Genomic DNA, 57,671 nt, shown 5'->3' with positions numbered 1-57,671 from the left:
CTTATCATGATTGCAGAAATATCATTTTTGTATGCTTCTAATCCTGCAGGTCCTATTTTCATATAATCAGACATTGCACCTAAAAGCTGATCCATAATTCCGTATCGACCTGAAAAGTATAAGAAAACCGTAGAAAATAAAGCCAAATAAATAACCGAAAAAATCATTTGGTAAACCAACGTTTTATTCCAGTAAAAAAATGCTTGTTTTAAAATAAAATCGATTCCCGGTTTTTGTGGATAATTCTCCTGCATTGAAAAAATTTTATGCAAAAGTAAACATCAATAACTACTTTTGCGGAATGTTTTCAGCGAATCATCAAAAATTTATTGAAATGGACGAACTTTCACATCAGAAAGTTCCTTTTTTCTTTATCATTGACTTCCTGGTTGATCAGGTAGAAGTTTTCACAGAAGATGAAATTGAAAAAGAAGGTTTGTTGATTGATTTTCAGGATTTTTCGAATGTGAAAAGTCAGGACGTTTTAGATAAAAAAATAGAATGGAAATCATTTCCTGAGTCTTTAGAAAGCTTTAAAAGAGGTTTTGATCACGTTCAGAAAAATATTCGTCAGGGAAATTCTTACCTTACCAATTATACCCGAAAAACCAGAATTGAAACGAATCTCAACCTGGGAGAAATTTTTCATCATTCTTCTGCAAAATACAAGGTTTTATATAAAGATTTTTTCGTATTTTTTTCTCCTGAAACTTTCGTGAAGATTGTTGATGATAAAATCATGACTTATCCGATGAAAGGTACGATTGATGCTTCTTTAGATAATGCTGCAGAAATTTTGAAGAATGATAAAAAAGAAAGGGCAGAACATTATACTGTAGTAGATTTGCTTAGAAATGATCTGAGTATGGTTGCAGATGATGTGAAAGTTGATAAATTCCAGTATATTGATTTTCTGAAAACAAAACAGAAAGATCTGTATGCGATGAGCTCCGAAATTTCAGGTAATTTAAAACCTGAGTTTAAAGGAAAAGTAGGAAGCATCATGAAAAAACTTTTACCTGCAGGATCTATTTTAGGAGCGCCAAAACCTAAAACTTTAGAGATCATCCTTGAAGCGGAAGGTTTCGACAGAGGTTTTTATACAGGAGTTTGCGGTTGGTTTGATGGAAAAGATTTAGACAGTTGTGTAATGATTCGTTTCATCGAAAAAGAAGGCGATCAATTGTATTTTAAAAGCGGTGGCGGAATTACACACATGAGCAAGCTAGAAGACGAGTATCAGGAAATGAAAAACAAAATTTATGTCCCAATTCATTGAAAGTATTAAAGTAGAAGATCAGGAATTGTTCCTGTTGGAGTTTCACCAGAAACGCGTGAATGAGACTTTCGCCCATTTTGGGAAAGAAGGTTCTATTGACTTGGAGAAAATTTTTAAAAATCTCAATCATGATGAAGACGGTTTGTACAAGCTGAGAATCACGTATGATTTGGATAAAAAATTCAGAACCATGATGATTCCTTATGCAATTCCGGAAATTCAGGATTTTCAACTGGTAGAAAATAACAGCTACGATTACTCTTTTAAGTTTGAAGACCGCAAAGAGCTTGAAAAAATGAAGATGAAGTCTAAAGCTGAGGAAATTATTATCGTAAAAAATAATCATATTACAGACACTTCGTTTTCCAATCTTTTGTTTCAAAAAGGGAAAGACTGGTTTACGCCGTCAACTTATCTTTTAAACGGTGTGCAAAGACAAAACCTTTTAAAGAAAAAGAAAATAAAAGAAGCAGAAATTACTTTGCAGAATATTAAGGAATTCTCACATTTTCAGTTGATTAATGCGTTGAATGACTTCGATGATATGTTTATTTATCCTATTCATAAAATCACCAATCTTCCCGGGAATGATGATTATTTGGATATTTAAATAATTTCTTTAAAATATTTTTCTCTCGCAGATTAAATAAAAAAGCAGATTTATAATTAAATAAATCTGCTTTTTTACCATTAAGATTTTTTAAGAAGTTTAGAACATTAAGATTTAGCTTCGCTGTAAGAATTCATGCTTAAAATCTTAACCTATCTTAACTGCTTAACTTTCCTTAATGGTTCAGTATTTCTTAGCTTTCCTTTAAAAAATTAAAATAAGCTTTCTGTGTATCTGCATTATTTTTACCTTGTGTATTGACTTCCATGATCTTAGGAAGTGAATCTGGTTTGAAGAAATTCTCAAAGACTCGGTCTAAAGTTCTGTCATCTTCAACTTTCACATAAGAAAAACCAAAATGTTTAGCCATAAATTCTGCATTTTTATGATGTTTTGTAGAAATAAATTCATCAACCGTATTTGAATTCGCATTTCCGGGACCCGGAATTATTTTAAAAATATTTCCTTCCCCGTTATTAAAAATAATAATCCTTGTAAATGGCGGAATGTACTGATTCCACAAGCCATTAATGTCATAGAAAAAGCTTAAATCACCTGTAATCAGCAAGGTAGGGTTTTTGTTTTTGATGGCGAAGCCCATTGCGGTGGAAGTAGAACCATCAATTCCGCTTGTTCCACGGTTGCAATACATTTTTCTCTTTCCAAAATCAAAAAGTTGTGCATAACGAATTGCCGATGAATTACTGAAATGAATATTGTAATTCTCGGGAATGCTCTGCGAAGCTTTATTAAAGAAATAAAAATCTGAAAACTCAGCTAAATTTAAAAAGTCGTCATGCTTTTTGTCTTTTTTATCTCTTAAAACATCCCAAAGATTATAATAAGGTTTAGGTTCTAAGTTGATGAAATTTAATAATTTAGAAAAGAAAACCTCGGGCTTAATTTCTATTTTCTGAGTCAATGAAAAGTAAGTGTCGGGTTGCCAAACTTCATCCAGATGCCAATGTTGCTTAGGATGTGCATTTCTTAAAAATTGTTTTACTTTTTTAGAAACCACATTTTGCCCAACAGTAATCAATAAATCTGGAGCATAAGTTTTAAAATCGTCTTCGGTAAATGCAAAAATATATCGGTCGATATGCCTGAAAAACTTTTCATGATATAAATTTGAATTCGCTTCGCTTAAAACAACAACAGAATGGTTTTTTACCAATTGGGTAAGCTGGTTTTCCAATTCAGGGCTGTAGCCTTTTGTACCTACAAGAATCATAATTCTCTGTGAAGTATTCCAGTCTGCAATTAAATTGGAGGGAATTTCGTACTCTTTCTTTTTAATGGTTTTCTCAATCACCGGGAAGGTCGGAAGCTCTGAAACCAATTCGTACAAAGGTTCTTCTAAAGGAATATTGATATGAACCGCACCTTGTTTTTCAAAACAAAGCTCAATTGCCTTTTTTATAAGATCTGAATTGATGCTTTCTGCATCATCTTTACTGTCTTCAACTAATTGAAAATCTCCGTAAGAATGCTGATGAAACAGATTGTTTTGTCGGATCGTTTGTCCGTCAAAAAGATCAACATAATCAGTTGGTCGGTCTGCCGTTAAAATCAACAACGGAATATTCTGATAAAAAGCTTCGGTAACTGCAGGATAATAATTTGCCGCTGCAGAACCGCTTGTACAGGTAATTACAACAGGCTTTTTTTCGCTCATTGCCATTCCGAGAGCAACAAAAGCCGCACTTCTTTCATCAACAATGCTGAAACAGTTGAAATCATCCATCTCTGAAAAATGAATCGCCAAAGGAGCATTTCTGGATCCCGGAGATATCACAACGTCTAAAATTCCGTATTGGTGAAGAATATTAGCAAGTACCTGAATACTTCTCTTAGAAGAATATTTTTTCATTTGAAAATTTCTATTGTTTTTTTAGGTCAAATGCAATCGCCTTAATTTTTACTCACATTTATTTACTAATTGAGCCTTTGGCGATTTCATAAAGCAAATTTAGTTTATAAATAATGAATTGTAAAATGATTTGGGGAGTGTTTTACTTTTCTTTATGATTGAAATTTATATAGAAAATTCTAAAATAATTAATAAGATATATTGGGAAAAAGGCACATAATATTGCAATTAAAGTGCTTTTCCAAAAAAGCTTTGATATTCCGGAGAAGAAAAGAAACTCAAATATTACTATTGAGTAAAGAAAAATAGGGAGGGTCAAGCTACTGATCTTAGATTTTTTCCAATATAAAAATGAGGTAGAAATAACATACAATAAAGAAAAGTAAATAAAATTGATAACAGAAAGCATTGCGCTGCCGTGACCACCAAAATTTTTAATTTGATCTGTAAAATATATTTCCGCCATAATGAGGATCATGGTTCCTACAATAAAATCTAAAATGAAGTTAATCAGTAGTTCTTTTCTGCACAAATATTTATATAAAACAAAAAAGCAGAAGAGGAGGATACCTATTAGAGGTCTGGAAAATTCAAGTATCATACTTTAAATGGTCAATATTTGTAAACAAATTTAATTAAACATTAATTACTACTGATAATAAACGGTCACATTCGATGAAATGACAAATTGAAATTGTGTGATATTTTATTCAATTTAAATAAGTTAAAATCTGTAAATTAGCCCCACGTAAAATTTCTATAAAATGGATAAAATACCTAGTGTAGACCTGCGTGATTTCCTTTCGGACAACCCGGAACGCAAACAGAAATTTGTAAATGAAATCGGAAAAGCTTACGAAGAAATTGGTTTTGTAGCCTTAAAAGGACATTTCCTTGATGACAAACTCGTAGACAATCTTTATGGAGAAGTGAAAAACTTCTTTGAACTCCCAACAGAAACCAAACAAAAGTATGAGATCCCAGGAATTGGGGGACAAAGAGGTTATGTTGGCTTTGGTAAAGAAACGGCTAAAGGTTTTAAAAAAGGTGATTTGAAAGAATTTTGGCATTTTGGACAATATGTTTCGGATGATTCAAAATACAAAAGCGAATATCCAGACAACGTCATCGTAGACGAACTTCCACAATTTAATGAGGTAGGTAAAGAAACTTACCAGATGCTTGAAAAAACAGGAAAATATGTTTTGAGAGCTTTAGCATTGTATCTTGGTCTTGATGAATTTTATTTTGACGATAAAATTGCAGAAGGAAACTCTATTTTGAGACCAATTCACTATCCGCCGATTACCCAGGAACCGGATGATGCAGTAAGAGCAGCGGCTCACGGAGACATTAACCTAATTACCCTTTTGATGGGTTCTCAAGGAAAAGGTCTTCAGGTACAAAATCATAAAGGCGAATGGATCGATGCGATTGCACAACCAGACGAATTAATGATCAACGTTGGAGATATGCTTTCGAGACATACCAACAACAAGCTGAAATCTACGATTCACAGAGTGGTAAATCCGCCAAGAGAGTTGTGGGGAACTTCAAGATATTCTATTCCTTTCTTTATGCATCCTGTGAGCGGAATGTCACTGAATGCTTTAGAAAACTGTGTTGACGAAAACAATCCAAAGTTATATGAAGATACAACAGCCGGAGAATTTTTACACGAAAGATTAATTGAATTGGGATTAATAAAAAAGTAAGCCTAATTAATAAACTTTAATACAATTAAGAAAGACTTCTATTCGTAGAGGTCTTTTTTTTGCTCTAAACTTTATGTAAATACCTTTAGAAGACCACGAAAAAAGTCACACAATGTAGGCTTTTGTATTCCCACAACTTTGCGTATTTTTGAGAAAATGCTTCACAATGAATTTTAAACCTATGTTATTAACAGCCGGAGTTTTGTTTTCGGCTACAGTTTATGCTCAAAAAATGACTTATCCTAAAGCAATCAAAGGAAATCAAACAGATACTTATTTCGGAACAGCCATTGCAGATCCGTACAGAGATTTAGAAAATGATTCTGAGCCTACCAAAAAATGGGTAGATGAAGAAGTTGCTTACAGTCAAAAATATTTATCGCAAATCCCATTTAGAGAGCAGATTAAAAAGCAGTTAACAGATATTTGGAATTACGAAAAAATAGGGGCACCTTTCAAAGAAGGAGATTTTACTTACTATTATAAAAACGATGGTTTACAGGCTCAGTCTGTATTATACAGGACTAATAATAAGACAAAAACCACAGAAGTATTTTTAGATCCTAACAAATTTTCAGAAAAAGGAACTACCTCGCTTTCAAGCTTGTCTTTCAACAAAAAAGGAAATTTGGCAGCGTACTCTATTTCAGAAGGCGGAAGCGACTGGAACAAAATTATCATCATTGATGCTCTTACCAAAAAACAAATCGACGAAACAATTGTTGATGTAAAGTTCAGTGGAATTTCTTGGCAGGGTGACGAAGGTTTCTATTATTCAAGTTACGACAAGCCGAAAGAAGGAACTGTACTTTCCGGAATGACTGATAAACACAAAGTTTATTTTCACAAATTAGGAACAAAGCAATCTTCCGACAAACTGATTTTTGGTGGAGATAAAACTCCAAGAAGATATTTAGGAGCAGGAGTTTCTGAAGATCAGAGATATCTGATTATTTCTGCTGCGAATGCAACCAACGGAAACGAATTGTATGTGAAAGACCTAAAAAAAGGTGGTGATTTCGTTCAGATCAACAAAGGTTTTGATATTAATGTAAATATTGTTGATACAGAAGGTGATAATCTTTTCATTTTTACCGATAAAGATGCGCCAAATATGCGTTTGGTAAAAACGACCATTCAAAATCCGTCTCCTGAAACCTGGAAAGACGTTATCCCTGAAACAGAAAATGTATTGGGAATTTCCGGAGGTGGCGGTTATTTCTTTGCGACATACATGATTGATGCCATTGATCAGGTAAAGCAATTCGATAAAACAGGAAAGCTGATCAGAGAAATTTCATTGCCTGGAAAAGGAAATGTAGGTGGTTTTGGCGGTAAAGAAACAGAGAAAGAATTATATTATTCTTTCAGCAATTATATTACTCCGGGAACAACGTATAAATTCAATGCTGATACAGGAAAGTCTGAAGTTTACCAGAAACCGAAAGTGAAATTTAATCCTGAAGATTATGTTTCTGAGCAGGTATTTTATACATCAAAAGACGGAACCAAAGTTCCTATGATGATCAATTATAAAAAAGGAACAAAGCTGAATGGTAAAAACCCTACAATTCTTTATTCTTACGGAGGTTTTAATATCAGTTTACAACCATCTTTTTCTGTCGTAAACGCAATTTGGATGGAAAATGGTGGAATTTACGCCGTTCCAAACATCCGTGGTGGAGGTGAATACGGTAAAAAATGGCACGATGCAGGAACAAAAATGCAGAAAAAAAACGTGTTTGAAGACTTCATCGCTGCCGGAGAATATTTACAATCTAAAGGCTATACTTCTAAAGAATATATGGCACTTTCAGGAAGATCAAACGGAGGTTTGTTAGTTGGAGCAACCATGACAATGCGTCCTGATCTGGCTAAAGTTGCCTTTCCTGGAGTGGGTGTTTTAGATATGTTGAGATATAACAAATTTACCGCTGGAGCAGGTTGGTCTTATGACTATGGAACTGCAGAAGACAACAAAGAAATGTTTGATTATTTAAAATCATATTCACCGGTTCATAACGTAAAAGCAGGAACTTGTTATCCGTCAACAATGATCATTACAAGTGACCACGACGATAGAGTAGTTCCTGCGCATTCATTTAAATTTGGTGCAGAATTGCAGGAAAAACAAAAATGTGCAAATCCGATTTTGCTAAGAATTGAGAAAAATGCAGGTCACGGAGCAGGAAGAGCAACCGATCAGGTAATCAGCGAAAATGCAGATTTAATTTCTTTTGCTTTATACGAAATGGGAATTAAAAAACTAAATAAATAATCTAAACTTCTTTAGGTTTAAATAAAAGCGAGATTGTATTTACAGTCTCGTTTTTATGTTTTATGGTATTTAATTGAATTTAAAAACATTTAAATCATATTAAAGAAGATCAAAGATCTTCAAAAAAACTAATGTGCTCTTTTAAGCAGAATAATAATTAAAATTCTCTGTGGCTAATGTGTTAAGATCCTTTATTTTTAAACATCCAATGTTGCTGAAAATCAATCACAAACCATTCCCGTAAAAATGCTTATTTTTAAAATCTTAAATCTGAAGAAATGAGAAGGGAAATAAAGAACAAAATTCCTCAATTTAATATATCTGAAAATCAGCAGGAAATTTATCAATTTGAAAAGGATGGACTTGAGCTGAAATCAAAATACACGGCAGAAGACGTAAAAAATAAAGACATCAGCGACAGTTCTCCGGGAATTGCTCCTTACCTAAGAGGTCCTTATTCTACGATGTATGTTCAGAAACCGTGGACGATTCGTCAGTACGCAGGGTTTTCTACCGCTGAAGAATCTAATGCGTTTTACAGAAGAAACTTAGCAGCTGGACAAAAAGGACTTTCCGTAGCTTTCGATTTGGCGACACACAGAGGTTATGATTCAGATCATGCTAGAGTAGTTGGAGATGTTGGAAAAGCCGGCGTTGCGATTGATTCTGTTGAGGATATGAAGATCTTGTTCAATGAAATTCCTTTGGATGAAATATCGGTTTCAATGACGATGAATGGCGCGGTTTTGCCGATTTTATCATTTTATATTGTAGCTGCAGAAGAGCAAGGTGTTTCTCAGGACAAGCTTTCGGGAACCATTCAGAATGATATTTTGAAAGAATTTATGGTGCGTAATACATACATTTATCCGCCGACTCCTTCAATGAAAATTATTGCTGATATTTTTGAATATACTTCTAAAAATATTCCAAAATTCAACTCGATTTCGATTTCTGGATACCACATGCAGGAAGCGGGAGCAACCCCAGTTCTGGAAATGGCTTATACTTTAGCTGACGGTTTAGAATATGTAAGAACCGGAATTAAAGCAGGAATGAATGTGGATGATTTTGCCCCAAGGTTATCATTTTTCTGGGCTATCGGAATGAATCATTTTATGGAAATTGCTAAAATGCGTGCAGCAAGATATATTTGGGCAACGCTTTTAAAACAATTCAACCCTCAAAATCCAAAATCTTTAGCTTTAAGAACGCATTCACAAACTTCAGGTTGGTCTTTAACGGAGCAGGAACCTTTCAATAATATTACAAGAACGGCGATTGAAGCATTGTCTTCAGCTTTAGGTGGAACTCAGTCTCTTCACACCAATGCTTTGGATGAAGCAATTGCACTTCCGACAGATTATTCGGCAAAAATTGCTAGAAATACGCAGATCATTCTTCAGCAGGAATCTGGGATCTGCGATGTTGTAGATCCAATGGGAGGAAGTAATTTGGTTGAATCTTTGACTCAGCAAATGATCGAAGAAGCCATGAAATACATCGATGAGGTTGAAAAAGAAGGCGGAATGACCAAGGCAATTGAAGCCGGAATTCCAAAAATGAGAATTGAAGAAGCTGCCGCAAGAAAACAGGCAAAAATCGATAGCAGTGAAGAATTTATTATCGGAGTAAATTCATTTAAATCAGCTTTAAAACAGACTCCAATCGAAATTTTAGATATCGACAATACTGAAGTTAGAAGAAAACAGATTGAAAGATTAGAATCAATTAAATTAAGCCGTAATTCTGAGACTGTTGAGCAAATTTTAAATGAAATCCGTGAATCTGCAAAAACCGGAAACGGAAATCTTCTGGCATTGTGCATTGAAGCGGCAAGAAGAAGAGTAACTTTAGGTGAAATGAGCGATGCGATGGAAGAAAGTTTCGGACGTTATAAAGCCAACATCAGAACGATACAAGGAGTTTACGCTATGAATGCAGGTAAAAATGAATATTTTGGAAAAGCACTTGAGCTTACCCAAAAATTTGAAGAAGCAGAAGGTCGTCGTCCAAGAATTATGGTGGCGAAAATGGGACAGGATGGTCATGATCGTGGTGCAAAAGTGGTAGCAACTGCGTTTGCAGATATGGGATTTGATGTGGATGTTGCACCGTTATTTCAAACTCCGGAAGAGGTTGCAAAACAGGCTGTAGAAAATGATATTCACATTTTGGGCGTTTCATCTTTGGCGGCGGGTCACAAAACTTTGGTTCCGCAGGTTGTTGAAGAGCTAAAGAAACTAGGTGCAGAAGATATTACAATTGTTGTAGGCGGAGTTATTCCACAACAGGATTACGAGTTTTTATATGCCAACGGAGCTGATTTCATCTTCGGTCCGGGAACAAACCTTCCGAAATGTGCGGTCGATATTTTGGAAAAGTTTTTAAATTAAAAAGATGAGTTTTTTAGAAAAACAATTGCATAAAGATTTCGGAAATCATTTTACGATAACATCATATCTTCCTAAATTTGAGAAATCAGGCGAATGGGAAGGAAAGTTGCACTTGATTTTTTCAATCAAGAATTATAATCAATTTTCAGCAATTACTGTTGATAAGGTTGATAAGAGGATTTTTAAAATGGCAGATATTTTAATGATACTTGATGATTATGATGGAAAAGGTTTTAAAATGAATTTTTGGAATAAGAATAATGAAAAATTAGAAAATATTCCTCATACAAGAAATGTATATTTATATTGTAATGAATTATTAGTAGACAAGAATTTGCTGGTAAAGTTCTTTTTTGAAAAAAAATTAAGATTACACATTAGAGACAAACAATATTTTGATATGGAAAAACCTGATTTTTTTATTTCGCATGATTCAAATGATAAAGAAGAGGTTGCAAGACCCTTATTCAATGAGCTCGTAAAAAGAGGATATAAAGTATGGTATGATGAGTTTTCTCTAAAAATAGGAGATAGCTTAGTTGATTCTATTGATGAGGGTATAAGAACTTGTAAAAAAGGTATAATAATATTAAGTCCTAATTTTTTAAGTAACGAATCATGGGCTAAAAGTGAACTACAAGCAATAAGAGTTAAGCATATTCAAAAAGGAAATATAATATTACCAATTTGGCATAATATTTCAGCCAAAGATTTAGATGAGCAATATTGGCTTTTAAATATCTTCGGAGGAAATACAAGCAATGGAATAGAATATTTAGTGAGTCAAATAGAAAGGTCTTTAAATTAAAATCCGATTAGAATCCAATAAATTGCACAGCTTTTGTACTGTAGGTCATAACCAAAAATAAATTAATATGGCTTATACAGTAATTTCAGTATTTCCGGAAACTGTAGATACAGAGGAAATAAAATCAGAACTAAAAAACAAAGGATTTCTCGATGCAGACATTATTGTTTCTAAATCGAGATTTGATGAAGAGTCTTCTACGAATGAATATGAAGATGATGAAAAAACAAAAAGTTTTTGGAATCATGTTTTTGTAAATGATAACGAGATTTTAGCAGCTTACAGTAAGGAAAGTGTAGGTAAAATCAATTTGGTGGTTTATGCTTCCAATCTTACAGATGCACAAAACGCAAAAAAAGTTTTGGATCAATATGGAGCATTAAAGATTTATAATAAACCCTCTGTTAATCAGACTGATTCTGAAACAGCAGGTTTGCCTGAAGATGTTTACAACGGAATTATTGCAAAGGCAAAACACGATGTTTATTTCTTAGACAAAGAAAGAGTGTATTCTCCAAACAGCAAAGGAATGGGTGATACAATGGACGGCTTGGGATCTAAAGATTAATATAAACTGTTTTATAAAAAATAGAAACGACCATCAGATGATGGTCGTTTTTGTTATATTTTCCAGGACCTAATCAGCCATCGGTAGATAAGAATATTGACAAAGAAGTAGACCAATACAGGAATGATAATAATCATTGACCAAAGTAAAGGATTAATATACATCGAAAGTAAACCATTGGAAACGTCCGATTTTGCAATAAAATATTGTCCAGCTGCGATCAGTCCTAAGCTTAAAATCAACACAAACATTAAATTCATGCTGAATTTTCTGCTGATATCACTCACCATTTTCTTTGGTGAATATCCTAAAATATTTTTAATGGATACCTCTTCCTGCTTCTCTAAAAACTGAATTTTTATAAAGCTAACAATAATATAAAGACACAAAGCAAAGATGAAAACTCCTAAAACAGCAATTATTTTTAAAACCAAAAATAATTTTGACTTTATTTTTGCTGAACGAAGACTTTCCTGATTAGATTCATAACCGTTTTCTTTCATTTTAGAAACCAGACCTTCATCACCGGAATCTTTTACCTGTACCAAAACTCTGTTGTAAATTTTGGGCTGTGTCGCAAGCTGAGGTTTTTCTGCGATATTCAGAGAGTCAAGGAATTTTTTCGGGATCAAAACAGAATGTATTCTGTCTGAAAGTCCTACCATTTTTCCTTTGTACGTCTTATTCTGCTTATTGACAGTGATGTTGATATTCACTTCGATTTTCTTGGCAAAATCTTCAGAGATTTGTGGGAGACCTTGGTTTAAAGCAAATCCGTAATTGTAAAGATTCAGATATTCTCTTGAAATAATAATTGGAATTTCATCACCTTTTACCTGAAACTCTTCATTTGTCAAATCCGAATCAATTGCTTTTATATCTAAACCTTCAAAATACAGATCAGTATAAAAAGGAATAAAGTCGCCGCCATTCGCAGAAGCTTTAAATTCATTTGCTGAAAAAGGATAAATGGCTTTTACTTCGCTCCAGGTTTTAATTTTTGAAATATCATTTTCATTAAACCCAAGAAGTTCTTTTCTTCCAATATTATCAGGAGTGATCTTTTTGCTGAAGGTCAACCAATAATTGCTGTCACTGCTTTTACTTCCAAAAAGACGGTTCGCATTTTCATACAGTTGCAGACAAGACAAAACCAAAATAAGGGCAATGAATAATCCTGCGTATAAAATAATTGAATTAAAAATTTTCTTCATAAGCTTTTATAAATGAAGAATTTGATAATCGTGCTCAAATGGAAACTCATTCAGCTCAAAAAAGATGACCGAACTTTCGCTTTCTTTTGAAACTTCGTTAATTAATGAGAAAGCAATTTTTTTATTATTCAAATCCAAATGACTGAAACATTCATCATAAATAATAAAATCAGTAGGATTGATGAGGCTTCTCACAATGGCACTTCTTTGGCGTTCTCCATAAGAACAGTTTTCTGCTTTTTTATTCAGAAGATTTTCTATTCCCAGTCTTTTGGCATATTCTTCCATTTTTGGAATGAACTGTTTTCGGTCTTTATTAAAAACACGAAGAAGAATATTCTCAGAAATAGTAAGATCTTTGATAAGTCTTACATCTTGGAAAAGCAGGCTCACTCCATCTTTTCTGTTTTTTACAATTTCTTCGAGATGAAGTTTTTTTACCACTTGTTGGTCATATTTTATACTTCCTTCATATTGGAAATGAGTACCCAAAATTGCTGTTGCCAAAGTAGATTTTCCACTCCCGGAAGGCGCGACAATCAGATACCTGTTTCCTTTTTGAAAGGAAATATTTTTATTCCAGATTTCAGACTGTTCGATATTTCTGGGAGTGAAATATTTAGGGAAAATGTTTTCTAATACTAAATTAGTCATTCATTATAAAATAATACAGTGCATTTTCGTCTTTCTTGTCTAAAGTGATGAGCGATTTAGAAACCAAATTACCGGCATTTTCTTTAGATTCGTTTGAGATCTCAATTACTTTTGCAGGTACTGTTTCTCTTCTGTTATAATCGCTTCCGTCAGACCAGGAATAAGCTGTTATACCAGTTTTTTTGCTTAGTTTAGAATTTTTCGCAGCCTTTTTCGCCTGAAATTGTGCATTCACACTTTGATCATCAGAGAAAATTACCTGATTATCTACAATTGTATATTTCTTGCTTTCACCTAAAGGGCCTTGAAGCAATGAAGTAAGAACATCTTTTTTCTTAGGATTAAAACCTAAAACCATTGCTCTTTTATTGCTGTAATATATCATAGAATCTGCAGGATTTTCTTTCATGTCCATATAGGCATAATCTCCCGTGAAAGTTGTCGTAATATCTTCTAATGTTTTGTTGGTTGATGCTAAATAATGATTTACAGTAGCTTCAAAACCAGCTTCCTTGATGAAATATCTCATAAAATCTAAACTGAAATAACCGATAGAAAAAGATTTTGCATTATCGAGTTCTACATTTTTTACAAGATCATAGTTGATATTGTTTTTGCTGTAGTATTTCTCAACAATTTTTTTCATATCGCTGTTGAAAAATGTTTTGGTATCCATTTCTACTTTTCCTTTATCGAAGCTGAAATCAAAACCAATTCCTGAATCTTTAATCAGCTTATTTACAGCCAGAGTTTCTATATATCCTTTAGAAACGTAGCTTGCAACAGCTCCAAGATTCATCCATCCGCTCACATCTTTTCCGCTTACAAGAGATTCGTTTACCTGATCGATGATCACTTTGTTTGAAGTTCCTTTTCTTGCCCAAAAATCAGTAAAGTATTTTTCGCTAAGTTTTGCAACGCCATCTAAAGAATTATATCTTGAATAAGAAAAAGATTTCTCGCTCGACATGATCGCCATGTCACCTTTGATGCTTCCTGTAATCTTTCCGTCTTCAAAAATAAAATCTTTTTTGTCGATTGTTATTTTAGTTTTCGAAAGATCAGACATGCTTTTCTGGAATTTCGCCTTGTCACTAATCCAGAAAAATGCTTTCACATCAGGATCTGAATTCGATTTTCCGGGCTCCACCATGATGTAAAGCGGTTTGCTGATATCAATACCCGATTCTTTTGGTTTGCTGATCAACTGCAAAAGAACTCTTCCTTCATCATTGATGTTCTTCTTTTCTTTCAGAATCTTTTCAACCGGAATTTTATCAGAAATGGAGTTTAAGTTCACTCTGGATAAACCTAAAGTAGTATCTGTGGTGTATTTTAAAATATCGTCATTCTTATTAGAATTACAGGAAAATAGAATCACGAATGCAAATGCGCACAGCAGGGATTTCATTAATGTGTTTTTCATATATTTTTGGTTAAGAAAACAAATATAGCATTTTCGATCTAATGGAAGTCATTAATAAGTGATAAATAATTTTTGAATTTTTATTATGTAATTCAAAAAAAATAATATCTTTGCAACTGAAAATCAAGTTTAACCATTAAAAAACAACGAAGCAATGTTCAAATACAATCAACATTCATCAGTAGGATTGCCTTTTGCAAAGGCGAGGCTTCGTGGTTTGGTACACTCATAGAACAATAGTATATTGAAATATCAAAACCCGAAGTCATAAGATTTTCGGGTTTTTTATTGCGCAATATTTCAAACTCAAAACAAGTTTCCCCGAAATCAAAATTTTTATCAGGAGCTAAATCCCGCTTTCCGCTATATCTTTTTTGCCAACGCTTTTTTCAAGCCAATGCAAAAAAAGGATGTCGCTGCAAAACGGAGTTTCGACGATTCTATAATAAATATAAATTAAGAGTCAATCGGGGCTAATAAAAAGTTCCTGCCAATCAAAACCTAACGGGTTTTTGAAACCCGTTAGGTTTGAATAAAGTCAACTAAAATTCTAGTTGAAAAATATTAGATGCAAAAATGTCTAACATCTTGTGTCTAATATCTAACATCTTATTAAAAAACAATGGGAAATTTAAAACTTAAAGGAAAAGATATATTAAAATTAGGCTATCCAAATAATCAAAGCGTGAACGTCGCTTTGGAAGTCATGAAGAGAAATTTTGCAACCAAAAATATTCATTATGTAAAATCTCTTTTAAAAGAAATTCAACAAAATCCGGAACAATTTGAAAAAGATTTAACCTTCGGGCAGATTGCAGAAGCTTTACTTTCATCAAAGAAAACGGAGAAAAGAATGCTCAATACAAACCGTGCATCTTTCCAGATTTTCGGAAACAATATTTCGGATGAAGCAAAAAACCAGTTGTACACCGCATTGAAATTGCCAATTGCAACACAAGGCGCTTTAATGCCGGATGCACACAGCGGTTATGGGCTTCCGATCGGAGGAGTTTTGGCAGTTGAAAACGCAGTAATTCCTTACGGAGTAGGGATGGATATTGGCTGTAGAATGAGCTTGAGTATTTTGGATACGCCTATTTCATATCTTGACGGAGCGAGAGATAAATATGAAAAAGCTCTTGCCGAACATACCAAATTCGGAATGTACGAAACACATAGATCTCACGTTGATCACGAAATTTTTGACAGAGATACGTTCGATTTAATTCCGATCTTGAGAAGACTAAAAGGAAAAGCCATCAAACAAATGGGAAGTTCCGGTGGCGGAAATCACTTTGTAGAATTCGGGGAAGTAGAGATCACAGAAGAAGATAAGCAAATCAATCTTCCGAAAGGAAAATACCTCGGAATTCTTTCACACAGCGGTTCGCGTGGATTGGGAGCAGAGATCGCTCAATATTATTCGAGAGTGGCGACAGAGCAATGTCCGTTACCAAAAGAAGCGCAAAACTTTGCCTGGCTGGATCTGAACACACATCTCGGTTTAGAATATTGGACGGCGATGAATTTGGCGGGTGATTACGCTTCGGCTTGTCACGACGATATTCACCGAAGATTGGTAAAAGCTGTTGGAGGAAGAGTAAAAGCCAGAATTGAAAACCATCACAACTTTGCGTGGAAAGAGATCCATAACGGAAAAGAAGTGATCGTTCACAGAAAAGGGGCAACTCCGGCGAATGAAAATGAATTGGGAATGATTCCCGGTTCGATGACGGCAAAAGGTTTCATCGTTCGTGGAAAAGGAAATCCGGATTCTTTGAATTCTGCTTCTCACGGAGCTGGAAGAGCGCATTCTAGAGGAGAATGCAGAAATCTTTTCACTCAAAATGACATTAAAAAAGAATTGAAACTCAAGAATGTCACTTTGATGGGCGGAAATACCGAAGAAGCACCAATGGCGTACAAAGACATCAACGAAGTGATGAATGCACAAAGTGAATTGGTTGATATTCTGGGAACTTTCCAACCTCGAATTGTGAGAATGGATAAGTAAAATGGTTGGTAGTTTTTAGTTGATGGTTGTTAGAATTTTAACACCATCAACTGACAACCATCAACCATCAACAAAAATTAGTAAAATGGGAGCACCACATAACATACAAAGATACGGTGAAGTCTGGCCGGAATTTAGAATTCAACACGGACTAAAAATATTAGAAAAATTAAAAAATAAAGTCATTTTATCAGGAGGTTGGGCGTGGCATTTTATGTCTGAAGTAGGGCATACGGAATACAAACATGCACATGACCATAAGGATATTGATGTTTTTGTAAAGAAAGAAAATGTTGCTGAGGTTGTAATGATTCTTCAGCGGGAAGGTTTTCAGAAAATCTGGACAAGATATGATCATCTTCCAAGCGAAGAAAATTTTCGCAGATATGAGAAAACAATCGAAATGGAAAACGGAAAATTTCACAGAATTACAATCGATTTCTTTGAAAGAAGTGATTTGGAAACTGTCGAAGCGAACGGATTCACTGTTGTGAAACCTGATGTTTTACTTTCATTTTACAGAAACATTCATACCAGCGATAAATGTTGGGCGGTAATGGCTGCAAAAGATTTATTGGAAAAAGGAATTGATCCTGTCGGTCATCCAAGATTAAGTGAAATACCAAAATAACAATGGATAAATTAATACAGATAACCTCAGGAAGAGGACCTTTAGAATGTCAATGGGTAGTTGCCAAACTTCTGAAGGCTTTTCTTGAGGAAGCAAAAGATAATAAAATAGACTACGAAATCATCCATCGTGAAAATGGGGATGAAAATCTGACATTGAAATCCGTAACCCTTCTTTTAAAATCAAAAAATATCAATGAATTTTTAAAATCGTGGTTAGGAAGCATTCTTTGGACAGGAAAAAGTACTTTCAGAAAGCTGCATAAAAGAAGCAATTGGTTTATCGGGATTTTTGAACTGGAAGGTTTGGAGAAAATCAATTTCAACGAAAAGGATATACAGTTTCAGACGACGAGAAGTCAGGGAAGTGGCGGACAAAATGTGAATAAAGTCAACACGGCTGTTCGTGCAACTCATATTCCGACCGGGCAAAGTGTTTTTGTACAGGATACGCGTTCCCAATTGGAGAATAAAAAACTTTCGATTGAAAGATTGAAAGAAAAAGTTTTGGAACAGAATATTATTCAGCTTCAAAAAAGAATGCAGGAAACTTGGAACAATCATTTGAATGTGCAAAGAGGAAACCCGATCCGAACATTTTCAGGAACGGACTTTAAAAAGAATTATCAGGAGAAATCTTTCAAAAAAGAAAGAAATCAACTGAAAAATGAATTAAAAAACTACAGAAATGACCTTAACTAAAAGTAAATATTATTTCGAAGCTTTGGATAATTATCCTTACAGCTTGCCCGATTGTCTGGAAGCATTGAATTATGCACTGTCTTACGATCCTGAAGATGCAGATTCGCTTTGCCTGATGGGAAGAATCTACAGCGAAATGCTCATCGATTACGAAAAAGCAAAGCTCTATTTTGAAGAGGCGATGCAATGTGATGTTACGAATCTTAATACGCCAAAATATTATATTAAATGTCTTTTGGATAATGAAGATTTGCAGGAAGCTGAAAAATTAATCAACTATTCTTTGAAAATAAAAGGAATTGATAAAGCGACTATCTGGTTTTACAGATCTCTGCTTTCTGAGAAGAGAGGAAGTTTTCCTAATGCTTTAAAGTTCTTAACTGAGGCTGAAAAGTATTGTTTCTCATCGCATAGTTTGGATGTTGTAAAAGATCGCAAGAAATTTATAAAATCTAAAATGCCCAAGAAAAAATCTAAAAACAAGAAGGAGACGAAATAAGTCTCCTTTTTTTGTAAATTTAATTTATGAAACACTATTTATTTTTGATTCTATTGCTATTGATTTCTTGTAAAAAGAACGAAGCGCGAAAAAAAATAATCCCGAAAGATGAAACTTTGGACTTGAAGTACGAAGTTTTGAATCAACTTATTACTGACCAAATTAGAGAAGACAGCATTAATGGTACTTTACATGATAACATTTATAATATTGCAGTTAAGAGAATTTTTTTTGAAGAATTAAATGAGAACGAAGAACCACCGCCTCCTCCTAGTTCAGTATTAAATTTTTCGTATGATTCTATTTTTGCAATAAAAGATTCATCTTACTATAAAAATCAAGATAGAAATTTAATAAATTTTAATCTCCAAAAAAGTAGAATCAAGAAGAAATTAGATTTTGTAACAACCGACGAAATTTTAAAGTTAAATGTAAAATATAAACGGGATTTTTGGAAGGAATTTCGAAAAAAATATGGAGATAAATGTATTCAAACTTTTTCTGTTCCTTTTTTTAATAAAAATAAAACGGTTTGCATTGTTGAAAATTCAATGTCTTGTGGACCATTATACGGTGGAGGTTCAACTTCGATTTATAAAAAAGTGAATGGTAAATGGAAAGTTATAAATTCATATAATCATTGGGTAAGTTAGTAATATGAAATTAAAATTTGAACTCAAAGAGATTCACCTAAAAGAAACATTCTCCATTGCTTACGGAAACTACAATCATCGTGATGTATTGTTGATAGAGCTATCCCACCAAAATTGTAAAGGTTATGGCGAATGTGTGGCGATTGATTATTACCAGATTAATCTTCAGGATTTTGTTTTAAAATTAAAAGGAGTTCAGTATCAAATTGAAGCTCAGAAAATCATTCATCCCAAAGATTTTTTTAAGTTTTTATTGAGTTTAAACCTTCATTCGTTTTTACTTTCTGCTTTAGATTGTGCGTATTGGGATCTTTTTGGAAAGCTGGAAAATAAGAACTTTTTAGAATTAAATCAACTTTCAACGGATCAATTAGTTGAAAGTTCGATTACTATTTCCGTTGGAGATATTGAGGATCAAATCGATAAAATTCAGAAAAGTGAATGGAATAAATTCAAGGTAAAATGCAAAGGTTTAAATAAAAACAATGTTGAAAAATTATTACAATTAGATAAGAGTATCGCATTAGATTCTAACGCAAGTTTTACCGATGAAGATTGTATTTGGTTTCAGGAAAATGCTGAGGTTCAAAGATTTTCATATTTGGAGCAGCCTCGTCCGATTGATCATTATAAAATATTAGAAAAAGAAAGTTTTGCCAATTGGATGGCAGATGAAGATTGTCAGAATATTGATTCGCTTGAGGAACTCATTCCATACTATAAAAGCATCAATATTAAACTGATGAAATGTGGAGGATTGACTCCCGCTTTAGAAATGATAAAAAAAGCAAGAGAATTAAACTATAAAATTATGATCGGCTGCATGACAGAATCAACAGTTGGAATTTCCGCAGGTTGCCTTTTAACCGGACTTGTTGATTTTGTAGATTTAGACGGAGCCAATCTTATTTCTAATGATTATGCCACCGGAAATTTTGTAGAAAATGGTAAAATTATTCTATCCGGAAAACCTGGTTTGGGAATTAGTTTAAAGTAAATTCAACTGGTGAAATATGAATGGTCTATTCGTTTTGCTTGTCAATTTTTTAGATTTAAACAAAAATAGACTTTCAAAAGAAAGCCTATTTTTTATTTACAGAAATCAAATAATCATAGACCATTTGATGTTGTTCATCATTCAATTTTGCTTTTGGCGCCATTCTGCTTAAGGTTTTAATCCATCCCTGATCGTCGTGTTTTGCAGGATCCGGTAGTTTGTGGCATTTGTTGCATGAGTTTTCAAAAACTGTTTTTCCTTGTGCCAAATGTTCAGCTGAGGTAAATTTAGGACCGGTTACGGCTGTGCTTTTTGGTCCGCAAGAAACCATAAAAACAGATCCTAAAATTATACTTAAAACTAATTTTTTCATGATGATATTTTTTGTTGGTTGAATCTTTTATTTTTTCACAGACACCACATAATCGTAAACCCACTGATGTTGTTCGTCAGTTAGTTTCGCTTTTGGAGCCATAGAATTCATAATTCCTACCCATTGTACAGAAGTAAATTTGGTGGGCTCTGGCAAATCATGACATCTTTTGCATGCAGTTTCGAAGATTGTTTTTCCCTGTGCTATTTGTTCTGTGGTACTTGTCGATGATTTTGGAGCTTCAGCTACGGGTGTTGCTTTCGGGGTACAAGATGCTAATAAAATAAGGGCAAATGTTGCTGCTGCAAATAGACTTTTCATATTTTTTTTAATTGTTTAAAACAAAAATAGCGAATTTTACAAGTGATTGGTGTTTAGATCTATAATTTAGAAGCATTAAAATTAATGAGCTTTTTCTCGGATTTTGAAGGTTATTTTTATATTTTTGAATGAATAAAACCGACAGGTTAGATCTTTCCTTTAAAAATGGAAATATTCGGATGAAAATTTCAACAGAAGACTTTATAGACGGTATTAAATCAGGCAATAAGCGTTTGATTGCAAAAGCCATTACTTTAGTTGAAAGCACAAAATCTGAACATCGAAATCAGGCAGAAGAACTTTTAAAAAAAATTCTTCCATTAACAGGAAATTCAGTCAGGGTAGGAATCACAGGAGTTCCCGGTGCCGGAAAATCTACTTTTATAGAAAACTTTGGAAGATTAGCAATTGCAAATGGAAAAAAAGTAGCTGTTTTAGCAATCGATCCGAGTTCTGCGATTAATAAAGGCAGTATTTTAGGTGATAAGACCAGAATGGAAGAATTGGCAAAAGAAGAAAATGCATTTATTCGTCCTTCGCCAAGCTCCGGTTTTTTGGGCGGAGTTGCCAATACTACTTTTGAAACGATGATGATTTGTGAAGCTGCAGGTTACGATTATATTTTAATTGAAACCGTTGGAGTAGGACAGTCTGAAGTTTTGGTCTCAGATATTACCGATGTTTTTTTGTTTCTGAAAATTATTGGTGGTGGAGACGAACTTCAGGGAATCAAGCGCGGAATCATGGAAATGGTCGATATTATTTTCATTAATAAAGTTGAAGAAAGTAATCTGCAAAAAGCTAAAAATACCAAGCTCGAACTGAAACGGGCATTAGATTTTCTTCCTGCAAAAGAAAAAGACTGGAAAGTTCCTGTTTTGCTGGGTTCGGCTTTACATAATGAAGGATTGAATGATGTCTATCAAAAAATTGATGATTTTATTTCATTAAAAAAGAATACGAAACGTTTTGATGAAGTTCGAACGCAACAATCTGAAAAACGCTTTGAATACTGGGTTCAGGAATATATTTTAAGCATGATGAAAAAAGATAACTCTGTGGAGGAAGCTTATATTCAGCATAAAAAAAATGCTTCAGACCTGATTTCTAATCCAAGTACCGAAGCAAAATTATTTGTAGAAAAGTTTTTAAGAGATTCGAAATCTGAGATTTGAGTTGCGAGTTTCAAGATCCGAGTTTTGTGATTCGGAAAAATGTTTAATATTTTTTTGCATTTGAACCTCGTATCACGAAACCCGAACCACGACTAAAGCTTCTCTTTTTCTTTCGTTTCTTCATTTTGAGAAACATATCCATCATAAGAAATTGGCTGTCTGTCGTTGCTTCTTATGGATGTTGATGCTTTTCCGTTTTTAAAAATTTCAATATTGATATCAGAAACATTTTTCACATCATTAGGTTTAATTTTGTACACCCAATTTCCTTTTTTGCTCTGAGTTTTTGTCACAGCATAATCTTTTGAGGTAAATCTGTAGCTGTTATCAGATGTTCCGTAGGTTGATGTAAAAGCTCTACCAAAATAAGGAAGCGTAACTTCCATTACTCCTTTTTTTATTTCAATACCGTAGCTTTCACCAGAAATCTGAAATGTACGAAGCTGAGTGGCATTGGGGATTGAGTTTACCACATTGATAACATCATAATTCATCGGGTTTGCTTTTTCGGCATGAAACGTAAATTCATCCGAACTTACAAGATTGTTTACTATTTGTGGATCAACTTTTTGCGATGCACAATTCTGAAAAAGAAATATGAAACCAAAAACTGAGATTATTTTTATATAAATTTTCATAAGATTAAAATTATTAAATTTATACATCAAAATGTATGCAAAAACGAATTTCAGGATTTTTTTTTGGAATAGAAATTGTTAAGGTTCAATTATAATAGGCATAATTATGAAAATTACTCATTTATTAGGAATTGGAGCAGCCGCTTTTGCAGTTGCAGCGTGTACAACAAATCCGATGACAGGGAGAAAATCTCTGCAAATAGGAACTCTTAATCCTCAGATAACTTCTTCGGCTGTGCAACAATATCAGCAGACTCTGAAAGAATCAAAAGTTGTGACAGGAGCTCAGGCTCAGATGGTTAAAAAAGTAGGAAATAAAATAAAAACAGCAGCAGAGCAATATTATGCAAGTATCGGCAGAAGTGCAGATTTATCAGGCTATCAGTGGGAATTTAATCTTCTTCAGGATAATCAAATGAATGCATGGTGTATGCCGGGTGGAAAAGTGGCTGTTTATACAGGAATTCTTCCGATTACTAAAGATGAAACAGGTCTTGCTGTCGTAATGGGGCACGAAGTTTCTCACGCTTTGGCAGGTCACGGTAATGAAAGAATTTCACAGGCTATGGTTGCACAATATGGAGGTGCGCTTTTAGGAAGTACTATTTCAAATGCGCAATGGTCGAGCGTTTTTCAACAAGTTTATCCTGTTGGTTCACAAGTTGCTCTTTTAAAATATGGAAGAACTCAGGAATCTGAAGCAGATGAAATGGGATTAAATCTAATGGCTATTGCAGGATACGATCCACGTCAAGCAATACCATTTTGGCAGAGAATGGAAGCTTCATCTACAGGAGCGAGACAACCTGAATTTTTATCTACCCACCCAAGTCCGGGAACAAGGGTTGGAGATATTCAGAAAGATTTACCAAAGGCTTTAGAATATTATAAAAGAGCAGGAGGAAAAGTTTAAAAAATTTAAATTTTACAACTTAGCCGAGAGAATTTTTCTTATGTTTTATAAATTTTATTTTATAAATTTTATTTTATAAATTTATAAAAGAGTATTCACCATAAAAAACACTATTATGAAAAGTATTTCGATTATAGGAATGATACTTCTTGCAGTATCTGCCTTACTTTTTTATCTGACAACAGATTTTACTGTTGAGAAAATTACAATTTCTCATGTAATGGGAGTAATGGCGGGAATTGGAATCGGTTTGATATTTGGCGGAATGATTGGTTATGTAAGTAAAGGGAGTGCCATAAAAGCTGAAGCCAAAAGAAAGGAGTTTAAGCAGCTTCAAAAAGAAAAAGAAGAATTGGAGAAGCAAGCCATCGAAATTGAAAAACATCAGGCTGAGCTTGAAAGAGAAAATATAAATAAAAATCCTCAAATTTAATTTGAGGATTTTTTATGATTGAATTTTTTGTTTGATTAGAATTTATATCCTAAACCTAACAAAAATAAGCTTGATCTGTTGTCGTAATTGATTTCCTGACTTGATCCTGCAACATTGTTGATGAATTTTCTCTGATCTTTAGAAAAAGCACCTTCATATCTTGCTGAAAGAATTAGCTTCTTAATCTCACTTTGCACACCTAATTGGTAACCTACAGTGAATTCTTTTGCGTCAACCTTCTGTATGAAATTATCAAAATCATCGCTTTTCGCTAAGTTGAAGCTTCCAACAGGACCTGCATAAGCACTTAATAAATTCCCTAAAACATTTACCCCAACCAAAACAGGAATGTCTACTCTGCTGTTTTTAGCTTTAATGGTCGTTTGAGCTGCATTTACATCATTTTGTACGGTAACTTCGTTGCTGAAATTGGTATAATAAATTTCCGGCATTAGGTACAATGCAGTTGGTAAATCGATTTTTAAAGATAAACCAACATTAAATCCGGTAATGTTTTTTCCTTTTTGTTCTACTGCGTTGGTTGCCGCAGATTTTAAATTCTTCCACGAAGCTGAACTTGTAGGAATTACTGCGTTTGCTTTTGCCGCCAAAGAAATCTGTGCCGAAGCAAAAACTGAAAAGCCTATCAATGCTGCGCTAATTAATTTTTTCATTATCGTCTATTTTTGTAATAGTGTTCTCAATTGTTTTATTATTTTCTAAAAGATATTCTCGCAATTCTTTGAATAACTCCGAAGAATAAACGAAATCGATTAGATTTTTATTGCCTGCAGTAATCAGAATGTCTTTATTACCTTCCCATTCTTTTATGCCCAATCTCAGATATACAATTTTCTCGCCAATTGTCATCACCGAGTTCATATCATGGGTATTAATGATGGTTGTGGTGTTGTATTCTTTGGTGATTTCAAGCAATAAATCATCAATTACATTAGAAGTATAAGGGTCTAATCCTGAGTTTGGCTCATCACAGAACAAATATTTTGGGTGATTTACAATCGCTCTTGCAATTGCCACACGCTTCTGCATCCCTCCGGAAATTTCTGATGGGAATTTTCTGTTAGCTTTATCCAAATGTACCCTTCCGATTACCTCAAAAACCCTTCTTTTCTTTTCTCTGTACGTTAAATTGGTAAACATATCAAGTGGAAACATGATGTTTTCTTCAACAGTTAAAGAATCAAACAATGCGCTTCCCTGAAATAAGGTTCCGATTTCAGATCGTAAATGCTGTTTCTCTTCACGATTCATGATGTTGATATCTCTTCCGTCAAACAAGATCTCTCCTGATGAAGGTTGATAAACGTTTAGTAAGCTTTTAAGAAAAACGGTTTTTCCTGATCCACTCTGTCCGATAATCAGGTTTGTTTTGCCTTTTTCGAAGGTGGTTGAAATTCCTTTAAGCACTTCAACATCACCAAAACTCTTTTTAAGATTTTTTACCTCAATCATCAGCTTAATATTAATTGTGTTAAAATTAATTCGGAAATAATGATAAATACCATCGTCCAAACCACGGCTTGTGTACTTGCTCTACCTACTTCCAATGAACCACCTTTCACAAAATATCCAAAATAAGATGGAACAGTTGCAATTACAAATGCAAAAACAATTGTTTTGGTAAATGCATAATAAATGAAAAGATTAGGCATATACATTTGAATACCTGTGATGTAATCTGCAGTCGTCCAGTTACCGGTAAGTATGCCCGCAATATAACCACCACCAATACCAAAAACGATACTGATTGCAATTAAAAGCGGATTAAAAATAAGACAGGCAATAATTTTAGGTAAAATTAAAAAATTGGGAGAGTTTACTCCCATAATATCTAAAGCGTCAATCTGTTCAGAAACACGCATTGTACCAATGGTAGAAGCAATGTATGAACCTACTTTTCCTGCTAAAATTAAACTGATAATGGTAGGGGCAAACTCAAGCACCAAAACTGCTTTGGTAGCATATCCTACAAATGAAGGAGGAATTGGGAATGATGATGCATCAAAATTGTTAAACATCTGAATGGCAACTACGGCTCCTACAAAGATAGACGTGAAAATCACCAACCCAAATGAGTTGACTCCCAAGTCATTGATTTCTCGCATAAATAACTTCCAAAAAACTCTCATTTTCTGAGGTTTTTGAAGAGATTTACCGATAAGAATCATATATTCTCCGACGGCTGTAAAAAAGTTTTTTAACATTCTGCTAAATTAGACTATTTTTATTTAATTTGTTTAAGACTCACGTTAAGACTGGGCTTGATTTTAATGCCCAAATTTTAAATTATTTTAACGAAACATCGTCTTATTTTGCATTTTTATCTCCTTTTATAACCAATAAAATGGTTTTTAAAATAATCACAATATCTAAAATGAAACTCCAGTTTCTGATGTAGAATGCATCAGCAAGAATTCTTTTGTTCATTTCAATTTCCACATCTCCGGCATCACCTCTTAAACCGTTTACCTGAGCTAAACCAGTAATTCCGGGATTAGCCAAGCTTCTTAAGCTGTATCTTCCAATCTTTGGTTTGTAGTAATTATCAACAGCCAACATGTGTGGTCTAGGCCCTACAATAGACATTTCACCTTTCAAAACATTGATAAATTGTGGCATTTCATCAAGGCTTGTTTTTCTTAAGAACTTTCCTATTTTGGTAATTCTTTTATCGTTTACACTGGTTGTTTTAGATGCAGAGTCTTCATTTACAACCATTGTTCTGAATTTAAAACAATTAAAAACTTCCTCATGAAAACCATATCTTTTCTGAACAAAAAATACAGGTCCTTTAGAACTTTTTTTAATTAAAATTGCAATAATGGGAAATAACCACGAACAAATGAATAGCAAAACCAAGACCGAAAAAATAATATCAAAGGTTCTCTTCAACAAAAAATTAGAATAATAGTCTAATGGATATTTTGTTTGAGTTAAAACAGGCTGAGTTTGAATATACCCTAAATCGTAAAAGAAGAAATTGTTCTTCGAGATATTCGGTATTAAAGAAATATGTACTTTGTTGGCTTCTGCCAATCTGAAAAGTTTATCTTCCGTTTCATTGCTAAAAGAATTTTCGGTAGGAATAAATAAGGTGTGGATTCCGTTTTTTTTCCAAAAATCTACCAGATTTTCTGTATTTATTTCAGATGAATTATAATTAAATATTTTATAACCAAAATCTTTTCTTTCTTCAATTGTTTTCTTTAAAACCTCTGTTGAATTATTTTCACTAAGAAACATCACATTTCTGTGGTTTACTCCCATTGCTCTGATGTATCTTATCAGAAAATAGACAGTTGATTTTAATAAAAAGATAAAAATAAAAAGGTAAAGTGAAAGCCAGGTAAGTTCTGAGCCAAAAAACTGATTGCCGCTTACTTTTCGAATCAATACCAAGCCAATTATAAATAAGAGAAAATGAATAATAATCCGCTCTACAAAAAGAATATAGGTAAGATTTCTGGAAATATTATAAATTTTGGTTCTTCCGCTTAATAAAATCCAAAAAGAGATCACAAGAAGCAAAGGAAAAGAAGTTTCGTACCATATTTCCTGATTGTGAATCAAATTCCGAGAAGTATTAAAAAAATAAAATACAAAAACACCTGCAAGAACCAAAAGGTCAAGCAATATGATAATTGATTTCAGATAACGGGAATATCGGATTCTTTGCATCTTCTCTAGCGAAACACAAAAGCTAATATAAACAATTTTACGGGATATTCAGATACTTATGAGTCTGAACCGACGCTTGCCAACGCGGATTTGCAAGGATAAAATCGGTAATTTTAGGATACATTTCATCTCTTTTGCTCCATTCACTTTGAAGATATAGCCTACAGTTTTCCGAAACTTTTGAAGCCTGTTCGTCAGCAAACTTAAAATCATTATTATTAAAAACGATCATTTTAAGTTCGTGAGCTTTACCATAAATCTCTTCTTTTGGAAGTCCTGTTTTCTTTGGTGAAAGCGTAATCCAATCAATTTGTCCGCTCAAAGGATACGCTCCTGAAGTTTCAATATGAATGGTGCAACCTAATTCTTTTAATTTAGAAGTCAAAATATCTAAATTCCACATTAATGGTTCTCCACCAGTCAAAACAATAATTTTACAGTGTTTTGCGGCAGTTTCTGCAATTTCTTCAGCATTCATCAAAGGATGAAGGTTCGGATCCCAGCTTTCTTTCACATCACACCAATGGCAACCCACATCGCAACCGCCAAGTCTGATGAAATAAGCCGCTTTTCCTGTGTGTGCGCCTTCTCCCTGAATAGTATAAAAATGCTCCATTACGGGGAGCATTTTACCTTCTTTTAATAGTATATCTTCTTCTTTATTCATTTTCCTCACCCTAAATCCCTCTCCAAAAGGAGAGGGGCTTTTCCCATCTCCGAAAGAGAGTTTTTAATTTATAGTTAATCGTTGTAAACCGAAGTTTTGTAAGCAATAATGGTGTTTTTCATCAACATCGCTCTTGTCATAGGACCTACTCCTCCGGGAACAGGTGTAATCCAGCTTGCTTTTGCTGCACAACTGTCAAAATCTACGTCACCTGCCAAATAATATCCTTTTGGAGAATCGTTGTCAACTCTTGTAATTCCTACGTCAACAATCACAGCTCCGTCCTTAATCATTTCACCTTTCAAAAAATGAGGATCGCCTAAGGCGGTAATTACGATGTCTGCTTTTTTAGTGTATTCTTCGATGTCTTTTGTGTAAGAGTGAGTCAACGTAACCGTAGAATTTCCAGGGAAATCTTTTCTTCCCATCAAAATACTCATTGGTCTTCCCACAATTTTACTTCTTCCTATAATTACACAATCTTTACCTTTAGTTTCGATATTATATCTTTCCAATAAAGTTAAAATACCAAAAGGAGTTGCTGGTAAGAAAGTATCCATTTCCAAAGCCATTTTACCAAAGTTTTCCGGGTGGAAGCCATCAACATCTTTTCTTGGATCGATAGCGTTAATGATTTTTTCCTGATCGATTTGATCGGGCAAAGGCAACTGAACGATAAACCCATCAACTGCTTTAGACTTATTTAATTCATCTATTTTTTCCAACAATTCAGATTCAGAAACCGTACTTGGGAATTTCACTAAACTCGACTGAAAACCAACTTCTTCACAATCTTTTACTTTAGCGTTTACATATGCCTTGCTCGCTCCGTTGTTCCCAACAAGAATGGCTACCAAATGAGGAGCTCTTCTTTTGCTTGCAATGATTTTTTCAACTTCAACCTTGATTTCTGCTTTTATTTCTTTGGATACTTTTAGTCCGTCAAGAATTTCTGCCATTTTTACTTTTATTACTTTTTATTAGATTTTTATGGATATTTTTCCGGATTTTGATGAGCGCAAAAAACGGAGAGTACAAAAACTTTCTTTGCTATTTCATCAACTCGAAATAAAACAATGTAAGAATACTTCGAAAATGGTAAGAATCTTACATTATTATATTTTTTTTCAAAAAAAGGATTCAGCCGAATCTTTCTATAGGAATCTGAAAGTTGCTTCTTGAAAGATTTTGCCGCCGATTTGGAAAATCGATTATAATATTGAATAGCATCATCAACTTCTATTTCTGCTTTTGGAGATAAAACAATTTTATATTCCATACTTTTCAGAAATCTTTTTTAAAGACTCTTCGGCATCTACATAAGTACTTTCATCTTCAGCTAATCTTTCATCAATCACTCTTTTCATTTCATCAGTCAGCTCAAAATCATCTTCATTTTTTTCAAAACTGATTTTCATTTTTTTCAAAAAAGTTTCCACAAAGGTTTCTTCTTCCTTATTGCTTAGGTTAATGATAATTTGTGTCATATTTTTATTTTTGATTAAAATTAATGAAAATTTTCAACAATTATTTGTTTCCTTTATAATAATTAATCAACCCATTTGTCGAGCTGTCGTGAGAGCTAATGGTCTCATTACTTTCAAGTTCCGGTAAAATTTTATTTGCTAAAACTTTTCCTAATTCCACCCCAAATTGGTCAAAACTGAAAATATTCCAAATTACACCTTGAACGAAAATCTTATGCTCATACAATGCAATTAACTGTCCCAATGAAAAAGGATTTAATTCTTTAATTAATAATGAGTTAGTAGGCGTATTTCCGTGGAAGACTTTATAGTTTAATAAGAAATCTATTTCCTCTTCCGATTTTCCTGAAGCTATTAATTCTGCTTCCACTTCTTCTTCGTTTTTACCAAAAGCTAAAGCTTCAGTTTGAGCGAAAAAGTTGGCCAATAATTTATCTTGGTGATCAGAAACTTTGTTAGGACTTTTTGTATACGCAATAAAATCCGCAGGAATCAATTCTGTTCCTTGGTGAATCAATTGATAGAAAGCGTGTTGTCCGTTCGTTCCCGGTTCACCCCAAATAATTGGTCCTGTTTCATATTCTACAAATTCTCCGTTTCTGTCGACACATTTTCCGTTACTTTCCATATCTCCTTGCTGAAGATACGCAGCAAATCTGTCTAAATATTGAGAGTAAGGCAACACAGCGTGACTTGTTGCTGCGTAAAAATTACGATACCAGATTCCTAAAAGTCCCATCAAGACAGGAACGTTTTCAGAAAAATCTGCCGTTTGAAAATGCTGGTCTGTATTTTCAGCTCCTTTTAATAATTGCTCAAAATTTTCATATCCAACGGCAAGAACGATGCTTAAGCCAATTGCGCTCCACAATGAATATCTTCCGCCAACCCAATCCCAAAATTCGAAGATGTTTTCTTCTGCGATTCCGAAGTCTTTAACGGATTGAATATTAGTAGATAAAGCTACAAAATGTTTTGCTACATCTTCCTGTTTTCCGGCTTTTAAAAACCAGTCTTTTGCCGAGTTTGCATTCGTCATTGTTTCTTGAGTCGTAAACGTTTTCGAAGCAATGATGAATAAAGTGGTTTCAGGATTTAAGTTTTTCACCACTTCAGCGATATGATTTCCGTCTACGTTTGAAACGAAATGAACATTTAATCTTGTTTTAAAATGTTTTAAGGCCGAAACAACCATTACAGGTCCCAAATCTGAACCTCCAATTCCGATGTTCACAACATCCGTAATTTCTTTTCCACTAAAACCTTTATGCTCTCCTGAAATAATTTTTTCAGAGAAAGATTTCATATGATTTAAAACTCTTTTGATTTGAGGTTTTATGTTTTCGCCATCAACCAAAATTTCTTTATCAGAAAAATCCCTCAAAGCGGTGTGTAAAACGGCTCTGTTTTCGGTTTCATTAATTTTGTCTCCTGAAAACATTTTAGAAATAGCGTCTTTCAACTGACATTCTTCTGCAAGATCCAATAAAAGCTGTTTTGTTTTTGCATCGATGAGATTTTTAGAATAATCGAATAAAAAATTGTCTTTTTTGATAGAAAACTCTTCAAAACGGTTCGGATTATATTGAAAAAGCGTTCTCAGCTCAAAATCGTTATTTCCAAAGTGTTCGTCGAGGGCTTTCCAGCTATTTGTTTGTGTAGGATTTATTTTTGATAACATATGCAGAATTGATTATAAGATGTAGGAATTTTTTTGAATAAAATTCACCACAATCATATTTATTAAATTTCAATCTGCAAATTTACGGAATTTTCGTACAATGATATTAATTGACGGTTAAAAATCAATTTTTAAGAAATATTAAACCATGAAACTTCTGATTTGTTATCTTTAAAACGTATATCACTATTTAATTAATTGGTAAGTTCTATCTCAAGTGCTAAACGGTTTTCAAATCGATCAGAATAGGCAACTCTATATCCAAAAAACATAGGATTTACACGTTCTTTAGTGATGTACTTTTCTTTTGGGTTGACAGGACGATTGACCTTAAGTTCATATTGGTAATAATTTTGTTCGTTCATGATCCATTCAATACCTATGAATAATCCTGTTTTTGGAAACGTGATAGGATTTTTAGAAAAATCAATTTCAGTAACATGTTTTCCTTTTTTACAGATAACAGGAAGGCTTTTGAATCTTTCAGGAGCGGGGTTTCCTTCGATGTTTTCATAAAAAACAAGGTTGAAAATAGCTTCACGCTTTGTATTGTATACTTCTGTAGGTATTCTTATTTTTTTGATGAACAATTTTTCATCTTTATGTTGATTTGCGAAAAAATTGATGACTCCCCATGTATTGACTCCCGATGTATAGCCAATTTCAGTTTTCTTTATGTTTCCGATTGTATAGTTTTTCAAAAATTTTGGCTTTGAAATTTCAATAGCCTCAATTTCCTTGAATGTTGGTTTTAAGAAATAGGTGGTTTTCGAGTTTTCTACTTTCAAATTTTCATATCCAAAAGATTGGATTTCTGATACTTCTTCATCTTTCTCTAAAGCTGCTTCGCCGTTTTCTTCAGTGTTTTTGTAATAGTCTTTGTCTTTTAAAATGAGTTTAGCATAAGAAATAGGTTTCTGATTTTCTGAATCTAAAATTTTGATTCGATTTTGAGAAAAAATAGATAAGCTTAGAATAAAAAATAGTGCAGTAAAAATTTTGGTCATTGTTTTTATTTTGAATGATTAACGCTCTTTCCTGAGTTTTATTTGATGAATAAAACTAAAATTTCTCTTTATGTAGATTTATTTTTGTGAAGCAAAATTATAGTTTTAAAAATGAAAAACCTCCACAAAATGCAGAGGTTCGGTAATATTTATATATGAATAACCAAAAGGTTAGGATGCCAAATTTATTCTTTATCAGCTTGAATTGATCTCTTGTTAGATTTGTTTTTTCTATAAAAGTAAAATGCAAAGCCAGCAATAATTACAATCGGCCAAATTGCTACCAATCCTATAATAATTCTTTGGATTAAGTAAAAACCTTCCACAAAAGCATTTTTCACATCATACATAAAATTGAATTTGTATTTATTGTCAATGTTTTTCGAGTTGGTAATCGCAATTTCTGCAATTCTTAGCTTGGGTTCTTTAATGTAAATATCGACTGTGCTGTATTTTAAATTATCGGTAACATCAAGATTGGCGAGCTGTTGTTGGTTTTCTTCAGACATATTTTCATCGCTCATTTTTACTTTATCTTTTGTGGTTTTGAGTTCAGAAATATTCTCGCTGGTTTTTTTAATTCTTTTGCCTTCCATTTCTGCATATTTAATGCTTGAAGTAACATCTTCAGCATTGATGATTCTGGAATTCAGGAAAAGTTTTTTATCATTAATTAAGGTTAAAAGCTCGCCCAGTTTTGCGGTGGGAACTCTTACCTGCATTGTGTTTTCGGTCTGATATTTTTTTACCAGCATTGCTTCTTCATTAGAAGTATTGTAAGTGTCTTCCGAAATTACTCTGCTTTGTAAATTGCTGTGCGTAACAAATCCGCCAAGTTCTTGTACCGATTTTTCGATAGAAATTGTTGCTCCATAAACATCTTTCACTTCCATATTTACATTTGCCGTTTTGATGAATTGCTTGTCTTTTACAGACATGGTTGCTGCTGAAGAGATGCTGTCCGAAATATTTACAGAGGCAGAATCTGCTGATGTCGCCATTTCGTACTCACTTGTTGTTGCTTCGCCTTTTTTACATGAATAAATTCCTAATAAAAGTGCTGTTGCGATGGTTAATCTGATGTAAGTCGTTTTCATATATTTATTTTTTAATGTTTTACTTAGTTCAAAGTTCCAGCAGAATTGTTTGTAATGTTTGAATATTGCAGGTAAACATTTTGTAAATAATTAATTAAATTTAAATTATTGAAATTCAGTATTTTGTAAAATTGATTGCTCGGTTTGATAAGTACTTCGGATTGATTTTTGCTAATGTTTTACAAATTAAATCTCAAATAATATGTCTAATACTTTTTCCAAAATCAGAAATGCTATAGAATTATTCCGATCAATAGATTTTGATCAGTTGACTGCCATTTCTCAAAAAGTAGATTTGCCTAAATTGATGCAGAGTTTTTCAAAATTAGATAACAAACAGCTGCAAGGTTTGTCGAAGATGCTTGATCCTAATAAAAAGAAAAAAGAACTTCCGCCTGTTGATGGTGATTTCTACGATATTTATCATACTTTGACTCCCGAGCAAAGAGAAGTTCAGCTTAAAGTAAGAGCGTTTATGGAAAAAGAAGTAAAACCTTTGGTGAATCATTATTGGTTGCGAGAAGAATTTCCGCATGAGCTGATCCCAAAATTTCAAAAACTTGATATTTGCGGAGTAACGTATGAAGGATATGGTTGCAAAGGAATGCCTTTTTTAATGGAAGGCGTTATTGCAATGGAAATGGCGAGAATTGATGCTTCTATTGCTACATTTTTCGGAGTACAATCTGGCTTGGCAATGGGCTCCATTTATATTTGTGGATCGGAAGAGCAAAAACAGAAATGGCTTCCACAAATGCAGAAGTTTGAAAAAATTGGAGCTTTTGGTTTAACTGAGCCTGAAGTAGGATCTGGAGCTGCAGGAGGTTTAACGGCAACCTGTAAAAAAACTCCTGAAGGCTGGATTTTGAATGGTGAAAAAAAGTGGATCGGAAATGCCACTTTTGCGGACGTCATTATTATTTGGGCAAGAGATCTTGATGATGGCGAAGTAAAAGGTTTTATTGTTGAAAAAGATAATCCCGGATTTTCGGTAGAGAAAATTAAAGGAAAAATGGCGCTTCGAATTGTTCAAAATGGCTTAATTACGTTAAAAGACTGTTTAGTTACAGAAGAAAATAGACTTCAAAATGCCAATTCATTCAAAGACACTGCTAAAGTTTTGAGAATGACAAGAGCGGGAGTTGCCTGGATGGCGACAGGTTGTGCAAGAGGAGCGTATGAAAGCGCTTTAGCTTATACAAGAACAAGAGAACAGTTTGGAAAGCCGATTGCTTCATTTCAAATGATTCAGGGACATTTGGTAGAGATGCTTTCGAATTTGACGGCGATGCAAACAATGGTTTTCAGGCTTTCTGAAATGCAGGATGAAGATATTCTGAAAGATGAACATGCTTCTTTGGCTAAAGTTTTCTGTACAATGAGAACGAGAGACGTGGTTTCCAGAGCTCGAGAAGTGATGGGCGGAAATGGAATTCTGCTCGAATATGATGTGGCGAGATTCGTTGCCGATGCCGAAGCGATCTATTCTTATGAAGGGACAAAAGAGATCAATTCACTGATTGTTGGAAGATCGATTACTGGGTTCAGCGCATTTGTTTAAAAGTCAATGGTGAATTGTGAATCTTGCTTCGCAAGTGAATTTTAGAAATTGACAAGCAAAGCGAATTGACCATTCACCATTCACATTATTATTTCAGCAAAGCTCTATATTTTTCTTTATTATCAATAATCATCCAAAGATTAATTAAAAATAAAATGCCTGCTATCGACATTCCCATTGGAGACTTATCCATCGTGAAAACATGAATCACAATTCCTACCATTACGGGAAGAATAACAATTGCTCCTAAAGCTCTGGTTTTTGAGAAGATAAATAATAATCCACCGATAATTTCTACAGCACCAACTAATGGCATGAGCCAGAAGATTTTTTCAAATGCAGCAAAAAGCTCCATTTGCTCTGGAGTGGGTTTTTCCATGGGCATGTAATTGAAAAACTTGTTTAATCCAGCATTGATAAACATTAATCCGAAAAGAAGGCTGATAATAAGTTTAATAGTTTTCATGAGATGATTTTTTATTAAAGTTAAATAAAATTTTTATTCATTGGCTAATTCTCAATATATTATATTGAAAGTTAGTCTTAATGAAGTATTTGTTATTGTTAAATTTTTTTTATATATTGTATTTCACAAATCAAACTAAACAATAATATTATGTTGAAAAATCTTCAAAAATTAAATCGCGAAAATTTAAAAAAAATTAATGGAGGTGGAAAAGAACCAATCTGTGATATAGGACCAGAAGGTTGTCCTTGTAAAATTCCGCCGGGACACCCTTGTTTAGGCGGAGGTGGTGGTACGGATCCGGGATCAAATTTAGGATATTGCCCAGACAACCAAAGCTATATTCCATGTGATCAGTATTGTCCAAACGGAATGAATCCGCACTGTGCACTGTAAATAAAAACTAAGCTCCTCAATTAATGTTGAGGGGCTTAGTTTTTAACATATAATTTTGATCACTTATGTATCAATCCATTTCTTTTAAAGTAATATTTTTCGAAATTTTATAGGATTTTTTCTTTTTATGAGGTTTTTCTTCCTCACCCAATAATTTCCCCCAAGGTTTTAATCCATCAACTCTTTCAAAGATAATTTTGATGATCGCGATCGCCGGAATACACAAGAACATTCCTGAAATTCCCCAAAGATGTTCGCCTAAAAGAATTCCGATAAAAGAAAATAATGCGTTGATTTTTACTTTTGAACCTACTACAAAAGGCAGTACAATATTTCCGTCGATAGCATGAACAATAACATAACCAATTGCTACATAAACACAAGTTGAAACAGTACCTGTTGCAAATGCAATAAAACAAGAAATTAATAAAGAAATAGCGATTCCAATGTAAGGAATTACATTTAATAATCCTGTTAAAACACCTAATAAAATTGCATATTTTACACCTAAAATAGTAAGAACGATTGTGGCAAGTACCGAAACAATAATTACCTGAAGACAAAGCCCGATAATGTATCTTTTGGTCATAATTCTCACTTCCGAAACAACTTCCTGCACACTTGCTTTGTGTTTTTCGTTGAAGACATTAACGATGAAATTATTTAATATTCTTCTGTAATTTAATATAAAGACAAAAAACAGAATGAAAAACGCCAAAAACCCTAAGCTTGTAGAAAAAACTCCAAAAGTAAATCCTAAAATCACACCTGAAGAAGATAAAAGTTTTGCCAAGCCTTGGTCTAGATAATCAAATTGTTCGTCGATTTTCACATTGAAAGTATGTGATACCCAGTTTTGCAGATTATGAAAAACCAAATTAAATTGTTTGCTGAGATGCGGAAGATCTTTGCTGAAGCTTGATATTTGGGAGCCAAAGAAGTAGATCATTCCTGTAAGAATAATGAGCATTATCATTACCGAAACAATCGTAGAAACAGATCTTGGGAATTTTAATTTTCGTTCCATAAAATTAGCAAGCGGTAAAAAAAGCATTGCCATTAAAAATGCTAAAAAAAACGGAGCTAAAATACTCTGTCCCAGTTTGATAAGGTAACCGATTCCGATGATGGAAATAACTGCTAATGCAAGTTTCAGGAGAAATGGAAGTTTGATAAAATTCATAATTAATAATCTGCTGTATAAAAATAATAAAACCCCACCGTTTTCGGGTGAGGTTTTACGTTTATTGTTGAAAATTTATTTTTCGATGGCCAGTTCAAGTACTTCTTTCATCCAGCTTACGTAGTTTACTTTTAGATTTTTCAGATAATCCTGTTTAATTTCTTCTACATCTTTTCTGTTGGCTTCGCAGAGAATCACTTCTTTGATTCCTGCTCTTGTTGCTGCTAACAATTTTTCTTTAATTCCGCCTACAGGAAGTACTTTTCCACGTAACGTAATTTCGCCGGTCATGGCAAGATGAGGTTTTACTTTTTTGTTTTTGAATGAAGAAACCATAGAAGTTAACATTGCAATTCCTGCAGAAGGTCCGTCTTTTGGAGTTGCGCCTTCCGGAACGTGAACGTGGATGTTCTTCTTTTCCAGATCGTCTTCACTGATTCCCAAGTCTTCATGTTTGGCTTTGATGTACTCCAACGCAATGGTTGCAGATTCTTTCATTACCGTCCCCAGATTTCCGGTCATGGTAAGATTTCCTTTTCCGTTGCTGGTAATACTTTCGATGAATAAAATGTCTCCACCTACGCTTGTCCACGCCAATCCGGTTACTACTCCAGGAACGTCTGTCAATTCAGATAAGCTTTTCGGTCTTGGAACACCTAAGATTTCGTCAATTTTTTCAACGGTAATTTTAGCATCATATTCTTTTACCAAAGCCGTTTGTAAAGCAACCCAACGTGCAATGGCAGCAATTCTTTTTTCTAAAGTTCTTACGCCACTTTCCGAAGTATGTGCTTCAATGATATGTTTCAGTTCAGGATTGCCAAGTTTGAAAGATTTTGCAGTCAAACCGTTTTCTTCCTGTTGTTTTTTTATTAAATGTCTTTTAGCAATTTCAATTTTTTCTTCCAAAGTATAACCAGCAATCTGAATGATTTCCATTCTGTCTAAAAGAGGAGTTTGGATCGTAGAAAGTGAGTTTGCTGTTGCCAGAAACATTACTTTCGACAAATCGTAACCCATTTCAAGGAAATTATCGTAGAAAGAGCTGTTTTGCTCAGGATCCAGAACTTCAAGCAATGCCGAGCTAGGATCACCGTGCATTCCTTTTCCTACTTTATCGATTTCGTCTAAAACAATTACTGGGTTGGAAGTGCCAGATTTTTTAATGGACTGAAGAATTCTTCCCGCCATTGCTCCAATATACGTTTTTCGGTGACCACGAATTTCACTTTCGTCATGAAGTCCACCCAAAGAAACACGCACATATTTTCTTCCTAAAGCATCGGCAACAGATTTTCCTAAAGATGTTTTACCAACTCCGGGAGGGCCTACCAATAATAGGATAGGGGATTTCATGTTATTTTTCAATTTTAAAACAGCCATGTGTTCTAAAATTCTTTTCTTAATGTCTTCTAAGCCAAAATGAGCTTTATCTAAAACTTTTTCGGCTTTTTCAATATCAAAAGTATCTTTTGTGAAAGTCTCCCAAGGTAAATCTGTGAAAAAATCCAGGTAATTTCTCTGAACATTATAATCCGGAGAATTTGGGTTTTGTCTCTGAAGTCGGCCTATTTCTTTTTGGAAGTGTTCTTCAACTTCAGGTTTCCAGTTTTTATCTTTTCCTTTTTTAAGTAAGTCTTCAACATCACTTTCCGGACCGCCTCCCAATTCATCCTGAATGGTTCTGATTTGTTGATTCAGAAAATATTCTCTCTGCTGTTTATCTAAATCTTTAGAAGTTTTTTGATGAATTTGATTTCTCAATTCCAGCTTTCGGAAATCCTCGTGCATCATTTCGTAGCACTTCTTGGCTCTTTCCATCAAGCTTTTTTCTTCCAGAAGCTTTTGTTTTTCCAGGTAAGGGAAATTAGCATTCGTGCTTACAAAATTCAGCAGATCTTCATTATTGCTGATGTTTTTTATGGCAAAATTGGCCGCATTCGGAATATTAGGATCAAGCTCGATAATTTTTAGAGCTAAATCTTTAATGTTTTCCAGTAGTGCTTCGTATTCCTCTTTGTTTTTAGCTTTTGTATCTTTTAATTTAGTGATTTCAGCTTTAAAATAAGGTTGAGATTCAACGATTTTTTTTACTTTAAACCGGTGAAAACCTTTAGTAATAGCAGTGATATTTCCTTCAGGAAGTTTAATAATCTTAATGATTTTTGCTAAAGTTCCTGTGTGATAAAGATCTTTTTCGGTAGGTTGCTCAATGTCAGAGTTTTTCTGGCTTACAATTCCTATGAAATCGCCATTTTGCTGTGCTTCTTCAAGCAGTTGTATTGAGGTCTTTCTTCCTGCAGTGATAGGAATTACCACGTTGGGGAACATGACCATGTTTCTTACCGGAAGTATGGGGAAAATGTTTTGTTCAGAGTTTTTTTCATTATCCATATCCAAGTCAGAAAGGTTGATTTCTTCGGCTACAATGTTAAAACCATCGCCAAGAATATCATCAAAATTTATATCTTCAAATTCTGTCATAATAAATCGAATGACAAATTGTCATTTTCAGTTTAAGTCGTTACAATGATATTTCACAATTTGCTTAGAGAAAGCAATATGTATGAACTGTATATTAAGTTGACAATATTAATGCCATTTGCTAATCGTTAAAAAATACGGTCAAAATTTCCATTTTCACAGTATTTGAATTTTAAAAATTAAAAACACGACTTATATTTCTGTAATTTCTTAAAAATGTGTATTTTCGCACACTGATATAAAAACTATATTTATAAAATGGCAATTTTAGGACAGATTAGGAGTAGACCTTGGCTTTTGATGGGAGTGATCGCATTGGCGCTTTTAGCGTTTTTGGTAAACCCGGAAAGCATTGATAAGGTTTTTGGTAAAAACCCTGATGTTTTAGGAAAAGTAAATGGTGAGAAAATTACTCGTGAAGAGTATAACGATCAGCTTTTCGTATTACAACAACAAGCAGAGCAACAAGGGCAGCCGAAAAACGGTCTAGAAGAGCAAGCTTGGCAATTATTGGTACAATCAAAGTTGGTAAAGCAGCAGTTTGAAAAAATGGGCTTTACGATGACAGATGATTTATTCTGGAATCAGCTTCAGTTTGATCAAATGTTTGCACAAAATCAGCAACTTTTTGACGAAAAAGGAAACTTCAAGCTTCAGGAATTAAAAAAAGAAATTGAAACTCTACAGAATACAAACCCTGAAGGATACAATCAATGGTTGAAGACTAGAAAAACTATTGAGTACAGAATTATGGCAAGACAGGTTTTTGCTAATGTTTCTGCAGGTATCACTACAGGTAAAAAAGAAGCTGAAGAATTAATGAAAGAAAGAGATCAGCTTGCAGATATTGATTTTGTAAAAGTTGACTATGCTTCTTATCTTCAGAAAAACAAAATCAAAGTTACTACTGAAGATTTAGCGAACTATATCAAAGCGCATCCGGTACAGTTTAAAACTGAGCCAAGCAGAAATTTAGGAATTGTCTTTTTCCCTTCTCAGCCAAGTCCGGCAGACGAAGCTGCGGTACAGAAAGATATTACCAAAATATTTTCTGGAGGTACAGATGCAAGTGGTGGAAAAGAAAACTTCCAGAACACTACTAATGACTCTATGTTTGTAATGGCAAATTCAGATATGCCTTACAATAACGCATACGTTCAGGCAAACCAAATGCCTCAAGGATTGCAAGGGAAAATTGAAACTGCTGCAATTGGGCAGGTTTTCGGACCTTACAAAGAGCAGAATCTTTATGTATTGTCTAAATTAATCGACAAAAAACCTTCTGATTCTACATTGTCAAACCATATCTTGATCGCTTACAAAGGTGCTGAAAGATCTACTGCGACAAGAACTAAAGAACAAGCTAAAAAAATTGCTGACAGTTTAATGGCTGTAATTAAAGCTAATCCTGCAAAATTTGCAGAAGGTCTTAAGCTTTCTGACGAACCAGGGGCTGTTGAAAGAAAAGGAAGTGTGGGTTGGACTACGCCTCAAAGCCAGTTTGCTCCAGGTTACTTAGCATTTTTGGCAAACAATCCTAAAGGTGCTACTGGTTTAGCAGAAACAGCTTTCGGTTATCACATCATCAATATTGAAGATAAAAAAGCAGGAGCAATGGGTTATAAAATTGCTCATATCGTGAAAACTATCAAGCCTTCTGAAGCTACAGAAGCTGAAGTTGATAAGAAAGCAAGAAGATTTATCCAACAAGTTCAAGGGAAATCATTCAATGATTTTGTAAACATTGCTAAAAAATCTAGCTATCAATATTCTAACGCTAAATCTGCAAAAAGATTTGACGGTCAGCTTCAAGGTTTAGGAACTGATAAAGACGGTGAAATTATCGCTTGGGCTTTTGATAAGAAAAGAGAGAAAGGTGATACAGAATTCTTCACTGTAGAAGGTACAGGAGATAAAGTAGTTGTTTACTTAAACGGAAAACAAGAAAAAGGTCTTGCAGATCCGGAATCTGTAAGAGATCAGATAGAAACAGTAGTTCAGAATAAATTGGCAGCTAAACAAATTTCTGAGAAAATCGGAAAAGCAGGTAACCTAGATCAGGTTGCTACAAAATTTGCAACAACTAAACAATCTGCACAAGTTAACATGCTTAATCCTTCTGTAGCAGGAGCGATGGAGCCTAAAGTTGCAGGTGCTGCGTTTGGTATTGCTAAAGGAAAAGTTTCAAACCCAATTGAAGGTGGTATTGGTGTTTATGTGATCGTTAAAAAGAACGAAACAGTAAACAAACAACCAGGCGATGTAAAACAATTTACAGAATCTGTTACACAAAGAAATGCAGGAATGTTTGGTCAGGCTTGGTTAAAGAGCTTACAAGACAATGCAGATATCGATGATTACAGAATTGAAATCTGGAGTAAATTAGGAAATCAACAATAAGATTCTAATTTAAAAAATATAAAAGCGTCAAAGTAATTTTGGCGCTTTTTTTGTATTTAACGCAGAGCAATAAAGAGAAACATTAATTTAAAATGTACTATATTTGCTACATTAGAAAAAATTTAACAAGTGAAATTCAGTAAAGAATTAAAGGCTGGTTTAATCGCGCTTTTAGCCATTGTAGGCTTCGTGGTTTTATTTCAGTTTATGAAAGGCAGAAGCCTTTTTACTACCGACAATATATTTTACGCAAAATACGATAACGTAGAAGGTCTTGCGCAGTCTTCTCCCGTTTCCATCAATGGTTTGAAGGTGGGGCAGGTTGATAAAATCATTCCTCAGACAGGCAAAGACGGAAAACTATACTTTATCGTAAAGATTACTGTAGATGATAAATTTGAATTTTCAAAAAATTCAAATCTTGAGATTTTTGAACCAAGCTTAATGGGTGGTAAAGAAATGAGAGTGAATCTTTTTTATGGTGGTCCTAGTGCAAAAGACGGAGATACTTTGAAAGGTGCCTTCAAGTTGGGTATGATGAACAGTCTTTCTTCTCAGGTTGGTCCTGTGAAAGACCAGCTGCAAACTGTTTTGCATAGAGTAGATTCTTTGATGGCAAATGCTAATCAGGTAATGAATGCTCAAAACAGAGAAGAGATCAGAGTATTGCTTCACAATCTAAACAAAACTGTAGGTGCATTAGAAACTACAGCAGGAAGTGTAAACAAATTGGTTGGTAATAACGACCCTAAACTTCAGAAAGTTCTTGATGAAGCTAGTTTAACCATGAAAAGTGGTAAGACAACTTTAGACAAATACGGAAATCTTGCAGAAAGCATCGATACCAAGCAATTGAATCAGACGATTGCTAATCTTGATGCGACAGTTGGAAAGTTGAATGGTGTAATTTCCGGAATCGACAAAGGCGAAGGTAGCTTAGGGAAGATCATGAAAGATGATCAGCTGTACAACAATCTGAATTCGGCATCTACCAACCTGAACTCTTTAATCGAAGATATGAAAGCGAATCCTAAGAGATATATTAATTTCTCAGTTTTCGGTAAGAACAGTAAAGACTAAAAATCTACAATATGCAGTATCTTGATAATGTATTTTTTCTGATTTTACTTATTGCAGGTTTCGGGCTTTTTGGAAAAAGTCTTCTGAAGATCTATAGAAATATCAGATTAGGACGAGAAATTAATCGCAGCGATAGAAAAGCTGAGCGCTGGGAAACCATGGCAAGAGTTGCGATGGGACAAAGCAGAATGACGGCAAGACCTGTTGCAGGTGTTTTGCACCTTTTTGTTTACGTTGGTTTCGTAATTATTAACATCGAATTAGTCGAAATTATCGTTGACGGAATTTTCGGAACTCACCGTTTTCTATCAACAATTTTCGGACATACTTTCTATAATTTTTTCACGGCAACATTAGAAGTTTTAGCACTTTTAGTAATTGTTGGAGTGGTACTTTTCTTTATCCGTAGAAATTTTTACGGAGTGAAAAGACTGACGATGAAAGAACTTTTCGGATGGCCAAAAAATGATGCTAACTGGATTTTGATCATTGAGTTTGCTTTAATGGTCGCTTTCTTCACAATGAATTCTTCAGACTTCATTTTACAAACTAGAGGTGTTGAAGATTATCATCATCTTGGATCATTTCCAATCAGTGAAATGACATTGGTTCCTTTCTTAGAAATTTTCAGTTTTGATACTATCTTTTTAGAAATTATTGAAAGAGGAGCTTGGTGGTTTCACTTTGTAGGGATTCTGTTCTTTATGAATTACCTTTATTATTCTAAACATTTACATATTATCCTTGCATTTCCAAGTACTTGGTACGCCAATCTTGATTTGTACGGAAAATTCAATAATCTTGAGTCTGTGACCAAAGAGATCAAATTGATGATGGACCCTAATGCTGATCCTTACGCAGCTCCGGCTGAAGGTGCAGAAGAAGCTCCGTCGAAATTTGGTGCAGAAGATGTTTTTGATTTGAATCAGGTTCAGTTATTGAATGCCTATTCATGTACAGAATGCGGAAGATGTACTTCTGTTTGTCCGGCAAATATTACAGGTAAAAAGCTTTCACCGAGAGCTATTTTAATGAAAACAAGAGACCGTTTGGAAGAAGTTGGTAGAAATATCGATAAAAACGGAAAGTTTGAAGACGATGGTAAAAAATTGTTGAACGATTACATCACAAAAGAAGAACTTTGGGCTTGTACTACTTGTAATGCTTGTACTCAGGCTTGTCCGGTATTGCTTGATCCGCTTTCTATTATTTTCGAAATGAGAAGATTCTTAGTGATGGAGCAATCTGCCGCACCACAGGAACTGAATCTGATGATGACCAACGTAGAAAACAATGCCGCACCTTGGCAATACAATCAGGCCGACCGTCTGAACTGGGCAAAAGACTAATTAGATAATTAATCAATTTGAAAATTTGAAAATTGGTTGTCCTACACATTTTCAAATTCTCAAATTCTCACATTTTCAAATTAAAAAAAATGGATTTCAATATAAAAACAATGGCGGATTACGCAATGGAAGGCAAATCTCCGGAAGTTCTTTTCTGGGTAGGTTGCGCTGGAAGTTTCGACGATAGAGCCAAAAAAATAACCAAAGCATTCTGCAAAATTTTAAATAAAATAGGCGTTGAGTTCGCTGTTTTAGGACAGGAAGAAAGCTGTACAGGTGATCCTGCAAAACGTGCAGGGAACGAGTTTGTTTTCCAGATGATGGCAATGACGAACATTGAAGTTCTGAATGCTTATGAAGTAAAAAAAATCGTTACGGCTTGTCCGCACTGTTTCAATACCCTTAAAAATGAATATCCTAATTTAGGTGGAAACTACGAAGTAATTCATCATACTCAATTTTTAAAAGAATTGATGAATGAAGGCAGACTGAAGATTGAAGGCGGAAGTTTTAAAGGTAAAAAAATTACCTTCCACGACCCTTGTTATTTGGGAAGAGCCAATGATGAGTATGAAGCTCCAAGAATGCTTTTAGAAAAGCTGGATGCCGAATTGGTTGAAATGAAACGTTGCAAGACCAATGGTCTTTGTTGCGGTGCAGGTGGAGCACAGATGTTTAAAGAACCTGAAAAAGGGAAAAAAGATATCAATGTAGAAAGAACAGAAGAAGCGCTTTCTTTCGAGCCGAAGATCATTGCAACAGGTTGCCCTTTCTGTAATACCATGTTGACTGACGGTGTAAAACATTTCAATAAAAATACGGAAGTAGAAGTAAAAGATATCGTAGAACTTTTGGCAGAAGCTGAAGATTTATAAATATTTTCCTAGAAGGATAAATCTTGAGTTATGAAATCGCCGTGATTTTGAAACCCAGATATTGATATAGAAACCACGATTGCATATGTCCTTTAAAAAAAATAAAATCTACATATGAATTTAAAATGGGGTTTATCCTTTCTTTTTTTTATTATAGGTCTAAGTTTTCTTACTTTTTCCTGCTATCAGAATAGGGTTTATGATTGGGATATGCCTGGATATTTAGGCAGCGTTTATTCCTGGGAATTTCCTGATGATGCCAAAAAAGCACAGGAAAAGGTATATTCTGATATTGAAAAAGAGGCTTCAAAAACAGAATTCAACGATATTCTTCATTATAATCATGCCAATGAAGTTTTCTACGCAGATTATAAAGCCTTTGGCGAGCAATTGCCCTATTATAAGATTAAAATAGGTTTTAATGTTGCAGTTTATGTATTGTATAAACTAGGATTTACAGGACCTCTTTCGGTTCTTATGGTCAATATATTTTCCTATTTTATTTGTGGTTTACTGATGTTTTATATTTTAAAACTATTGTTTCCCAAAAACTATTTTATTGCACCGCTACTTTCCTTATTTGTATTTTGGTTTCCTCCGGTAAGAGACATGGCGCAAAATCCCACGCCGGATATGTTCGTTTTTGTCTTTCTAATGTTTTTTATCATTAGTCTGCTGCAAAAAAAATCTGAATTATTACAGTTTATTTTCCTTCTTTGCTGCGTTTTAATCAGGCCAGATTATGTGCTGTTTGCAATGAGTTATCTGTTTGTAGTTTTCGTTTTTAAATATTTTAAAGAAAATAAACAGATCAATTATAGTTTAATTCTTCAAGGATTTTCAATTGCGATTATCTATGTTGCGATTATTAAATACTACAATTATCCCGGTTGGAAAGACCTTTTCTATGACAGTTTCTTTTACAGAAGACCAATAATTTCAGCTGAAAAAGCAGATTTTAATTTTCAGAAGTATTTTGATTTTCTACTATTTAAATTGATCAACTTTAAAAAAATAAGCTTGGCTTCATTGATTTTAGTTGGGTCAACTTTCTATTTTTCAAAAGATTGGTGGATCCGGATCTTGTCTTTATTGTTCTTTATCAATATTTATATCAAGTTTGTATTTTTCCCGGACAGTGCTAATCTGAGATTCTTTTTAGGCTTTGTTCTTATGCTTTTTATTGTACTTCTGTATGCATTAAGCAAAAAATACAATGGTTTCCAACTCAGGAAAAATGCGTAATTTTACTATTTAAATTTATTCAGAATGAAAATTGAAGAATCTAATATTGTTGAAGCAAACGATTACAGAGTTATTATATATCCCGCATCAAGACCTTTCACTACAAAAGAAGCTAAAGTAATTACAGAGAAATTATACGATTTCCTGGCAGGTTGGGCAGCGCACGGAAAACCGCTTTCATCATCTTTTAAAATCGAAAAAAATCAGTTTATCGTTATCTGTGTAGACGAAGAAAAAGAAATGGCTTCTGGTTGCAGCATCGATGCTTTAGGCAAAATAATGAGAGAGATAGACGAAGAATACCAATTAGGATTATTCGACAGAATGAAAGCCAGTTTTGTAGAAAACGGGGAAGTAAAAACCTTAAAACTTATCGATTTTAAAAATAAGATCAGAAGCGGAGAACTTTCAAAAGAAATCGAAGTTTTTGATTTCTCAAAAAATACCTATTTAGAATTTTTAGGAAACTTTTTATTGCCTTTCAGCAAAAGTTGGGCAGTTACGATAAAATAATTCCTTAATAAAATAATGAAAATTCCTCTTGGTTTCTGATTCGTAGAAACTGATGAGGAATTTTTTAATTAAAATCCTGAAAATATTTAATAATATATTTTTGTTGTTAGTACATTGATTTTTAGATTATCAACTAACAACCAACAACTAAAAGTTTCATGCCAAAAATTTTATTCTTAACCACTGCACATAATTATGATGATGACAGAATCTTTTTTCATCAGGCAAAAGAATTGATTACATCTGGTTTTGAAGTGAAAATTTGTAGTTTAACAACCGAATTTAAAAGAGAAATTGATGGTATTGAGATAGAATCTTTTGATATTTTAAATCAATCTGTACAAACAAAAATTCAGAAATTTATAGAAGTCTGCAATTCTTTTAAGGCAGATTGCATCGTTTGTTCTGAACCGATTGCCGTATTTGCTGCAAACAAATTTCGTAAAACGAAAAAAGTAAGTATCGTTTACGATATTACGGAATGGTATCCTGCGATGTCGATGCTTCAGGATTTTAGTTTTCTGATGAAATTTGTTCACGGAATAAAATTTTTCCTGATTCAGTTGTACGCAGGTTTTTTAAGCACTTATTTTATCTTTGGTGAAGAGACCAAAAAGTTTCCTTTGGCTTATTTTTTTCCTTTTAAAAAGAAAATTATCTTGCCGTATTATCCTCATGAACGATTCGTTTCTGAAAATATTAAAGAATTAAAGCCAAACGAAATAACGCTTTGTTACACAGGCGCAATTTCAGAAGATAAAGGAATCGGAAATTTTTTCAATGCAGTTGAAGAACTTCACAAAAGCAATCCTCATTTAAATATCAAAATACTGATTGTTGGTTCTGCAAGAAAAAAAGCGGACGAAATTTATTTCTCGGATATTCTTGCCAAATCTTCGGTGAAAAATATTGAGATAAGAAAACCAACTTCTTTCGAAGAATTTACAAAAGCTTTTGCTGATGCCGATATTTGTTTTGATTTAAGAGCTTTTAATTTTGAAAATCACCATTCGCTGCCCATCAAATTATTCTATTACATGGGCGCCGGAAAACCGATTATTTATTCAAGCTTGAAGGGAATAAAAAGACACATGAATGTTTCCAGTTTTGGATATTTGGTGAATCCGAAAGATTCTAAAAAAATTGCAGATCATATTGAAGCTTATCTTAATGAACCGCAACTGTACGATCATCATGCAAACAATGCCAGAAAAGAGTTTATGCAAAATTACAATTGGGAAATAATCAAAAATTCTTTTGTTAACTTTATCAAAAATTCTTTACCAAAAAACAACCCATGAAGCAGCTTAAAGTTGTTCAGACTTTTATTTCGAGGTTCTTGATTTTGATTTTGAGCTTTGGTCTGGTCATCTTTTCTACCAACATGTGGGGAAGTGAAGGAAAAGGCACGATCTCAATTGTCATTACCAATGTTGCTCTGGTTAGTTTTTTCAGCAGTATTTTTTCGGGAAGCAGCACCTCTTATTTTGCCAGAAAATTTAAGGTAGAGCAGGTTTTGATTTATTCTTACCTCTGGTCGCTCATTGTAGGAACTGCAGTTCCTTTGATATTCAGTTTTGCGGCTATTCAGAATGAATTTTTGTATTATTTGATTGGTATTTCTGTTCTTTCATCGCTTTTATCAACGAATATTAGTCTGTTTATTGGGACGCAGAACATTCGGTTTTTCAATATTTATACCGTTTTACAGCAGCTTGTACATGTTTTGTTTATTGCAATTCTGATTTATATTGTTAAACTGAAAGACGTTTCTGTTTACTTTTTAGCGCAGATTTTCTGCTTAATATTTTTATTTCTAACCAGTCTTTTTCTGATCCTGAAAAAATGTAAATTTTCAGAATTTTCATTTTCAAAATCGGTATTCATCAATATGTTCGAATATGGCTGGAAAACCCAGTTGAGCGCATTTATTCAGTTTTTAAACTACAGACTTTCTTTTTATTTTCTAGAATACTTTGAAGGAATTGCTGTCGTCGGAATCTTTTCTATCGGAATTACATTTTCAGAAGCAATATGGACGATTACAAGAAGTATCGCGGTCGTTCTTTATTCTGACGTTGTAAATAGCAAGAGCAGGGAAGAGTCTATTGTTAAAACGAAATCTTCACTTAAGCTTTCATTCACATTAATGCTTGTTTTTGTCTTAGGAATTCTGATTATTCCGGATTTTGTGTACCCGTTTATTTTTGGAAAAGAATTTAGTGGAACTAAGCTCATCATGCTTTTATTAGCTCCCGGAATTTTGGCAATTGCATTAAGTGACATGATTGGCTATTATTTTTCAGGAATTAAAGAATTGAAAATATTAAATATAAAATCGATTGTCGGATTATTGATAACAGTTATTTTTTCTTTTTTTGCCATTCCAAAATGGGGAATTTGGGGCGCCTGTTTTGTAACGACCTTGTCGTATGTAATTTCGGCAAGCATATTATTTTGGAAATTTTATCAGTCTACCGATTTTAAAATCAAAGATTATATTATTTCTAAAGATGAAATTAATACATTGATTAAAACTTTTTCTAAGAAAAGCAATTGATATTTTCCTGTTTAAATCTAATACCAAATCCTTATTTTTACCAATCTATTAAATAATATTTAATCAATTGTATTTCTTTGATAAATGAAATGCCATTGTTTATCCTAAATAATAATTTCTATAAAAACTTTGTCTCTCTTAGTGATTAAACAACGCAAGGATATACAAAGAATTTTTAAAAATTACTAAAATAAAGGTAAACAAAGCCGTTTCACTTATTTTTGAAAGACAAGATTCAAAATGTACAGCAAATCATAGTACATTAAATTTTTGTCCATCAACTGTCAACTAAAAAACCATCAACAACTTATGTGCGGCATCTGCGGTTATTATTCATTTAAGAACGAAATTTCTTCTGAAAATATTTTAGAAATGAATAACGCAATCCGTCACCGCGGTCCGAATGATGAGGGATTCTGGATTTCTGATGGATTGAAAGGAGAATCTTTTTCAGGAAATGATTCTACGAAAAAAATTAAAGAAGTTTTTCCTGTTTTAAATAAAACAAATTCGAAAATCGCTTTAGGTTTTCGCCGACTTTCAATTCTAGATTTGTCTGAAAAAGGTCATCAACCGATGCTTTCTGATGATGAAAAAATAACGATTACCTTCAATGGTGAGGTTTATAATTTTAAAAAAATCAGAAAAGAGCTTCAAGCTTTAGGTTATCATTTTAAAAGCAATTCGGATACGGAAGTTATTTTAAAGTCTTACGAAGAGTGGGGAACGGAAATGTTTTCCCGATTTGACGGGATGTTTGCGATTGCTTTGGTCGATCTAGAAAAACAAAAACTGATCCTTGGAAGAGACCGGGTTGGTTTGAAGCCTTTGTTTTATTTTAAAAATGAAAATGCTTTAGTTTGGGCTTCCGAAATAAAATCTATTCTGAAAAATGAATATATCAAACCTGAAATCAATTGGAACGGAGTTTATACCAACTTTCTTTTTCAAACGACTTTAGCTCCTGAAACATGTTTTCAAAATATATTTTCACTCGAGCCAGCTTCTTTTTTATTGTTTGATTTAAATGATTTTACCGCTTCAAAACAATTTTATTGGAGTTTTCCGACTGAAAAATTAGAAAATGTAACCGAAGAAGAAGCGGTTAAAAAAGTAGATGCGTTACTTTCTGAAAGCGTAAAAGAACAGCTTTTTGCAGATGTTCCCGTAACAAGTATGATGAGCGGCGGAATAGATTCTACTTTGATTACTGCGAAAGCTAAACCTTTTAAAAATGACATCAATGCATTTACTATTTCTTATCAGTTTTCGGAAAGTGAAGTGAAAAATGCATCTTTAATGGCTAAAAAAATTGATATTCAGCATAATGTAAAAAAAGTTTCCGATGATGAAGTTTTAAACCAATTAAAAGAAAATATTCAGCATTTTGAAGAGCCTTACAGTAGCCTTGAAGTATTGATGAATGCTGCAGAATTTGCAAAAAATAAAGGATTTAAAGTTGTTTTAAGCGGAAATGGAGCTGATGAGCTTTTTGCGGGCTATTCTCATTCTTTAAAGCTTAATAAATGGCTTTCGATGAAGAATTTTAATTTTATCCGTCATTTTATTTTCACCAATGATAATTTTTCAAGAAAAGTGAAAAATTATTTTTCTCAGGATAATATGCTTGATTTTTTCAGGCAAAGTCAGGTCGGTATGAAGCCTTTTGAGGCTAAAAATGTTTTTTCTGATGCTGTTTTTAATACAGTTAAAACGAATTTAAAAGATAAAAAATTATCAGAAACGAAAGATTATCAAGGTCTTTTTGAGTATGATATGAAATATTCTCTGTCTTCGCATCATGTTTTCAGAGATGATTTGAGCGCAATGAAATATGGTGTAGAATTTCGTTATCCTTATTTGAGCAACGATTTGATTGATTATGTTTCTTCTTTGCCTGAAAAATTACGGTACAACGGAATTCAGAATAAACCGCTTTTAAGAAAAGTTGCCGAAAAATATGTGCATCCAGAAATTTTAAAAATGCCAAAGCGTGGATTTTCTTTTCCACTTGCTCATTTCATTAAAACCGACCTGAAAGTAAGAGAATTTATTCTTGGAAATCTGAACAGCTTAAAAAAGAGAAATTTTTTCGAACCGGAGGTCATCGATGAATGGTGGAACAATCAAAAAAACGAATACGACTGCGTAAAAATCTGGCAATTGGTGACTTTTGAACTTTGGTATCAGAAATATTTTGAAAATCAATAAACTTATTTTTCATTAATAATTTATCTTTGTAGGAATGAAGAAAATATTTCTTGTTTTGACGCTTATCAGTCTCACGCTTCTCAGTTGCGGAAGTGATGAAGATTCTCTGCAGAAAATAGACCAGCTTTTTAATCTTTACATTAAAGATTCTTCCGGAAAAGACCTTTTGAAACCTACAGAAATTGGTTCTTATACCGGAGTTACTTTTACAGATGAATTAGCGGAAAAAGATAATGTAAATGTAAGCTATAGCCGAAAAATGCTCGCTGATTCTACTTATTATCTGGAATATCTTGCAGGCGCAACAAGACAGTTTGTAGAAGACACTTCTGATGGAGGTAAAATTTACAAATCGGAAATTCAGGTTTCTTTGATTAAAAAGATATCAGAAACGCAGAATGCTCCTGTAGTTCAGGATAAGCTCGAAATATTTTATCATTCCTCACCCACCGTTTTCGAAGTTTCGAGAGTGCTTTATAACAACCAATTGGTATTTACAAAAGTTCCCGATCAGCCAAATGTGGCTACAATCATAAAATAATCTTAAATTTGCACGAACGGTTCAAAGTTCAGGGTTCAAAGTTCAATGCAACTCAACCTTAAACCTTAAACTTTTAAACATTAAACATTTATGTTACAGGTTAATTTTTTGCGCGACAATAAAGAACGCGTTTTAGAAGGTCTTCAAAAAAGACAATTCAAGAATCTTGAGTTGGTAGACGAGGCTATCGTTACCGATGAAGAAAGAAAAAGAATTCAGTTTGAATTAGATTCACAACTTTCCGAGATCAATAAAATTTCCAAAGAAATTGGTATTTTAATGAAAGAAGGAAAAAGAGAAGAAGCTGAAGCATCCAAATCTAAAACAGCACAGTTCAAAGAGTCGAGTAAAGAATTACAGACACAGCTAGAAAACGTTGAGAAATCTTTGCTTACAATTTTGTATCAGATTCCAAACGTTCCTTACGAATTGGTAAAAGCAGGTGTTTCTGCAGATGATAACGAAATTATTTATCAGTCTCATGATGTGGAAGGTTTAGGTGAAGGAGCAATTCCTCACTGGGAATTGGCAAAAAAATACAACCTGATTGATTTTGAATTGGGTGTGAAAATTGCCGGAGCTGGTTTCCCTGTGTACTTCGGGAAAGGAGCAAGATTGCAGAGAGCTTTAGTTCAGTATTTCTTAGATAAAAATACTGATGCAGGTTATCTTGAAGTAAATCCGCCACACGTTGTGAATGAAGCTTCAGGTTACGGAACGGGGCAGTTGCCGGATAAGGAAGGACAAATGTATTACATCAACGCAGATGATTTGTATTTAATTCCTACAGCGGAAGTTCCAGTGACGAATTTATACCGTGATGTTTTGTTGGATGAAAAAGATCTTCCGATTAAAAATACGGCATTCTCTCAGTGTTACAGAAGAGAAGCTGGAAGCTACGGAGCTCACGTAAGAGGTCTGAACCGTCTTCACCAGTTTGAAAAAGTAGAAATTGTAAGATTAGAAAAACCTGAGAATTCTTATGCTGTTTTGGAAGAAATGGTAGAGCACATCAAAGGAATTTTAGAAGATCTTGAATTGCCTTACAGAGTGTTAAGACTTTGTGGTGGTGACACAGGTTTTGCTTCTGCAATGACTTACGATTTTGAAGTTTGGAGTGCTGCTCAGGAAAAATGGCTTGAAGTAAGTTCGGTTTCTAATTTTGAAACTTTCCAGGCAAATCGATTGAAATGCCGTTACAAAGCAGACGGAAAATCTCAGTTGGTACATACTTTAAATGGTTCTGCAATGGCATTGCCAAGAATTATGGCAGCTTTGCTTGAAAATAATCAGACTGAAGAAGGAATTAAGCTTCCTAAGAAGATCGCTGAATATGCGAGATTTGAATTGATCAATTAAAATTTAGATTTTATTTTATATAATGAAACCACCGAAATTCGGTGGTTTTTTTTTGTTGGTGAATTGTAAATTTTCAGCTTGAAAAATAATTCTTTTTTTGTTGAAAAAAATAAGTATTTTAGTCGCAAATTTTTAATGATGAAATACAAATTTTTATTTTTTACCTTAATGGTAATGATTCTTAATTCATGTGGCGGAAGTGATTCTGATGATTCTACATTTATTAATATTCCAAATCCTATTCCTTCGACACCTCCGAAAACAATCAGTTTACGTACAACAACAGAAATATTTCCTACGTCGGCAGTATTCAGAGCTAATATTGTACAACAAGATGGACAAGGTGAAACTCCCGGATTTGTTTATGGTACAACACCAAATCCTACGGTTGTCAACAATACTTCTGTGACAACTATTGCACAAGGTTCTACAAACTTTGAGGTAAAGTCTGGAACGTTACAACCCAATACAACCTATTATGTGAGAGGATTCATAAAAACAGGTGAAGGTATTTATACATACACTGCAGAGACAAGTTTTAAAACAACAGGTTATTTCGGACCCGGAGGCGGATATGTTGGTTATGATAAAGGCGAATATGTAAATGGATGGAGGTTTATGGAAATTCATCCTACAACACTTAATTACAGTTCCGGTGGAGTAGGAGGACAATGGGGAAATATGGGGACATTTATTTCCGGTACTTATCCTGATTTCGGAAAAGGTCTTGAAAACACGAATATTATTGTTAGTGCAAATTCTAGCGCTAACTGTGCTGCGAAACTTTGTGATAACCTTGTTCTGAATGGACAATCCGATTGGTTCCTTCCTTCCAGTCAGGAATTGTTAACACTTTATAAAGAACTAAAGAAGGGAAATATCTCCATAAGCTCGAGTGCATGGTCTTCTACGCAAGTTGACGGAAACTCGGCGTATTCTATTTTTTATCAAACATTCGGAATTCCTACTCCTGAAGTTATTTTATCATCAACCCTTAAAAGTATGGGAACTACTATACTTCCGGTAAGAAGGTATTAATTATTATTAAATAATAATGAAAGCCACCTGATTTAGGTGGTTTTTTTTTGGAAAAAAATGGATGGATTTTGTGATTCTAATTTAAAATTAATACTTGTAACTGTAATATATTATACAGATACGGTTTTTAAATGAGAGATTGTTTTTAAGCTAATTTAAAACATATTTTATTGTACATTTAAAAGATATATTAAAACTCCAGTGTCATGAAAAAAGAATTAATTCTATTCTTATTAATTTTTATTTCATTTAAAAATTTTGGACAAAACAATAATTGTAACGAAAATCTAAGATTTAAAGAAGCATTTTTTTATCACATTAAAATTGTGGAAAGTAATATTGCTATTTCTCAAGATGAAACATTCAGAAAATCAGTTATTTTCATTTATAATTATGCGCCAGTATCAGTGGAGCATATTATGAATTATTCCAGAACTTATCCCATTGGTGTATTTAAAAAAGATAAAATAGAGTGGTTGAAATGGTATGAAGAGAATAAGTGTGAAAACATTCAAATTAAAACTGCATGTGCAATACCAGAAGTTTATCAACTAATAAATGATCAAAATTAAGATGTCAGTAATAGTTTTTTGCTTTTATTTCAACGTCCACTCCACAAAATCATTCATCACTTCTTCCCAATGTGGTTTTTCATGATTGACTTTTCCATTTTCTACTTCGAAGAAATTATGTTCAAGATTTAAATATCTTTTCAATGTCAGATTATTATTGTTTTCTCTGATAAAATAGAGCGGAACTAGGTCATTCAGATCACTTGCAATATCATGAGTTCCGTATGCCAAATAAATTGGTTTTTTGAATTGTAACCAATCATCCAATAGGGGAACTGAGAAAGATCTCCAGGCAAGAAGCTCTGGCTTTTCGGCTAACTTTTTGGGGTTGTATGCATCTCTGAATATTTGATATTCTTCTTCAATCCGTTTATCGGCTTCTTCCCATGAAATTTCTTTTTGCTCAGCTTCTTTTCGATATTCTCTGATATTCTGATCAATTCTTCCAAATGGATTTGCTGAAAATAAACCCAATTTAGAAACATTTTTATTGGCAATTGCGATTTTAGTAGCGACTTTTGAGCCTTGAGAAGAACCTGCGACAATCAATTTTGAACGGTCTACCCATTTTTGTTTATTTAAAAATTTCAGGACTTTCTGCGCACGATTTACGTAGTTTTCTAAATAATCTGCTTTTTGAAATTCTAAAGTAGGTTGATTTTTATTTTTATTTTTAGAATTTCCGTAATACCAATAAGATTCGTTAATGTCTTTTTCATCGGCTATTAAAGGTGTTTTAGGCATTGAAATGATAACCAAGTGATAATTTTTCACAATATTTTTTACATCGAAATTTGTAATTCCGCCACCAATAATCCAAAGTCCTTCTTCTTTTGAATTGACATAAATCGGGTAGGGAAGTGAACCTTGACACCATAGAAAGACTGGTTTTTTCTGCTCTAATTGAGTATCATAAACAATAAACTCTATAGAATCATTTTTATCTGAAATTTCGAAAGCAGTTGATTGGTTATTAATTATTTTTCCCTGTTGAGAGATAAAAAATTGAGACAGAATGATAAATAGAAAACTAATTTTAAGCTTCATAAATAGGATTAATTAATGACAGGTTGCCGGATTATGCTTATGATTCGGGTCTGTGTTGTGACAATTCGCCTGCCATTTCTTTGGGTGCTTTAGGAACTACGCTTTTGCCGTTTCTTTGGCTAAATACCAATAGGTCTCCTACTTTCCAACTCAAACCGTGGGTTACGATGTTGTTTTTACTTTCTGTCATCACTTGTATTTTTTAAGATTAATAATGTATCAAATCTAATTAATTATTCGACATGTGATGAATATTTAACTTATTTTTTGAAATTAAAATAATGGACGTAATATTTAAAAATAAGTAATTTTAAAAACATATTGTTTTGTTATTTGTTTTATTATGTATTTATTGTTAATAAAATATCAATAATAAACCGTTATAATTCTAATTTAAGAGATTTTAATGTTTATTAAAAACAAGTTAAATTAGCAAAAATTATTAAAACCCAAATCATGAAAAAGCTCTACACGAGTGCGTTTTTCGTATGCACAACCGCTGTATCATTTGCTCAGAATGTGGTATGGCAGAAGGATATTAAATCCTCTACTCAGGATTTTCTTTCACAAGTTACCACAACGGTTGACCAACAGTATCTTATTACAGGTAGTAGTATTCAGGTGGCAGGTAAAACTGCAGTGTCATCGGCAGCTTCAAAACAAAACAACGGTTACGATTTTCATCTTGTTAAATTGAATCAACAGGGAGAAGAAGTCTGGGAAAAATATTTCTCGGGACAGAATCATGACTTTTTATCGGCAACGGTTGCAACCCAAGAAGGAGGATTTCTTTTGGCGGGAACTTCTTATTCAGGAAAAGGTTTAGACAAAAAAGATGCCTCTAAAGGAGGATCTGATATTTGGCTCATCAGAATCAACGAATTCGGAGATGAACTGTGGCAAAAAACTTTAGGCACATCGCAGGATGAAGAAGCAAGATCTGTGATTCAGACTGCGGATTTCGGATTTATGGTCGCAGGAAATGTT

Annotated in this window: 55 protein-coding genes and 1 pseudogene (1 of these 56 running past the window's edge); 32 read left to right on the top strand and 24 right to left on the bottom strand. The window is 33.6% G+C overall.

The window, feature by feature from the left end:
- Positions 1–254, bottom strand: the beginning of a protein-coding gene (locus OEW74_RS00280; protein WP_265426581.1) for a hypothetical protein. Its footprint begins 481 nt before the window's first position; 254 of the gene's 735 nt are visible here — the first part of the coding sequence; the start codon lies at positions 252–254; its stop codon lies off the left edge, out of view.
- A gap of 47 nt (positions 255–301) precedes the next feature.
- Between OEW74_RS00280 and OEW74_RS00275 the strand changes: the two genes are divergently transcribed.
- A complete protein-coding gene (locus OEW74_RS00275) occupies positions 302–1,279 on the top strand; it encodes an aminodeoxychorismate synthase component I (RefSeq protein WP_265426585.1) in 978 nt (325 codons plus the stop codon).
- Positions 1,263–1,889 (top strand): aminotransferase class IV, encoded by a 627-nt coding sequence (locus OEW74_RS00270; RefSeq protein ID WP_265426580.1) that lies wholly within the window; start codon positions 1,263–1,265, stop codon positions 1,887–1,889. Before OEW74_RS00275 ends, OEW74_RS00270 begins: the two co-directional genes overlap by 17 nt.
- A 193-nt stretch (positions 1,890–2,082) precedes the next feature.
- Here the strand turns inward: OEW74_RS00270 and menD are convergent, their stop codons facing one another.
- Positions 2,083–3,759, bottom strand: coding sequence for a 2-succinyl-5-enolpyruvyl-6-hydroxy-3-cyclohexene-1-carboxylic-acid synthase (menD, locus tag OEW74_RS00265; protein WP_265426579.1), 1,677 nt, complete (start codon positions 3,757–3,759; stop codon positions 2,083–2,085).
- Positions 3,760–4,523: 764 nt separating this feature from the next.
- Here menD and OEW74_RS00260 point away from each other — a divergent pair.
- From OEW74_RS00260 to OEW74_RS00240, 5 genes are all read left to right on the top strand, one after another.
- Positions 4,524–5,474 carry an isopenicillin N synthase family dioxygenase gene (locus OEW74_RS00260; protein ID WP_265426578.1) on the top strand — a complete coding sequence of 317 codons (951 nt, stop codon included), beginning with the start codon at positions 4,524–4,526 and terminating at the stop codon, positions 5,472–5,474.
- A 166-nt stretch (positions 5,475–5,640) separates the two neighbouring features.
- Positions 5,641–7,752: a prolyl oligopeptidase family serine peptidase gene (locus tag OEW74_RS00255; protein WP_416207892.1), complete on the top strand. Its 2,112-nt coding sequence runs from the start codon at positions 5,641–5,643 to the stop codon at positions 7,750–7,752.
- Between the two features lie 278 nt (positions 7,753–8,030).
- Positions 8,031–10,148 (top strand): methylmalonyl-CoA mutase, encoded by a 2,118-nt coding sequence (scpA, locus tag OEW74_RS00250; protein WP_265426577.1) that lies wholly within the window; start codon positions 8,031–8,033, stop codon positions 10,146–10,148.
- A gap of 4 nt (positions 10,149–10,152) precedes the next feature.
- Positions 10,153–10,956 (top strand): toll/interleukin-1 receptor domain-containing protein, encoded by an 804-nt coding sequence (locus OEW74_RS00245; protein ID WP_265426576.1) that lies wholly within the window; start codon positions 10,153–10,155, stop codon positions 10,954–10,956.
- Positions 10,957–11,023: 67 nt separating this feature from the next.
- Positions 11,024–11,524, top strand: a complete 501-nt coding sequence (locus OEW74_RS00240) for a hypothetical protein (protein ID WP_265426575.1) — start codon at positions 11,024–11,026, stop codon at positions 11,522–11,524.
- A 53-nt stretch (positions 11,525–11,577) separates the two neighbouring features.
- On the opposite strand, the gene OEW74_RS00235 is transcribed toward OEW74_RS00240, so the two are convergent.
- Genes OEW74_RS00235 through OEW74_RS00225 form a run of 3 tightly spaced genes read right to left on the bottom strand, consistent with a single transcriptional unit; the run spans position 11,578 to position 14,818 of the window.
- Complete coding sequence (locus OEW74_RS00235) at positions 11,578–12,738, bottom strand: FtsX-like permease family protein (protein ID WP_265426574.1); 1,161 nt, start codon at positions 12,736–12,738, stop codon at positions 11,578–11,580.
- Positions 12,739–12,744: 6 nt separating this feature from the next.
- Positions 12,745–13,392, bottom strand: a complete 648-nt coding sequence (locus OEW74_RS00230) for an ATP-binding cassette domain-containing protein (protein ID WP_265426573.1) — start codon at positions 13,390–13,392, stop codon at positions 12,745–12,747.
- Positions 13,385–14,818 carry a DUF4836 family protein gene (locus tag OEW74_RS00225; protein WP_265426572.1) on the bottom strand — a complete coding sequence of 478 codons (1,434 nt, stop codon included), beginning with the start codon at positions 14,816–14,818 and terminating at the stop codon, positions 13,385–13,387. The genes OEW74_RS00230 and OEW74_RS00225 overlap by 8 nt, the downstream gene beginning before the upstream one ends.
- A 622-nt stretch (positions 14,819–15,440) precedes the next feature.
- Between OEW74_RS00225 and OEW74_RS00220 the strand changes: the two genes are divergently transcribed.
- From OEW74_RS00220 to OEW74_RS00195, 6 genes are all read left to right on the top strand, one after another.
- Positions 15,441–16,832 (top strand): RtcB family protein, encoded by a 1,392-nt coding sequence (locus tag OEW74_RS00220; protein ID WP_265426571.1) that lies wholly within the window; start codon positions 15,441–15,443, stop codon positions 16,830–16,832.
- Positions 16,833–16,917: 85 nt separating this feature from the next.
- Positions 16,918–17,463 carry a nucleotidyltransferase domain-containing protein gene (locus OEW74_RS00215; protein WP_265426570.1) on the top strand — a complete coding sequence of 182 codons (546 nt, stop codon included), beginning with the start codon at positions 16,918–16,920 and terminating at the stop codon, positions 17,461–17,463.
- Between the two features lie 2 nt (positions 17,464–17,465).
- Positions 17,466–18,164, top strand: coding sequence for a peptide chain release factor H (gene prfH / locus OEW74_RS00210; RefSeq protein WP_265426569.1), 699 nt, complete (start codon positions 17,466–17,468; stop codon positions 18,162–18,164).
- Positions 18,151–18,663 carry a tetratricopeptide repeat protein gene (locus OEW74_RS00205; RefSeq protein ID WP_265426568.1) on the top strand — a complete coding sequence of 171 codons (513 nt, stop codon included), beginning with the start codon at positions 18,151–18,153 and terminating at the stop codon, positions 18,661–18,663. Before prfH ends, OEW74_RS00205 begins: the two co-directional genes overlap by 14 nt.
- A 26-nt stretch (positions 18,664–18,689) precedes the next feature.
- Positions 18,690–19,316, top strand: coding sequence for a hypothetical protein (locus tag OEW74_RS00200; protein WP_265426567.1), 627 nt, complete (start codon positions 18,690–18,692; stop codon positions 19,314–19,316).
- Between the two features lie 4 nt (positions 19,317–19,320).
- On the top strand, positions 19,321–20,313 hold the full coding sequence (locus OEW74_RS00195) for an enolase C-terminal domain-like protein (RefSeq protein ID WP_265426566.1): 993 nt from the start codon (positions 19,321–19,323) through the stop codon (positions 20,311–20,313).
- Positions 20,314–20,398: 85 nt separating this feature from the next.
- Here the strand turns inward: OEW74_RS00195 and OEW74_RS00190 are convergent, their stop codons facing one another.
- Both OEW74_RS00190 and OEW74_RS00185 read right to left on the bottom strand, forming a co-directional pair.
- Positions 20,399–20,686, bottom strand: a complete 288-nt coding sequence (locus OEW74_RS00190; protein ID WP_265426565.1) for a cytochrome C — start codon at positions 20,684–20,686, stop codon at positions 20,399–20,401.
- Between the two features lie 27 nt (positions 20,687–20,713).
- Complete coding sequence (locus tag OEW74_RS00185; RefSeq protein WP_102978722.1) at positions 20,714–21,007, bottom strand: c-type cytochrome; 294 nt, start codon at positions 21,005–21,007, stop codon at positions 20,714–20,716.
- Between the two features lie 179 nt (positions 21,008–21,186).
- On the opposite strand from OEW74_RS00185, the gene meaB reads away from it, so the two are divergent.
- A complete protein-coding gene (gene meaB, locus OEW74_RS00180; RefSeq protein ID WP_265426564.1) occupies positions 21,187–22,182 on the top strand; it encodes a methylmalonyl Co-A mutase-associated GTPase MeaB in 996 nt (331 codons plus the stop codon).
- 92 nt (positions 22,183–22,274) lie between these two features.
- Here meaB and OEW74_RS00175 read toward each other — a convergent pair whose 3' ends face one another.
- Complete coding sequence (locus OEW74_RS00175) at positions 22,275–22,820, bottom strand: DUF4251 domain-containing protein (RefSeq protein ID WP_265426563.1); 546 nt, start codon at positions 22,818–22,820, stop codon at positions 22,275–22,277.
- Between the two features lie 106 nt (positions 22,821–22,926).
- Here OEW74_RS00175 and OEW74_RS00170 point away from each other — a divergent pair, with 106 nt between their 5' ends.
- Positions 22,927–23,733 carry a M48 family metallopeptidase gene (locus OEW74_RS00170; RefSeq protein ID WP_265426562.1) on the top strand — a complete coding sequence of 269 codons (807 nt, stop codon included), beginning with the start codon at positions 22,927–22,929 and terminating at the stop codon, positions 23,731–23,733.
- Positions 23,734–23,848: 115 nt separating this feature from the next.
- Positions 23,849–24,166 carry a hypothetical protein gene (locus OEW74_RS00165; protein ID WP_265426561.1) on the top strand — a complete coding sequence of 106 codons (318 nt, stop codon included), beginning with the start codon at positions 23,849–23,851 and terminating at the stop codon, positions 24,164–24,166.
- A 35-nt stretch (positions 24,167–24,201) separates the two neighbouring features.
- On the opposite strand, the gene OEW74_RS00160 is transcribed toward OEW74_RS00165, so the two are convergent.
- From OEW74_RS00160 to OEW74_RS00110, 11 genes are all read right to left on the bottom strand, one after another.
- Positions 24,202–24,840: an outer membrane beta-barrel protein gene (locus OEW74_RS00160; RefSeq protein WP_265426560.1), complete on the bottom strand. Its 639-nt coding sequence runs from the start codon at positions 24,838–24,840 to the stop codon at positions 24,202–24,204.
- Positions 24,824–25,639: an ABC transporter ATP-binding protein gene (locus OEW74_RS00155; RefSeq protein WP_265426559.1), complete on the bottom strand. Its 816-nt coding sequence runs from the start codon at positions 25,637–25,639 to the stop codon at positions 24,824–24,826. Before OEW74_RS00155 ends, OEW74_RS00160 begins: the two co-directional genes overlap by 17 nt.
- Entirely contained in the window at positions 25,639–26,391 is a 753-nt protein-coding gene (locus OEW74_RS00150; protein ID WP_210148350.1) for an MlaE family ABC transporter permease, read from the bottom strand. The genes OEW74_RS00155 and OEW74_RS00150 overlap by 1 nt, the downstream gene beginning before the upstream one ends.
- A 103-nt stretch (positions 26,392–26,494) precedes the next feature.
- Positions 26,495–27,865 (bottom strand): exopolysaccharide biosynthesis polyprenyl glycosylphosphotransferase, encoded by a 1,371-nt coding sequence (locus tag OEW74_RS00145; protein WP_265426558.1) that lies wholly within the window; start codon positions 27,863–27,865, stop codon positions 26,495–26,497.
- Between the two features lie 37 nt (positions 27,866–27,902).
- On the bottom strand, positions 27,903–28,532 hold the full coding sequence (locus OEW74_RS00140) for a 7-carboxy-7-deazaguanine synthase QueE (protein WP_265426557.1): 630 nt from the start codon (positions 28,530–28,532) through the stop codon (positions 27,903–27,905).
- Between the two features lie 74 nt (positions 28,533–28,606).
- Entirely contained in the window at positions 28,607–29,491 is an 885-nt protein-coding gene (locus OEW74_RS00135) for a bifunctional 5,10-methylenetetrahydrofolate dehydrogenase/5,10-methenyltetrahydrofolate cyclohydrolase (protein WP_265426556.1), read from the bottom strand.
- A gap of 29 nt (positions 29,492–29,520) precedes the next feature.
- Positions 29,521–29,811, bottom strand: coding sequence for a type II toxin-antitoxin system RelE/ParE family toxin (locus OEW74_RS00130; RefSeq protein ID WP_265426555.1), 291 nt, complete (start codon positions 29,809–29,811; stop codon positions 29,521–29,523).
- Positions 29,801–30,019: a hypothetical protein gene (locus OEW74_RS00125; RefSeq protein WP_265426554.1), complete on the bottom strand. Its 219-nt coding sequence runs from the start codon at positions 30,017–30,019 to the stop codon at positions 29,801–29,803. Before OEW74_RS00125 ends, OEW74_RS00130 begins: the two co-directional genes overlap by 11 nt.
- 40 nt (positions 30,020–30,059) lie before the next feature.
- Positions 30,060–31,700, bottom strand: a complete 1,641-nt coding sequence (pgi, locus tag OEW74_RS00120) for a glucose-6-phosphate isomerase (protein ID WP_265426553.1) — start codon at positions 31,698–31,700, stop codon at positions 30,060–30,062.
- Positions 31,701–31,894: 194 nt separating this feature from the next.
- Complete coding sequence (locus OEW74_RS00115) at positions 31,895–32,707, bottom strand: hypothetical protein (protein WP_265426552.1); 813 nt, start codon at positions 32,705–32,707, stop codon at positions 31,895–31,897.
- A 185-nt stretch (positions 32,708–32,892) separates the two neighbouring features.
- Complete coding sequence (locus OEW74_RS00110; protein WP_265426551.1) at positions 32,893–33,804, bottom strand: DUF4349 domain-containing protein; 912 nt, start codon at positions 33,802–33,804, stop codon at positions 32,893–32,895.
- Positions 33,805–34,006: 202 nt separating this feature from the next.
- Between OEW74_RS00110 and OEW74_RS00105 the strand changes: the two genes are divergently transcribed.
- A complete protein-coding gene (locus OEW74_RS00105) occupies positions 34,007–35,365 on the top strand; it encodes an acyl-CoA dehydrogenase family protein (protein WP_265426550.1) in 1,359 nt (452 codons plus the stop codon).
- Between the two features lie 88 nt (positions 35,366–35,453).
- Here the strand turns inward: OEW74_RS00105 and OEW74_RS00100 are convergent, their stop codons facing one another.
- Positions 35,454–35,831 (bottom strand): DoxX family protein, encoded by a 378-nt coding sequence (locus OEW74_RS00100; RefSeq protein ID WP_265426549.1) that lies wholly within the window; start codon positions 35,829–35,831, stop codon positions 35,454–35,456.
- 150 nt (positions 35,832–35,981) lie between these two features.
- Between OEW74_RS00100 and OEW74_RS00095 the strand changes: the two genes are divergently transcribed.
- On the top strand, positions 35,982–36,227 hold the full coding sequence (locus tag OEW74_RS00095; protein WP_265426548.1) for a bacteriocin-like protein: 246 nt from the start codon (positions 35,982–35,984) through the stop codon (positions 36,225–36,227).
- Between the two features lie 70 nt (positions 36,228–36,297).
- On the opposite strand, the gene OEW74_RS00090 is transcribed toward OEW74_RS00095, so the two are convergent.
- Together OEW74_RS00090 and lon are read right to left on the bottom strand one after the other, a co-directional pair.
- Positions 36,298–37,410: an AI-2E family transporter gene (locus OEW74_RS00090; protein ID WP_265426547.1), complete on the bottom strand. Its 1,113-nt coding sequence runs from the start codon at positions 37,408–37,410 to the stop codon at positions 36,298–36,300.
- Positions 37,411–37,485: 75 nt separating this feature from the next.
- Positions 37,486–39,894, bottom strand: a complete 2,409-nt coding sequence (lon, locus tag OEW74_RS00085) for an endopeptidase La (RefSeq protein ID WP_265426546.1) — start codon at positions 39,892–39,894, stop codon at positions 37,486–37,488.
- Positions 39,895–40,152: 258 nt separating this feature from the next.
- Here lon and OEW74_RS00080 point away from each other — a divergent pair, with 258 nt between their 5' ends.
- From OEW74_RS00080 to OEW74_RS00020, 13 genes are all read left to right on the top strand, one after another.
- A complete protein-coding gene (locus OEW74_RS00080; RefSeq protein WP_265426545.1) occupies positions 40,153–42,294 on the top strand; it encodes a peptidylprolyl isomerase in 2,142 nt (713 codons plus the stop codon).
- Positions 42,295–42,423: 129 nt separating this feature from the next.
- Entirely contained in the window at positions 42,424–43,374 is a 951-nt protein-coding gene (locus tag OEW74_RS00075; protein ID WP_265426544.1) for an MlaD family protein, read from the top strand.
- A gap of 11 nt (positions 43,375–43,385) precedes the next feature.
- Positions 43,386–44,723 carry a (Fe-S)-binding protein gene (locus OEW74_RS00070; protein WP_265426543.1) on the top strand — a complete coding sequence of 446 codons (1,338 nt, stop codon included), beginning with the start codon at positions 43,386–43,388 and terminating at the stop codon, positions 44,721–44,723.
- Positions 44,724–44,812: 89 nt separating this feature from the next.
- Positions 44,813–45,598 carry a (Fe-S)-binding protein gene (locus tag OEW74_RS00065; RefSeq protein WP_265426542.1) on the top strand — a complete coding sequence of 262 codons (786 nt, stop codon included), beginning with the start codon at positions 44,813–44,815 and terminating at the stop codon, positions 45,596–45,598.
- Positions 45,599–45,712: 114 nt separating this feature from the next.
- Positions 45,713–46,843, top strand: coding sequence for a hypothetical protein (locus tag OEW74_RS00060; protein WP_265426541.1), 1,131 nt, complete (start codon positions 45,713–45,715; stop codon positions 46,841–46,843).
- 24 nt (positions 46,844–46,867) lie between these two features.
- The gene (locus OEW74_RS00055; protein WP_079465465.1) at positions 46,868–47,356 is read left to right on the top strand and encodes a hypothetical protein; all 489 of its coding nucleotides are present in this window, start codon (positions 46,868–46,870) and stop codon (positions 47,354–47,356) included.
- A 158-nt stretch (positions 47,357–47,514) separates the two neighbouring features.
- Complete coding sequence (locus tag OEW74_RS00050; RefSeq protein WP_265426540.1) at positions 47,515–48,657, top strand: glycosyltransferase; 1,143 nt, start codon at positions 47,515–47,517, stop codon at positions 48,655–48,657.
- Entirely contained in the window at positions 48,654–49,916 is a 1,263-nt protein-coding gene (locus OEW74_RS00045) for a polysaccharide biosynthesis C-terminal domain-containing protein (protein ID WP_265426539.1), read from the top strand. The genes OEW74_RS00050 and OEW74_RS00045 overlap by 4 nt, the downstream gene beginning before the upstream one ends.
- A gap of 309 nt (positions 49,917–50,225) precedes the next feature.
- Positions 50,226–52,127 (top strand): asparagine synthase (glutamine-hydrolyzing), encoded by a 1,902-nt coding sequence (gene asnB / locus OEW74_RS00040; protein WP_265426538.1) that lies wholly within the window; start codon positions 50,226–50,228, stop codon positions 52,125–52,127.
- Positions 52,128–52,161: 34 nt separating this feature from the next.
- Complete coding sequence (locus tag OEW74_RS00035) at positions 52,162–52,668, top strand: hypothetical protein (protein ID WP_265426537.1); 507 nt, start codon at positions 52,162–52,164, stop codon at positions 52,666–52,668.
- Positions 52,669–52,758: 90 nt separating this feature from the next.
- A complete protein-coding gene (gene serS, locus OEW74_RS00030) occupies positions 52,759–54,027 on the top strand; it encodes a serine--tRNA ligase (protein ID WP_204532063.1) in 1,269 nt (422 codons plus the stop codon).
- A 138-nt stretch (positions 54,028–54,165) separates the two neighbouring features.
- On the top strand, positions 54,166–55,065 hold the full coding sequence (locus OEW74_RS00025) for a hypothetical protein (RefSeq protein ID WP_265426536.1): 900 nt from the start codon (positions 54,166–54,168) through the stop codon (positions 55,063–55,065).
- 206 nt (positions 55,066–55,271) lie between these two features.
- Complete coding sequence (locus OEW74_RS00020) at positions 55,272–55,637, top strand: hypothetical protein (RefSeq protein WP_265426535.1); 366 nt, start codon at positions 55,272–55,274, stop codon at positions 55,635–55,637.
- A 24-nt stretch (positions 55,638–55,661) separates the two neighbouring features.
- Here OEW74_RS00020 and OEW74_RS00015 read toward each other — a convergent pair whose 3' ends face one another.
- Positions 55,662–56,684 carry an alpha/beta hydrolase fold domain-containing protein gene (locus OEW74_RS00015; protein ID WP_265426534.1) on the bottom strand — a complete coding sequence of 341 codons (1,023 nt, stop codon included), beginning with the start codon at positions 56,682–56,684 and terminating at the stop codon, positions 55,662–55,664.
- Positions 56,685–56,721: 37 nt separating this feature from the next.
- Positions 56,722–56,874 (bottom strand): hypothetical protein, encoded by a 153-nt coding sequence (locus tag OEW74_RS00010; protein WP_265426533.1) that lies wholly within the window; start codon positions 56,872–56,874, stop codon positions 56,722–56,724.
- Between the two features lie 266 nt (positions 56,875–57,140).
- On the opposite strand from OEW74_RS00010, the pseudogene OEW74_RS00005 reads away from it, so the two are divergent.
- Positions 57,141–57,671 (top strand): annotated as a pseudogene (locus OEW74_RS00005) (T9SS C-terminal target domain-containing protein); the annotation flags it as partial.

The sequence above is a fragment of the Chryseobacterium sp. YIM B08800 genome, assembly GCF_026163565.1.
Taxonomy (GTDB): domain Bacteria; phylum Bacteroidota; class Bacteroidia; order Flavobacteriales; family Weeksellaceae; genus Chryseobacterium.
Note: the sequence above shows the minus strand (reverse complement) of the source record. Positions and strands in the feature narration are given on the sequence as shown.

Bases quoted from the DNA above. Each gene is read 5' to 3' on its own strand.
- OEW74_RS00275 (WP_265426585.1), top strand. From the start codon at position 302: ATGTTTTCAGCGAATCATCAAAAATTTATTGAAATGGACGAACTTTCA.
- OEW74_RS00270 (WP_265426580.1), top strand. From the start codon at position 1,263: ATGTCCCAATTCATTGAAAGTATTAAAGTAGAAGATCAGGAATTGTTC.
- menD (WP_265426579.1), bottom strand. From the start codon at position 3,759: ATGAAAAAATATTCTTCTAAGAGAAGTATTCAGGTACTTGCTAATATT.
- OEW74_RS00260 (WP_265426578.1), top strand. From the start codon at position 4,524: ATGGATAAAATACCTAGTGTAGACCTGCGTGATTTCCTTTCGGACAAC.
- OEW74_RS00255 (WP_416207892.1), top strand. From the start codon at position 5,641: ATGAATTTTAAACCTATGTTATTAACAGCCGGAGTTTTGTTTTCGGCT.
- scpA (WP_265426577.1), top strand. From the start codon at position 8,031: ATGAGAAGGGAAATAAAGAACAAAATTCCTCAATTTAATATATCTGAA.
- OEW74_RS00245 (WP_265426576.1), top strand. From the start codon at position 10,153: ATGAGTTTTTTAGAAAAACAATTGCATAAAGATTTCGGAAATCATTTT.
- OEW74_RS00240 (WP_265426575.1), top strand. From the start codon at position 11,024: ATGGCTTATACAGTAATTTCAGTATTTCCGGAAACTGTAGATACAGAG.
- OEW74_RS00235 (WP_265426574.1), bottom strand. From the start codon at position 12,738: ATGAAGAAAATTTTTAATTCAATTATTTTATACGCAGGATTATTCATT.
- OEW74_RS00230 (WP_265426573.1), bottom strand. From the start codon at position 13,392: ATGACTAATTTAGTATTAGAAAACATTTTCCCTAAATATTTCACTCCC.
- OEW74_RS00225 (WP_265426572.1), bottom strand. From the start codon at position 14,818: ATGAAAAACACATTAATGAAATCCCTGCTGTGCGCATTTGCATTCGTG.
- OEW74_RS00220 (WP_265426571.1), top strand. From the start codon at position 15,441: ATGGGAAATTTAAAACTTAAAGGAAAAGATATATTAAAATTAGGCTAT.
- OEW74_RS00215 (WP_265426570.1), top strand. From the start codon at position 16,918: ATGGGAGCACCACATAACATACAAAGATACGGTGAAGTCTGGCCGGAA.
- prfH (WP_265426569.1), top strand. From the start codon at position 17,466: ATGGATAAATTAATACAGATAACCTCAGGAAGAGGACCTTTAGAATGT.
- OEW74_RS00205 (WP_265426568.1), top strand. From the start codon at position 18,151: ATGACCTTAACTAAAAGTAAATATTATTTCGAAGCTTTGGATAATTAT.
- OEW74_RS00200 (WP_265426567.1), top strand. From the start codon at position 18,690: ATGAAACACTATTTATTTTTGATTCTATTGCTATTGATTTCTTGTAAA.
- OEW74_RS00195 (WP_265426566.1), top strand. From the start codon at position 19,321: ATGAAATTAAAATTTGAACTCAAAGAGATTCACCTAAAAGAAACATTC.
- OEW74_RS00190 (WP_265426565.1), bottom strand. From the start codon at position 20,686: ATGAAAAAATTAGTTTTAAGTATAATTTTAGGATCTGTTTTTATGGTT.
- OEW74_RS00185 (WP_102978722.1), bottom strand. From the start codon at position 21,007: ATGAAAAGTCTATTTGCAGCAGCAACATTTGCCCTTATTTTATTAGCA.
- meaB (WP_265426564.1), top strand. From the start codon at position 21,187: ATGAAAATTTCAACAGAAGACTTTATAGACGGTATTAAATCAGGCAAT.
- OEW74_RS00175 (WP_265426563.1), bottom strand. From the start codon at position 22,820: ATGAAAATTTATATAAAAATAATCTCAGTTTTTGGTTTCATATTTCTT.
- OEW74_RS00170 (WP_265426562.1), top strand. From the start codon at position 22,927: ATGAAAATTACTCATTTATTAGGAATTGGAGCAGCCGCTTTTGCAGTT.
- OEW74_RS00165 (WP_265426561.1), top strand. From the start codon at position 23,849: ATGAAAAGTATTTCGATTATAGGAATGATACTTCTTGCAGTATCTGCC.
- OEW74_RS00160 (WP_265426560.1), bottom strand. From the start codon at position 24,840: ATGAAAAAATTAATTAGCGCAGCATTGATAGGCTTTTCAGTTTTTGCT.
- OEW74_RS00155 (WP_265426559.1), bottom strand. From the start codon at position 25,639: ATGATTGAGGTAAAAAATCTTAAAAAGAGTTTTGGTGATGTTGAAGTG.
- OEW74_RS00150 (WP_210148350.1), bottom strand. From the start codon at position 26,391: ATGTTAAAAAACTTTTTTACAGCCGTCGGAGAATATATGATTCTTATC.
- OEW74_RS00145 (WP_265426558.1), bottom strand. From the start codon at position 27,865: ATGCAAAGAATCCGATATTCCCGTTATCTGAAATCAATTATCATATTG.
- OEW74_RS00140 (WP_265426557.1), bottom strand. From the start codon at position 28,532: ATGAATAAAGAAGAAGATATACTATTAAAAGAAGGTAAAATGCTCCCC.
- OEW74_RS00135 (WP_265426556.1), bottom strand. From the start codon at position 29,491: ATGGCAGAAATTCTTGACGGACTAAAAGTATCCAAAGAAATAAAAGCA.
- OEW74_RS00130 (WP_265426555.1), bottom strand. From the start codon at position 29,811: ATGGAATATAAAATTGTTTTATCTCCAAAAGCAGAAATAGAAGTTGAT.
- OEW74_RS00125 (WP_265426554.1), bottom strand. From the start codon at position 30,019: ATGACACAAATTATCATTAACCTAAGCAATAAGGAAGAAGAAACCTTT.
- pgi (WP_265426553.1), bottom strand. From the start codon at position 31,700: ATGTTATCAAAAATAAATCCTACACAAACAAATAGCTGGAAAGCCCTC.
- OEW74_RS00115 (WP_265426552.1), bottom strand. From the start codon at position 32,707: ATGACCAAAATTTTTACTGCACTATTTTTTATTCTAAGCTTATCTATT.
- OEW74_RS00110 (WP_265426551.1), bottom strand. From the start codon at position 33,804: ATGAAAACGACTTACATCAGATTAACCATCGCAACAGCACTTTTATTA.
- OEW74_RS00105 (WP_265426550.1), top strand. From the start codon at position 34,007: ATGTCTAATACTTTTTCCAAAATCAGAAATGCTATAGAATTATTCCGA.
- OEW74_RS00100 (WP_265426549.1), bottom strand. From the start codon at position 35,831: ATGAAAACTATTAAACTTATTATCAGCCTTCTTTTCGGATTAATGTTT.
- OEW74_RS00095 (WP_265426548.1), top strand. From the start codon at position 35,982: ATGTTGAAAAATCTTCAAAAATTAAATCGCGAAAATTTAAAAAAAATT.
- OEW74_RS00090 (WP_265426547.1), bottom strand. From the start codon at position 37,410: ATGAATTTTATCAAACTTCCATTTCTCCTGAAACTTGCATTAGCAGTT.
- lon (WP_265426546.1), bottom strand. From the start codon at position 39,894: ATGACAGAATTTGAAGATATAAATTTTGATGATATTCTTGGCGATGGT.
- OEW74_RS00080 (WP_265426545.1), top strand. From the start codon at position 40,153: ATGGCAATTTTAGGACAGATTAGGAGTAGACCTTGGCTTTTGATGGGA.
- OEW74_RS00070 (WP_265426543.1), top strand. From the start codon at position 43,386: ATGCAGTATCTTGATAATGTATTTTTTCTGATTTTACTTATTGCAGGT.
- OEW74_RS00065 (WP_265426542.1), top strand. From the start codon at position 44,813: ATGGATTTCAATATAAAAACAATGGCGGATTACGCAATGGAAGGCAAA.
- OEW74_RS00060 (WP_265426541.1), top strand. From the start codon at position 45,713: ATGAATTTAAAATGGGGTTTATCCTTTCTTTTTTTTATTATAGGTCTA.
- OEW74_RS00055 (WP_079465465.1), top strand. From the start codon at position 46,868: ATGAAAATTGAAGAATCTAATATTGTTGAAGCAAACGATTACAGAGTT.
- OEW74_RS00050 (WP_265426540.1), top strand. From the start codon at position 47,515: ATGCCAAAAATTTTATTCTTAACCACTGCACATAATTATGATGATGAC.
- OEW74_RS00045 (WP_265426539.1), top strand. From the start codon at position 48,654: ATGAAGCAGCTTAAAGTTGTTCAGACTTTTATTTCGAGGTTCTTGATT.
- asnB (WP_265426538.1), top strand. From the start codon at position 50,226: ATGTGCGGCATCTGCGGTTATTATTCATTTAAGAACGAAATTTCTTCT.
- OEW74_RS00035 (WP_265426537.1), top strand. From the start codon at position 52,162: ATGAAGAAAATATTTCTTGTTTTGACGCTTATCAGTCTCACGCTTCTC.
- serS (WP_204532063.1), top strand. From the start codon at position 52,759: ATGTTACAGGTTAATTTTTTGCGCGACAATAAAGAACGCGTTTTAGAA.
- OEW74_RS00025 (WP_265426536.1), top strand. From the start codon at position 54,166: ATGAAATACAAATTTTTATTTTTTACCTTAATGGTAATGATTCTTAAT.
- OEW74_RS00020 (WP_265426535.1), top strand. From the start codon at position 55,272: ATGAAAAAAGAATTAATTCTATTCTTATTAATTTTTATTTCATTTAAA.
- OEW74_RS00015 (WP_265426534.1), bottom strand. From the start codon at position 56,684: ATGAAGCTTAAAATTAGTTTTCTATTTATCATTCTGTCTCAATTTTTT.
- OEW74_RS00010 (WP_265426533.1), bottom strand. From the start codon at position 56,874: ATGACAGAAAGTAAAAACAACATCGTAACCCACGGTTTGAGTTGGAAA.